This is a genomic window from Pseudomonas sp. 2835, from assembly GCF_050435905.1.
Taxonomy (GTDB): domain Bacteria; phylum Pseudomonadota; class Gammaproteobacteria; order Pseudomonadales; family Pseudomonadaceae; genus Aquipseudomonas.
This window is the reverse complement of record NZ_JBNDLE010000015.1, coordinates 55,478-108,644: the sequence shown is the minus strand read 5'-3', so window position 1 is coordinate 108,644 and position 53,167 is coordinate 55,478. Positions and strand designations below refer to the sequence as shown.

The following is a 53,167-nucleotide window of genomic DNA, read 5'->3' as shown; positions in this document are numbered from 1 at the left end:
CACCTGGCGCCTGGACGGCCATTGCGACCATGAGGCGGTAGGCCGCGCTTGCGCCCGGGCTTGCGAAACCGTCGGCGCACGCTTGATCGAAGTGCCGATCTGGGCCTGGCACTGGGCCCGCCCCAGCGATCCGCGGCTGCCCTGGCAGCGCGCCCACAAGCTGTTTCTAGACCGCGCGGTGCTGGCCCTCAAGCAACAGGCCATTGCCGCCCATACCAGCCAGTTGCTGGCCGACGAGCTGACCCCACCGGTACTCGACCGCGAAGCGTTGGCGCGGCTGCAGCAACCTTTCGAACTGGTGTTTACATGAGCGTCTCGCCGAGCTATTTCGAGCAACTGTTCGCGCACAGCGACGACCCCTGGGCCTTTCGCACCCGCTGGTACGAGAAGCGCAAACGCGAGCTGCTGCTGGCCAGCCTGCCGCGCCAATACTACGGCCGCGTATTCGAGCCGGCCTGCGCCAATGGTGAGCTCAGCGCCGCCCTCGCCGAGCGCTGCGAAAGCCTTTTGTGCCAGGACCTCAACGCCACCGCTGTGCAACTGGCCGCTGAACGCCTGCGACCGTGGCCCAACGCCGAGGTTACCCAAGGCTGCCTGCCCGGCGACTGGCCTGCCGGCGAGTTCGAGCTGATCGTGCTCAGCGAGATCGGCTACTACCTGGACTCCAGCCGCTGGCTGGAAGTGCTGGAGCGCGCCACGGCCAGCCTGACCTCTGACGGCGCCCTGCTGCTGTGCCATTGGCTGCACCCGATCGACGGCTGCCCGCAAACCGGCCACCAGGTCCATGAACGGGTCGCCGAGCGCTTGCCGCTCTACCGCAGCCTGCGTCACGAGGAGGCCGACTTCCTCCTTGAATACTGGTGCGTGCAACCCTGCGCCATCGACCTTGACGAGCCCTGCCTATGATTGCCGTGATTGTCCCCGCGCATAACGAAGAACTACTGCTCGGCCGCTGCCTGCGCGCCCTTGGCCGTGCCGCCCGGACGCTAACGGCGCTGGGCGAGGAGGTGCAGACAGTGGTGGTACTGGACGCCTGCCGCGATGCCAGCGAGGCCGTCGCCCGCGCCCATGGCGTGGAGCTGCTCAAGGTCCAGGCGCGCAATGTCGGCCAGGCGCGCCGCGCCGGTGCGGCGTTGATGCTCGAGCGTGGCGCACGCTGGCTGGCCTTCACCGATGCCGACAGCTGCGTCCCGGCTGACTGGTTGTTATGCCAGCTGGCCTTTGCCGCCGATGCGGTGTGCGGCACGGTGCACGTCGACACCTGGCAAGCCCACCAGGATGCGGCGCTGCGCGAACGCTACCTGGCCCATTACCAGGCCCGCGAAGGCCACCGGCATATCCACGGCGCCAACCTCGGCATCTGCGCCCGCGCCTACCAAAAGGTCGGGGGCTTCCAGCCACTGCCACTGCACGAGGATGTGCAATTGGTCAACGACCTGCAGCAAAGCGGCGCGCATATCGTCTGGACCGCGCGCAACAGTGTGTCCACCAGCAGCCGCCGGGACTGCCGGGTGCGTGGCGGCTTTGGTGACTTTCTCAATAACCTGAGTGATCCGGCCCGGGTGTAGCCAGCCAGGCCTTGATGAAGTCGAGCCAGGCCCGTACCTTGCGCGGTACATGGCGGCTGGACGGATACAGGGCATACACGCTCTGCGGCGCAAAACGATAGCCCGGCAGACCATCGAGCAACTGCCCGCTGGCCAGCTCATCCGCCACCAGCCAGTCCGGCAGCAGCGCCACGCCTGCGCCCTGCACGGCAAAAGCGCGCAGGATCGAAGCGTTGTCGGCCACCAGCATTGGCGTGCCCTGCGGCTCATACACCGCACTACGCGCCTTGTTGTCGACCAGCGTCCAGCGGTTGTTCTGCTCGAAGCGGCTGTGCACCAATTGCGCCAGCTCAGCCAGGCGCGCAGGTGAGTTGATCAACTGCGCGCCGTGGGCAGCCAGCAAGCTGGGCGCCAGTACCAGGCGCACCTGGTAGCTCGCCAGGCATACGCCACGGTAATCGGAGTCGTGTGCCTGGCCCAGGCGAATGGCAACATCGAAGCGCTCGCGCACCAGGTCGACCTGGGCCGTGTGGGTTTCCAGACGCACGCTCAGCGCTGGATGCAAACGGCAGAACGCCTGCAGTGCCGGGGCGAGCACCTTGAGCCCGTATTCAACCGTGGTGGTAATTCGCAGGCTGCCCTGCAGGCCGGCGTGCTCGGCGCGCGCTTCATCGATGGCGATGCGGGCCTCCTCAACTACCTGCAGGCAACGCTGGTAAAAGCGCTCGCCGGCATCGGTGAGGGCGATGCGGCGAGTGGTGCGGGTCAGCAGGGTCACGCCCAGTTCAGCTTCCAGTTGCTTGATGCTAAAGCTGACCGCAGCGCGGGTTTGTTGCAAGCGCTCGGCGGCGCCGGTGAAGGAGCCGGCCTGCACCACGGCGCAAAACAGTTCGAAACGGTCGAGGCTGACCATGCGGTGCAATCACCATTGTCAAAATAATTCGACCAATCTGCCGATTCTTCGCACCTTATTCAAGCACCAATAAGCTTCTAGACTGCGCCTTTCTCCAGCCCATCGAAGCACTCATGCCCTATCGCACGAAAGTCACCCTGGTCTACCTGCTGGGTTTCACCCTCGACCTGCTCAACATGTTCGCCCTCAACGCCGCCTACCCGGCACTGGGCCAGGAACTGCACGCTTCGGTGGCGCAACTGAGCTGGACCAGCAACCTGTACATGCTTGGCCTGACCCTGGTGATCCCGCTGGGCACCTGGCTGGCCACACGGATCGGCGAGCGGCAGACGCTGCTGTTGTCGCTGGCACTGTTCGGCCTGGGCTCGGCGCTGGCGGGCAGCGCCGGCTCGATCGACAGCCTGCTCGCCTGGCGCCTGCTGCAAGGCCTGGGTGGCGGCCTGTTGATTCCGGTGGGCCAGGCCATGGCCTATCGGTTGTATGCGCCCGAGCAGCGCCACCACCTGACCTCGCTAGTGATGATGGTCGCCCTGCTGGTCCCGGCGTTGTCGCCGGCACTGGGCGGCCTGGTGGTCGATCAGGGCTCGTGGCGCTGGATCTTCTTTGCCATGCTGCCGCTGACCTTGATCACCGGCGCCCTGGTGCTGGCCTGGCTGCCGGCAAACCAGCCGTTGCCTGCGCCCCAGCCGATGCTCGACCTGCGCCTGCTCGGCCAACCGCTGCTGCGCACGGCGATGCTGATCTACCTGTGCGTGCCAGGGGTGTTCATCGGCGCCAACCTGGTGGCCGCCTTGTACCTGCAACAGCGCCTTGGGCTCAGCGCCACGGCCACCGGCGCCCTGATGCTGCCCTGGTCAGTGGGCGCCCTGACGGCGATCGCCTGGGTGCGCTGGCGCTTCAACCTGAGCGGCCCCAGGCGCCTGCTGATCGCCGGGATGCTGACCCAGTGCGCCGCCCTGCTGTGGCTGGCCCTGCCCTCGCTTGCCGGGCATCACGCCTGGCTGGCGCTGATTTTCGCCCTGCTTGGCCTGGGCAGCAGCCTGTGCAGCAGCAGCGCGCAAAGCCTGGCGTTCCTGGCCATCGCACCGGCACACATGGGCCAGGCCAGCGCTTTGTGGAACCTCAACCGCCAGCTGAGCTTCTGCCTCGGCGTCGCCGTGCTCGGCGCCGTGCTTAACCAGTTGCTGCCCGGTGACCAGGCGTTCCGGCACACCTTCATCCTCGCCGCGCTGCTGACGCTGGTACCACTACCACTGGTGTTCAAACTGCCCGGGGCTCGCGCCCTGGCGCTTACCACCACTACTACTTGAGATTTGCCCATGACCCATCCCGCTTTCAAGGAAGTTCTCGACGCCCACGTGGCCATCGAACATTGGCTGTCCGGCGCAGCCCACGCCACAGAGCTGGACGCATTGATGGCGCGCTTCAGCACGCAGTTCTCGATGATCAACCTGCCCGGCCAGGTCGTCGGTTACCAGGGCTTGCAGCAGCTGTTCGAAGGCGCCCACGGCCAGCGCGCCGGGCTGCAAATCAGCATCGATGAGCTGCAAGTGATTGCCGAAGGGCCGAGCCTTAGCGTGGTCAGTTATCGCGAATGGCAGGTCGATAACGCCGGCAATCGCTCGGTGCGCCGCTCGACCGCGGTGTTCGAGCGCAACGATGGCGCCCTGCGTTGGCGCCATCTGCATGAAACCACCGTAACTGGCTGATCAGGCCTTCTTGCGCGGCTTGCTGCTGCCGGCGGGCTTCTTCGCCGCCGGCGCGGCTTTCTTCGCCGCCGGTTTGCGCCCGCCCAGGCTGCGTTTGAGCAGCTCGGTAAGGTCGATGATATCGGCGCTTTTCTGTTCGCCTTCGCCCTCCAGCGGCTCGACCGTGGCGATCTTTCCCTGGCTGGCCTTCTCTTCGACCAGGCTCATGATGGTGTCCTTGAAGTCGTTGCGGTATTGCTCGGGCGTCCAGTGCCCACTCATGTCCTCGACCAGGCGCTTGGCCATTTGCAGCTCGCGCTTGTCAATGCTCGAATCGCGTACGCTGGCGTCCAGTTCCAGGCTGTCGAGGCCGCGCACTTCCTCCGGCCAGCGCAGGGTGATCATGACCATGGCGTCTTCCAGCGGGCGCAGCAACGCCAGGTGCTGCTGGGTGTGCAGCACCACCTTGGCCAGGGCCACCTTGCCGGTGCTCTCAAGGGTTTCGCGCAGCAAGGCATAGACCTTGCCGCCACGCCGGTCGGGGCTCAGGTAGTACGGGGTGTCGAACTGCTGCAAGGGGATTTCATCACTGTCGACGAACGAGAAGATGTCGATGGTCTGGGTCGCCTCGGGGCGGGCCTTGCGGATCTCCTCCTCGCTGATGACCACGTACTGGCCCTTCTGGTATTGCACACCCTTGACGATGTGCTCGCGGGCTATCTCCTTGCCGGTGACCTTGTTCACCCGCTTGTAGCCCACCGGCTCCATGCTGCGCTCATCGAGCCAGTCGAAATCGACCCGGTCGCTGCTGATCGCGGTACTCAAGGACACCGGGATGTGCACCAGGCCGAAGCTGATGGCACCTTTCCAGATGGCTCTGGCCATGACGTTCTCCCACAGGCAATTGAAAGGCCCTTTGTCAGTCTGACTGCGCCGGGCCGTGAAAGGTTTGCCGCCAGCGACGATCAGGGCAGCGGATTGCCGCCGGTCACCCCGAACACTTCACCGGTGATGTAGCTCGATTCCTGGCTGGCCAGCAGCACATACAGCGGCGCGCATTCAGCCGGCTGGCCAGGGCGTTTCATCGGCGTGTGGCCACCAAAGTGCGGGATCTTCTCGTCGGGCTGGCCGCCGCTGGGTTGCAGCACGGTCCAGATCGGCCCCGGGGCCACGGCATTGACCCGTATACCGCGCTCGATCACCTGCTTGGCCAGGGCCTTGGTGAAGGCGACGATGCCGGCCTTGGTGGTGGCGTAGTCAAGCAAGGTGGCGGACGGATCGTAGGACTGGATCGACGCGGTGTTGATGATGGTCGCCCCGGCCGGCATCAGCGGCACCGCCGCCTGGCACAGCCAGAACAGCGCGTAGAGATTGGTCTTCATGGTCGCGTCGAACTGCTCGCTGCTGATCTGCCCGACGTCCTTGCGCGCCACCTGCTTGCCGGCGACGTTGACCAGGATATCCAGGCCGCCCAGTTGCTCGTGGGCCTGGTCGACCAGCTCGCGGCAGAAGGCTTCGTCCTTGAGGTCGCCGGGCAAGGCAATGGCCCGGCGGCCTTCGGCTTCGATCAGCTTGATCACCTCGCGGGCATCGGGCTGCTCGATCGGCAGGTAGTTGAGGACGATATCGGCGCCCTCACGGGCAAAGGCAATGGCCACGGCGCGGCCGATGCCGGAGTCGGCGCCGGTGACCAGGGCCTTGCGACCCTTGAGCCGGCCAAAGCCCTGGTAACTCTGCTCGCCATGATCGGGCTTGGGCTTCATCGCCTGGTCCAGGCCCGGTGCGGCTTGCGACTGGGCCGGGAACGGCGGTTGCGGGTACTGGGTCAACGGGTTTTGCATCTGGTACTGATTGCGGGTCTTGTCGCTACACATGACGGGGCTCCCAAAGCAAACCAGCGCCACGGCGGCGCTGCTTCTCATTGGAAGGGGGCTGACGGGCAAGGTTTGCTTGAACTCAGGCAAGCGCCGACCAGCGGTGCGTAACGGTAATCGACCTGAACTCTGCGGCTTGGCGCCTTTCGTAAAACTAACAGCCGTCTATTTGTTCACCCCCACGGAGGTACCGCTCATGAGCCCTTTCCTGCGCCCCACCCGCCTCGCCTTGGGCCTGTGCGCCCTGCTCAGCGTCGGCGCCCAGGCTGCCAGCAACAATGCTTTTGTCGACGAAGCCATCAGTGCCGGCATGGCAGAAATCCAGACCAGCCAGCTGGCCCTGGAAAAAACCCGGTCGGCCGAGGTAAAGGCGTTTGCCCAGCAGATGATCAAGGATCACACTAAAGCCAATCAGCACCTGCTTGATCTGGCCAGACAACATGACTTCAGCGTCCCGGACGACGCTGCCCTGACCAGCAAGGCGCGCAAAATGATGCTGCAGGTGCAGGACGGCGCGTCGTTCGATGCGGCCTATGCCACCCATCAGGTCGATGCCCATGAACAGGCGGTGCGCCTGTTCGATGAAGAGAGCCGGTCGACATCCGACCCTGACGATCTGCGGACCTTTGCCAAGACCACACTGCCGACCCTCAAGCACCACCTGGAAATGGCCAAGCAACTGCAGAACGCGCACCGCAACAACTGAAGGAGGCCCCTGGTATGAGAAAGGTCAGCCCGGCCTGCCCGACCAGCCTGCAGATCGACTTCGTCCAGGACACGCTGTTTGGCCCGGTGGCCCACAGCGCCGAATGTGAAGTGCAACTGGCGCCACTGAACATCAATGGCCTGCCGGGCCTGCGCCTGCAGGTGCGTGCGCCGGTACCGGCGAAGCTCGAGCGTTCGCACAGCGTGGCGTTTGTCTGGGAGGGGCGCACCTATCGCGGGATCGTCCAGTATCACCGACGCTGTGATGACGGTGGCTTGCAGTTGCAGCTGGAGTTGCAGTAGCCGCTCGATCGCTGGCAAGACCGGCCCCCACGACAGCGGTGTATACACCGGATCTTGGGCTGGGTGGTTCAAAATAAATGAAACCCCGTCGCCGGCCAGACCTCCATAGAACAGGGAGAGGTGTTTTAAACCCTGCTTACCCGGAGGTCACCATGAGTACCCATCTGGTCCAACTCTTCACCCACCCCGATGACGCCTGGATGGAAATCCGCCAGGAAGAAGAACTGCACCCGCGCCACTACCTGCCGCACCTGCTGCTGATGGCGCTGATTCCCGCCCTGTGCCTGTTCATGGGTACTACCAGTATTGGCTGGAGCCTGGCCGGCACCGAGCAGGTTCGTCTGAGCGTGGCCAGCGCCGCCGAGCTTGGGGTGCTGCTGTATGCCGCCTGCGTGGTCGGGGTGATGATCATGGGCGGGTTCATTCGCTGGATGTCGCGCACCTTTGATGCCCGCCCCAGCCTGAACCAGTGCATCGGCTTTGCCGCCTACACCGCCACGCCGTACTTCGTCGCCGGTGTCGCCGGGCTCTACCCCGGACGCTGGCTGGCGTTGATCGTGCTCGGTGCGGCGTCGGCCTATGCGACCTTCCTGCTGTACGTCGGCCTGCCGACCTTCCTGCGCCTGCGCAAGGAAGACGGCCTGCTGTATTCGACCAGTGTCTGGGCGGTGGGGCTGCTGGTGCTGGTGACCATCCTGGTATCGATGATCCTGTTCTGGTTCAACGTCCTGAGCCCCGAATACCTGCGCCCGGCCAGCCTCGGCTGAGCGCAGGCAGTCGGCGTGGTTCAGGCAAGCGCCTGGGGCTTGAACGGAATCTGGCTACGCCCCAGGCGCTGCTCTTCTCGAACCTGGGCCACCAGGGCGGCAAGCTGTTGGCAGGTGGTCAGGCTGTGCACCTTGATGCCGGTGACCGTCAGGCAGTCGCCCAGGTTATCGGCCTGCCCCAGTTGAATGGTCAGGTGCTCGCCATCAGTACATGACACCACACTGTGTTCAGGCAGCAATGCCTGTTCGATCATATGGCACAACTCAAGCGTAGAAACTCCAATCAGTGACATGCTGCGATCCTCGTGTCGGAGGGCCCGACTACTCAGTTACTACCCCGTCGGCCCTTAATGCCAATTGAAATCGCTGATGCCGCGCCGTATCCCCCATGCAGGGCAGCAATGATCTTTCGGAAGAGCCGCTCGCGGCTCGCCAAGTTCAAAGCATTCGCGGCTGTCGCGGATGAACGGCGACCTCGGACCGTTCGTCCCGCAGCGGCGAAATATTTCAAACTTTGCCGGCGCCGACCGCCTCCCAACCTGTGTAAGGCAAACGCCTTGCGAACATTCACAAGAGGAAGAGAATCATGGCTAGCAAAGACACTTCGAATCCCGGGAATTTCGCGAACGACCGGCAAAAAGCGTCTGAAGCCGGGAAAAAGGGTGGCCAGGCTTCCGGTGGCAACCAAAAGCCAAGTGACCAGACCCGCAAGCCTGACATGGGCAAAGACCAGACCCGCAAACCAAGTGGTGGCGGCCGTAGCTGACGGACGAAAGACCGGCGCACATGATGTGCGTCGGTCCCGAGGCACTGCAATGAGCCAACAGGTGATTCACTTTCATTGCCAGATCGACCAGGACACCACCGAGCGTTTTCGCGACCGGTGCCTGCAGGCCATCGATGACGGCGCGACCTCCTTGTTGCTGTTTTTGTCGACCACCGGCGGCAGCACCAACTTCGGCTTCTCGCTGTACAGCTTTCTCAAGTCTTTGCCGGTGCCCTTGTGCGCGGTCAATGCCGGCAACATCGAATCGATGGGCATCATCATGTACCTGGCCGCCGCCGAGCGCGTCGCCGCCCCGCATTCGCGTTTTCTCATCCACCCCATGACCTGGCACTTCAGCCAGAGCGCGGTGGACCATTCGCGCCTGCGTGAGTACCTGTCGAGCTTGAACAACGACCTGGAACGCTACGTGCGCATTTTCGAGCTGGAAACTGCCCAGGCCGAGCGCAAGCTGGACATTTTTCATTGCCTGTCGACCGAAGAAAAAGTCATCCCCGCCTACGATTCGCTGGCCTGCGGCATCGCCCATCGCCTGGAGCAGGTGGTGTTCGAAAAGGACGCCCGGCACCTGACCATCAGCGGCGCCCACTGACAAGCAGAAATCCGATGGAATTTTTCCGCAGGCGCAGCACTCACTAGAGGCATTGAAGGGATTTTCTTGGTCACTGCTCTGTAAGGATCTTTCCAGACCCATGAACAACGCAAAACTGTTCGTCATCGACTACCAGCTTCACGGCGATCACAAGTCCTTCATCATCCGCGCCGAGACGATGGACAACGCCGAAGCCTGGCACTGGGCAAGTTGCGACGCCGGTATCGGTCGCATAGGCCGGTACGGCCGCGAGAAAGTAAAAAAAGTCAGCAAGCCTTTGGCCGAGCGCTATGGCATCACCGATGTGAAGTGGCGCCAGTCCAGCTAATTCAGCTCAATGATGTCCACAGGTGCTGGGCGGCATAGGCGCGCCATGGGCTCCAGGCCTGGGCGCGCTGCGCCAGTTGCGCCTCGGGGCCTTCGAGCAGGCGCAAGGCCTTGACCAGCGCCACGTCTCCCAGCGGCAAGGCATCGGCCGCGCCCATCTGGCGCAGCGCCAGGTAGTGGGCGCTCCACGGGCCGATGCCGCGCAGGCGGCACAGGCGCTCGATCCAGGCGTGCAGGTCGCGCTCAGGTCGCAGCAACTGCGGATCATCGAGCAGTGCCCGGGCCAGACCCGATAAAGTCGCCGCCCGCGAGCGCGGCATGCCCAGGCCACTGAGGTCGGCATCGACAATGGCCTGGGCAACAGGAAACACATGGGTCAGGCCCGACGCCGCCTGCAGCGGGGCGGCCAGTGCCTGGCCGTAGCCTGCGACCAGGCGCCCGGCCAGGGTGATGGCACCGGCGACGCTGATCTGCTGGCCAAGCACGGTGCGCATCGACTGCTCGAACGCGTCCCAGCCGCGCGGTACGCGCAGCCCAGGTCGAGTGTCGATGAGCCTGGCCATCAGCGCATCACTGCGCAGCTGCTGTTCAATCCGTTGCAAGTCGGCATCCAGGTCAAACACCCTGCGCACCCTGGCCAGCACACCCGCCAACGCCTGGGGGGCAACACCCTGAACCGTGACCTTGAGCCGATGCCCGCGGGCCTGGCGTACCCGGACGACACCCTGATGACCGCGCAGAACAACGCTGCGCACGTAGGCGTCGGCCTCGACCTTCTCGACCCCGGCAATCGCCCGCGCAGCCAGAAACCCCAGCAGCGCAGGCCAGTGCAACGGGGGCTGATAGTGCAGCCAGAAGTGAACGACCGGGCCAGGAAGCAGCGAGCGCTTATGGCCACGCAAGGTGGAGGCGGATTTCATCGCCTGATCATCACCTGCCGAGGTACTGCCACGCCAGATGTTTCAAAGAATTTCAGCGCAGGGCGGCGGTCTACCGCTTACCCCTTTGCTGGAGTTCATCATGAAATTCGAACGCTTCGCCCAAAGCCTGGCCAAACGCGCCGGCAGCTCGCACACCTTCATGCTCGCGCTGCTGTTGATCGTGCTGTGGGCAGCCAGTGGTCCCTGGTTCGATTACAACGACACCTGGCAGCTGGTGATCAACACCTCGACCACCATCATCACCTTCCTGATGGTCTTTGTGATCCAGAACACCCAGAACCGCGACAATGATGTGCTGCACCTGAAAGTCGACGAGCTGCTGCGTGCAACCAAGGCCGCGCACAAGGCCATGCTCAACCTTGACGACCTCGATGCCCGCCAGCTCAAGAGCCTGCTGCAGGAATACAAGGACATTGCCGCCGATGGCGACGATGCCCAGGAGGATGTCGATACGACGACGGCCGGGCAACGCGAGCGCCCGGCCGCCGATCAGTAAGCGGCGTTACTTGCCGTTGGTGAGGGTGTTGTAGCTGGTCATCAGGTTGCGGTAATCGGGGATGTGATTGGAGAACAAGGTGCCCAGGCCTTCGACGTCGTTGCGCCAGTCGCGGTGCAGCTCGCAGGCCAGGCCGAACCAGGTCATCAGCTGGGCGCCGGCTTGCGACATGCGGTTCCAGGCCGAGTCGCGGGTCAGCTCGTTGAAGGTGCCGGAGGCATCGGTGACCACGAACACCTCAAAACCTTCTTCCAGGGCCGACAGCGCCGGGAAGGCCACGCACACTTCGGTCACCACGCCGGCAATGATCAGTTGCTTCTTGCCAGTAGCCTTGACCGCCTTGACGAAATCTTCGTTGTCCCAGGCGTTGATCTGCCCCGGGCGGGCAATGTACGGCGCCTCGGGGAATTGCGCCTTGAGCTCGGGCACCAGCGGGCCGTTGGGGCCGGTTTCGAAGCTGGTGGTAAGGATGGTCGGCAGCTTGAAGTACTTGGCCAGGTCGCCGACGGCCAGCACGTTGTTCTTGAAACGGTCCGGGTCGATGTCTCGGACCAGCGACAGCAGGCCGGTCTGGTGGTCGACCAGCAGGACGGCAGCGTTGTTCTTGTCCAGACGGACGTAGGGCTTGGTCATGGTCTTACTCCTTGCGTTGAGACGCCGGTGCCGGGCACCGGACATGAGGGATCAGCGTTGGGAATCGAGCTGTTCGTTGTCGCGGGCTACCTGTTGCGCCTTGAGGTAGCTTTCAATCAGCAGCTGGTAATGCGGGAACACCGAACTGTAGGCCTCGGCCCATTGCTGGGCGTCTTCGCGGTTCCAGCTGCGCTGGACTTCCGAGCACACCGCAGCGGTGTCCATCGGTACTACGCCGGCCTGCATTACCCGCGCCAAGGTGATTTCCTGGGCCATCTTTGAATAGGTACCGCTGGCATCGATCACGGCAAACACCTGATAGCCTTCGGCAACTGCGCTGATACTCGGGAAGGCCATGCACACACTGGTGATGGTGCCGGCGATGATCAGTTGCTGCCTGCCGGTAGCCTTCACCGCCTCGACAAACTCGGGATTGTCCCAGGCGTTGATTTCACCTTTACGGGCGATGTAGCGGGCATGCGGCGCGGCTTCGTGAATTTCCGGAATCAGCGGGCCGTTGGGGCCTTGTGGCACGGAAGCGGTAGTGATTACCGGGATCTTGGCCAGGCTGGCGATCTTGGCCAGGGTGATGGCGTTGGCCCGCAGCTCGGTCATGGGCATGTCCTTGACCGTCTGGAACAGGCCACTCTGATGATCGATCAGCAGCATCGCGACATTTTCAGGGTCGATCCGCGGCACCTGGCCGTTGAAGTTGGCAACGTTGGCAAAGGCAGTCATGGCATATTCTCCTTCAGGGGTTATGAGACTAGTTGTGGTGGCGCGGACCAGCCTGCCCGCTCATCTGGCCGAAGCGCCCGGCGCGAAAATCGTCAAACGCCTGGGCAATTTCGGCATCGCTGTTCATCACGAACGGGCCGTAGCCAACGATCGGCTCATCCAGCGGCTCGCCACTGAGCAGCAGTACCGACGCATCGCCTTGCGCTTCTAGCAGCAGCTCGTCGCCAGCGCGGTCGAACAGCACCAATTGCGCGGCGCCCACCTGCCGCTCGCCGTTGACCAGCAACTGGCCGCGCAACACCACCAACGCGGTGCTGCGCCCGGCGGCGCTGGGCAGGCGCACGGGCGCACCGGCCTTGAGCTGCAGGTCCCAGACATCCATGGCCGAGAAAGTCTGCGCCGGGCCCTGGTGGCCGCGAAACGCGCCGGCAATCACCCGCAGGCTGCCGGCGCCGTTACCCAGCGGCACCAGCGGGATGTCACTGCTGAGCAGGGTCTGGTAACCGGCCGGCGCCGATTTGTCCTTGGCCGGCAGGTTGACCCACAGCTGGACCATCTCCAGGGTGCCGCCCTTGGCGGCAAACGCCGGCGAGTGGAACTCTTCATGGAGAATGCCGCCGGCGGCGGTCATCCACTGCACATCGCCCGGGCCGATCAGGCCGCCGGCGCCCGTGGAGTCGCGGTGCTCCAGCTCGCCCTGGTAGACGATGGTCACGGTTTCGAAACCGCGATGGGGATGTTGGCCGACCCCGCGACGTGCCGTGGTCGGGGTGAAGTCGTGGGGGCCGGCGTAGTCCAGCAGCAGGAACGGGCTGATGTGCTGGGCCAGGTTGTCGTAGGTAAACAGGCTACGGACCGGAAAGCCATCACCTACCCAATGGGGGTTCGGACTGCTGTAGACGCCTTGGATCTTTTTCATCAGATGCCTCCTCTCGTGCATGGCTATAACCATACGAGCGCAACGACATCGGCGCTAGATCAGTTAAACTGCCTTCAGCGTTCCATTTGGAGAACACTGGTGGAAGACCTCAACGACCTTTACTACTTTGCCCAGGTAGTCGATCACGGCGGCTTTGCACCGGCCGGCCGTGCCCTGGACATGCCCAAGTCCAAGCTCAGCCGGCGTATTGCCGGCCTGGAAGAACGCCTGGGCGTGCGCCTGATTCAGCGCTCGACCCGGCATTTTTCGGTGACCGAAATCGGCCAGGCCTACTACCGCCATTGCGTGGCCATGCTGGTGGAGGCCGAAGGCGCCGCCGAACTGATCGAGCGCAACCGCGCCGAACCACAGGGCATCGTGCGCCTGAGTTGCCCGACGGCGCTGCTGGATTTCTGGGTGGGGGCCATGCTGACCCGCTTCATGGTCCAGTGCCCGCTGGTGCAGTTGCATATCGAAAGCACCAACCGTCAGGTCGACCTGATCCAGGAAGGCATCGACATTGCCCTGCGCGTGCGCGTGCCGCCTTTGGACAGCAGTGACCTGGTGATGAAGGTACTGGCACGCAGCAGCCAGTATCTGGTGGCAGCGCCCTCGTTGCTGGAGCGCTTGGCGCCGCGCCCGGTACCCGCCGACCTGAGCGCCCTGCCCAGCCTGCACTGGGGCTACCCGCAACGCGATTACCACTGGCATCTGCTCGGCCCGGACGGCGCCCGCGCCAGCCTGCGGCACAACCCGCGGCTGGTGACCGATGACCTGGTGGTACTGCGTCAGGCGGCGGTGGCGGGTGTCGGCGTGGTGCATCTGCCGCTGGTGGTGATCCGCGAGGAGCTCGACGCCGGGCGGCTGGTGCAAGCCACGCCGAACTGGGCACCGGAGTGCGGCGTGGTGCACGCGGTGTTCGCTTCGCGGCGCGGCTTGCTGCCGTCGGTGCGCAGCCTGCTGGACTTTCTCGCGGCAGAGTTCGAGGCCAGTGATATCGCCTGAACCTGAGGCTGGATTACTGCTCCAGCAAGAACGCCACAACCTGCTCACTGCACGCCGCTGGATCTTCCTGCATAAAGCAGTGCCCGCCCGGCACCTGCGTTGCAGTGACCTGACGATTACCCTGGGCCCAGCGCTGAACCGATTGCGGCACGAAGGGATAAGTGCTTTCGCCGTACAGCACCAGGCTGGGTGTACTTACCTGGGCCAGCGACGCCCACATGCGCCGGGGGAAGGAGCTGAAGATTTCCACTTCACGGCTGGGCCGGCACTTGAGCACTACGCCTTCGCCGCAATCGCCAATGGCGTGTTCGATGTAGGACTGAAAAGCCGGTTCGCTCCAGCCCTTGAAAATCCCCCGCCCCTCCAGCGACGCCCGAGCCGCGCTACGATCAGGCCAGTGACTGCGGCGGGTGGCGGCCCTGACTGCCAAGGCATGAAAACGGTTCAGGCGGACCAAAGTCGCTGCGCCCATGATGCCCATCATCAAACGAGTGAACAGCACCGGGTCGAGCAGCACCGCGCGCTGGAACAGCTGTGGCTGCTGCGCCAGCATCAGGCCTGTGAGCACCCCGCCAAAACTGTGGCCGACGGCAAAGCGCGGCACTTCGCCGTACTCGCCACGACCGCCTTCAAAAGCCTCGATGGCAAGCTCGGCCGTGCGGTTCCAGCCGGCGAACGGGCCGCCATGGTCGCTGTCGCCATGGCCCTGGACATCGCACAGCCACAGGTCGAACTGTTCGGCCAGGCGCGCCAGCAGTGGCTGGTAGGCCAGGCAGCAAAAGCCGTTGCCGTGCAGGAAATGCAGCAGCGGCTTGCCACTGGCTGGAGAGCGCCAGCCGCGCAGGGTGAAGCCAGCACTTGTGTCATGGGACCAGGGAATCAACTGCATGTGCCAGCGCACTCACGTCAGGAAAAGCTCGATTCTACAAACAGCAGGGGGTACAGGGATATCACCAGCAGCGCCGCCATCAGCAGATTGAACACCATCAGCCAGCGCGGGTTCTGCAACACCGTGCGCAAGGCGCTGCCAAACATCACCCAGACGCAGACGCTGGGCAGGTTGACCAGGGCGAATACCGCAGCAATGACGATGACGTTGGTGACGTAGCCCTGGGCCGGGGTGTAGGTGGTGATTGCGCCCACGGCCATCACCCAGGCTTTCGGGTTGACCCACTGGAAGGCTGCCGCGCCCCAGAAGCCCAGGGGCTTGCGGCTGGATGAATCGCTGACCGACAGCGGTCCGGAGGTGGCGATCTTGTACGCCAGGTACAACAGGTACGCGGCGCCCACGTAGCGCAGCACGGTGTAGATCGGCGGGTAGGCCTTGAACACCTCGCCCAGGCCAAAACCCACCGCCAGGACCATGACCATGAAGCCGACACTGATGCCCAGCGCGTGGGGAATCGACCGGCGCACGCCGAAGTTCACCCCGGAGGCCAATAACATGGTGTTGTTGGGCCCCGGGGTGATCGATGAGACGAACGCGAACAACACAAAGGCAGTGATCAGGTCCAGTGAGCCGAGCATGGCAGGCATCCAGTTTTTATAGGTTGCCCTGACACTATCGGAGTCCTGATCCACCTCGACCATACAGTTAGTGAAAATAATGCCGCTACACTTGACTGTCCTGCTCCGCCAGCGCTTCGACGACGAACTCCAGGCGATCCTGGCCGAAGAACATCTGCTCGCCGACAAAACAGGTGGGAGCACCGAACACGCCACGGCGCACCGCTTCTTCGGTGGCCTCCTTGAGCGCACCCTTTACCTCGGGCTCGGCGCTCCAGGCCTGGTATTGCTCGGGGTCGAAGCCGGCCTCTTGCAGCACCGCCGCCAACACCTGCAGGTCGCCCAGATTACGCTGGCGCACCCATAGGGCCTCAAACATGGCACTCAGGTAGGCCTCGAAACGCTGCGGCAGGTAGCGCTGCACGCCCACCGTACCGCGCATCAGGCCCAGGGTGTTGATCGGAAAACCCGGCGGCAAGGCCAGGGTCACGCCATAGCGTTTGGCATAGCGCTGAAAATCAACGAACACATGCCGGGCCTTGGCCGGCACCATCACCGGCGAGGCGTTGCCGGTGGCCTGGAATACCCCGCCCAGCGGCATCGGCCGGTACACCAGTTGCGCATCGTGCTGGGCGCAGAGTTTCGGCAGCTGGGTCCAGGCCAGGTAGCTGGCCGGGCTGCCCAGGTCAAAGAAGAATTCGACGGTTTTGCTCATTTGCAGCAGGTCCTTTTTTTTTGTTGTTGTCGGTGACTTACCAGCGCTCAATCCACGGCCGCAGGTCGAGCTCGAAGGTCCATGCATCGCGGGGCTGGCTATGCAAGAACCAGTAGCTATCGGCGATGTGCTGCGGGTCGAGAATGCCGTCCTGGTCCTTGAGTGCATAGCGCTCGGGGAAGCTGTCGCGGATGAACGCAGTATCGATGGCGCCGTCCACCACCACATGGGCGACATGAATATTGCGCGGCCCGAGCTCGCGAGCCATGCTCTGGGCCAGTGCGCGAATGCCGTGCTTGGCGCCGGCAAACGCGGCAAACCCGGCGGCGCCGCGCAAGCCTGCAGTGGCGCCGGTAAACAGGATAGTCCCACGTTCGCGGCTGACCATGCGCCGGGCGACTGCCTGGCCGGTGAGAAAGCCTGCGAAACAGGCCATTTCCCAGATCTTGAAGTACTTGCGCGCGGTCTCTTCGAGAATGCTGCAGGGCACGTTGGCGCCAATGTTGAAGACAAAGGCTTCGATCGGGCCCAAGGTGCTTTCGATTTCTTCGACCAGCGCCGCCACCTCTTCTTCCTTGCGCGCATCCGAGGCAAAACCGTAGGCCTCGCCACCGGCGGCGCGGATCTCGTCCACCAGCGGCTGCAGCTTGTCGGCACTGCGCCGGGTCACACAGGCGACATAACCCTCGCGGGCAAAACGCCTGGCAATCGCGCCGCCGGTTGCATCGCCGGCCCCTACCACCAGTACCACCTTCTTGCCTTGGGTCATGTCTCGCCTCCATTGGTAAACGATCATTTAGTAAACGAACGCTATGCTATGATCCAGGCTTCGTCAAGCCAGCCCTGCGGAGCGTATCGGCGTGCGCTATTCCACCACTCACAAAGAACAAACCCGGCAGAAACTGCTGCAAAGCAGCGGCGCCCTGGCCAAACGCGGCGGCTTTGCAGCCACTGGCGTGGCCGGGCTGATGAAGGCCATCGGCCTGACCGGCGGCGCCTTCTACAACCACTTCCCGTCCAAGGACGAGCTGTTCACCGAGGTGGTGCGCCGCGAGCTGTCGCACAGCCCCATCGCCCAGCAGCCGATGAACCGCGCGCGGCTCGAGCGCTGCCTGGAGCAGTACCTGAGCATGGCCCACCTGCACAATGTCGAAGGCGGCTGCGCGATCCCGACCCTGGGTGCGGAGATCGCCCGCGCCGAACAGCCGGTGCGCGCTGAAGCCGAACACTGGCTGTGCCACCTACAGCAAGCCTGGGCGCAAACCCTCGAAGACCCGGCCCTGGCCTGGGCGCTGATCAGCCAGTGCGTGGGCGCGCTGGTGATTGCGCGCATGCTTGCCAGCGAGCCGACACAGGAGGAAGTGCTCAAGGCCTCTCGCGATTTCATTGCTGGGGCCCTGCATGAAGCGCCTTGAGTCGTTGCTGCTGAGCCTTGCCCTGAGCGCCCCGCTCACCGCCCTCGCCGCCTGCCCGGCCGGCCAGTACGAAATCTGCCTGGGCAGTTGCATCTGTTCGCCCATCGACCCTGGCCAGGCCGGCACCGTGCTCGACGACCTCGGGCGCGTGGCCAGCAGTTCCCTGGCCCTGGCCCTGCAGCAAGCGCGCAATACCGCGGCGGCCGGCACGCTGCTGCCGATCCCCCTGCACATCCGCGCTCAACTTGAGCCGTTCTATGACTTCCAGGTGCTTGACTCGGCGCGCTACAAGGTCGGCGACCAGCAAGCCCTGGACAGCGCCAATGCCCTGCTGCAGAACCCCGATGTCAATGCCGTGACCCTGATCGACATCATCGTCTTTCGCAACGACGCCGATGCCCAGGACAACGTCGTGCTCTGGGCCCACGAACTGCACCACGTGCAGCAGTACCAGCAATGGGGCGTGGAGGAATTCGCCCGGCGCTACTCGCGTGACTTCCACGCCGTCGAAGCGCCGGCCTACGAGATCCAGGCAAAGGTCAGCAAGGCCCTGCGCGAGCGGGCCTCGGGCCAGGCGCGCTGATCAGGCCAGGGCGGCGTGCAAAGCGCTCAATGCCGGTTTGATCATTGCCTGCAGGCGCGCCGTGGCAATGCCGTCGCGGGCCTGGATGGCAATACCGTGCAACAAGGTGGCGAACAGGTCGCCCAGTGCCTGCGGATCGGCCTCGGCCTTGAGTTCGCCACGGCCATGGGCCTGTTGCAGCAGGTCGATGATCGACTGGGTACGCTGGCGGCGCAGCTCGCTCATCCAGTCCAGTACGCCGCTGATATCCGGGCCGCCGCTGGCGGTCGATGACACCGCCAGGCAGCCGCGCGGGCCGTCCGCCGCAGTATAGGTGGCGATGGCCTCAAGGAGGATCTGCTCCAGCGCCTGGCCCACCGCCAGGTCACGGTTGATCACCCGTTCGGCAAAGCCGCCCTGCTCGGCCAGGTACAGCGCCACCACCTCGCGAAACAACTGCTCCTTGCTGCCGAAGGCGGCGTAGATACGCGCCGAGGCAATGCCCAGGGCATTGACCAGCAAGGCCATGGAAGTGCCTTCGTAACCGTACTGCCAGAAGGTTGCCAGGGCCTTGCGCAGGGCCTGGTCGCGATCGAATTCCCGGGGACGTCCGGCCATGGCTTGTGTGTCCATCAAATCAGTTGGAGCGGATTCTACCCTGCAAGACAGTTGACGCAAGCCCGTTGCCGCCCTATTGTTTGTCGATCGACAAACAATAGGAAGTCATCATGCGTACCCTCAAAGGCCCCAGCCTGCACCTGGCCCAGTTCAGTGCCGAACAAGCCCCTTTCAACAGCCTGCCCGAGATCGCCCGCTGGGCCGCCGGTCATGGTTTCAAGGCCTTGCAGGTGCCGGCCTGGGACCGGCGCCTGTTCAACCTGGAACTGGCCGCGCACAGCCAGACTTACTGCGATGAGCTGCGCGGCATGCTTGCCGAACACGGCCTTGAGGTCAGCGAGCTGAGCACCCATTTGCTCGGCCAACTGGTGGCGGTACACCCGGCCTACGACGCCCTGTGCGACAACTTCGCCCCGCCCGAGCTGCACGGCAAACCCCAGGCGCGCACAGCCTGGGCGCTGGAACAACTGCAACTGGCAATCAAGGCCTCGCAACGCCTGGGCTTGAGCGACATGGGCACCTTCTCAGGTTCGCTGGCCTGGCCTTACCTGTTCCCCTTCCCGCAGCGCCCGGCGGGGCTGATCGAGGCGGCCTTCGAAGAGCTGGCGCGGCGCTGGCGGCCCATCCTCGATGCCTGCGAAGACCACGGCATCAACCTCTGCTACGAAATCCACCCCAGCGAAGACCTGCACGACGGCAGCAGCTTCGAACGCTTCCTCGACCTGGTGGATAACCACCCGCGCTGCAACCTGCTGTTCGACCCTAGCCACTTCGTCTTGCAGCAGTTGAACTACCTCGACTACCTGGACATTTACCACGCGCGCATTCGCATGTTTCACGTCAAGGATGCCGAGTTCAACCCAACCGGCCGCCAGGGCATCTACGGCGGTTACTGCGACTGGACCGAGCGCGCCGGACGCTTCCGCTCATTGGGCGACGGCCAGGTCGATTTCAAGGCGATCTTCTCCAAGCTTGCGCAGTACGACTTCCCCGGCTGGGCCACCCTGGAATGGGAATGCTGCCTCAAGGACCAGGAAGACGGTGCCCGCGAAGGCGCGGCGTTCATCCGTGAACACATCATCCAGGTCACCGACCGCACCTTCGACGACTTCGCCGGCGCGCCGGTCGATCCGCACCAGATCCGGACCCTGCTGGGCCTGGCTTGAATCCACCTCTTTCACCTGGAGTGCAATTAATGTCCATCACCCCCGAAGCCGATTTCGAACACCGCTACCTGATCCTCGAACCGGGCCGCCGCCTGCATTGCGTGCAACTGGGCAGCGGCCAGCCGGTGCTGCTGATCCCCGGCTGGCCGCAGACCTGGTACGCCTGGCGGCATGTCATGCGCGCCCTGGCCCGCCAGGGTTACCAGGCGATTGCCGTCGACCTGCCGGGCACCGGGCTGTCCGACCCGGCCAGCGAAGGCCATGACACCGGCACCATCGCCGCCCTGCTGCATCGGGCCATGGGCCAACTGGGCCATCAACGCTACCGGCTGGCCGGGCATGACGTGGGCATGTGGGTCGGCTACGCGCTGGCCAGCGATTACCCCGAAGCGGTCAGCCAGCTGGTGCTCAGCGAAGCGGTGATTCCGGGCCTGGCCGAAGCGCCGCCGATCTTTGTCAGCGCCGAGCAGAACATCTTTATCTGGCACTTCTTGTTCAACCAGTTGCAGGACCTGCCCGAAGCCCTGATCACCGGCCGCGAGGACCGCTACCTGACCTTCATGTTCGAGCGCTGGGCGCACCATGTCGACCGTGTGGCCGTCGACACCTACATCAAGGCCTACAGCAAGCCCGGCGGCTTGAGTGGCGGCCTGGCCTACTACCGTTCGATCAGCCAGACCATCGCCCAGAACCGCCAGCGCGCCGGCAAGCGCCTGGGCATGCCGGTGCTGGCCATCGGCGCCGAGCACGCCACCGCCCAGGTGCCGTTGCAGACCCTGCAGGCCCATGCCGACAACCTGCGCGGCAGCGTCATCGCCGACTGCGGGCACTTTGTCATGGAAGAGGCCGACCAGGCGTTCAGCGCGCAACTGCTGGCGTTCTTCGAAGCGAACTAGACTTAAAGGTTGCCCCCGTAACACATTGGCCCGAGGTTGCCGGCCTGCCGGCAACCCCGTTGACGTTGGACTTCGCACAGGAGCACACGCAATGGACGAAGCCAGACTCAATGACTTCATGGGCAAGCTGGTCAGCGACATGGGTGCCGCGGCCATGCTTGCCAACCTGATCCTCGGCGATGAACTCGGTTTGTACCGGGCCATGGCCGACAGCCAATTCATCTCCCCCGAACAACTGGCCGACAAGACCGGCTGCAATGCCCGCCTGCTGCGCGAATGGCTGAGCGCCCAGGCCGCTTCCGGCTACATGGAACACCGCGACGGACGCTTTCGCCTGCCCGAAGAACAGGCCATGGCCCTGGCCATCGAAGACTCACCGGTATATGTGGCTGGCGGCGCCTCGGTGATCGCCGCGCTGTTCCACGACAAAGACAAACTGGTCGCCGCCATGCGCGGCGATGGCGCCCTGGCCTGGGGCGATCATCACCCGTGCATGTTCAGCGGCACCGAGCGCTTCTTCCGCCCCGGGTACCGGGCCCATCTGGTGGCCGAATGGCTGCCGAGCCTGAGCGGTGTGGTCGACAAGCTGCAGGCCGGGGCCAAGGTCGCCGATGTCGGCTGCGGCCATGGCGCCTCGACGGTGATCATGGCCCAGGCCTTCCCGGCTTCGCGCTTCAGCGGCTTTGACTACCACGGCCCGTCCATCACTGTCGCCAGCGAACGCGCCGCCGAGGGTGGTGTGGCCGAGCGCACGCAGTTCGTCCAGGCCAGCGCCAAGAACTTCCCCGGCAACGATTACGACCTGATCTGTTACTTCGACTGCCTGCACGACATGGGCGACCCGGTCGGCGCCGCCCGGCACGCCTATGAGTCATTGAAGGCCGACGGCTCGGTGCTGCTGGTCGAGCCCTATGCCAACGACACCCTGGATGAAAACAGCACCCCGGTCGGGCGGTTGTTCTATGCCGCGTCGACCTTTATCTGCACGCCGAACTCGTTATCCCAGGAAGTTGGCCTGGGGCTAGGTGCCCAGGCGGGCGAGGCGCGGCTGCGTGCGGTGTTCGAGCAAGCCGGATTCAAGCGCTTTCGCCGGGCGACCGAGACGCCGTTCAATTTGATCCTCGAAGCGCGCAAGTAAGCGCAGATACCTGGTCGGGCCAGCCTCCACCCAACCTGTGGGAGCTGGCCTCATCGCCGTCAGGACGGCAAATACCTGCTGTGCCAGCGGGCAGGTCTGGCGCCATGCATGGAGAGTTTCGTATACCATATCCATAAATAACTTCGGACGATGCCACCGTGACCGTACCCCGCCTCAACGCCCCGGACCTGGGCAACACGCCCTCGACTTCGGAAATCATCACCCGTCACCTGCGCGATGCGATCATTGCCGGGCACTTTGCCGAAGACGAACCGATCCGCCAGGACGACATTGCCCGCCAGTTCAACGTCAGCAAGATCCCGGTGCGCGAAGCGCTCAAGCGCCTGGAAGCCGAAGGCCTGGTGATGTTCCAGCGCAATCGCGGGGCGATGGTTACGCGCATGTCCGAACCAGAGCTGGCGCAGATGTTCGAAGTGCGCATGCTGCTCGAAGACAAAGCCTTGCGCCTGGCCATCCCGAACATGAGCGAAGAAACCTTCGCCCGCGCCGAGCGCATCTGCCAGGAGTTCGTCGGCGAGAACGACGTCGGCCGCTGGGCCGAACTCAACTGGGAACTGCACGCTTGCCTGTACGAGCCGGCGCAGCGGCCGTTCCTGGTCAACATGATCCGCTCGGTGAACGACAAGCTGGAGCGCTACCTGCGCATGCAGATGAGCCTCTCGGCAGGCAAGGACCGCGCCGACTACGAACACCGCGACATCCTCGACGCCTGCCGGGCCAAGGATGTCGAGCTGGCAGTGAGGCTGCTCGACGAACACATCGCCGGCGTCTGCAAAACCCTGTTCGAGCACCTGCCGCCGAGCAAATAATGGCAACCTGGTGGACCTGTGTGGCGTTGCCAGCGCTCGTAATCCAGACAACAGCAAATGTGTTTGAACTACCGGCCTCATCGCCGGCAAGGCCGGCCCCACAATAGACCTGCATGTACCAAACCTGTGGGAGCAGGCCTTGCCTGCGATCGAGTGCGCAGCGCTCGCAATCCAGCCACCACCTGAGGTGCTGACTGCACCGGCCTCATCGCCGGCAAGGCCCCACAATGGATCGGCGTACACGGGGCCTGGTGGGAGCTGGCCTTGCCGGCGATCGAGTGCGCAGCGCTCGCAATCCAGCCACCACCTGAGGTGCTGGCTGCACCGGCCTCATCGCCGGCAAGGCCGGCTCCCACAAATGTGGACTGCATGCACCAGACCTGTGGGAGCAGGCCTTGCCTGCGATCGAGTGCGCAGCGCTCGCAATCCAGCCACCACCTCTTGTGCTGGCTGCACCGGCCTCATCGCCGGCAAGGCCGGCTCCCACAAATGTGGACTGCATGTACCAAACCTGTGGGAGCTGGCCTTGCCGGCGATCGAGCGCGCAGCGGTCGTAATCCAGTCAACACCTCTTGTGCTGGCTGCACCGGCCTCATCGCCGGCAAGGCCGGCTCCCACAAATGTGGACTGCATGTACCAAACCTGTGGGAGCAGGCCTTGCCTGCGATCGAGTGCGCAGCGCTCGCAATCCAGCCACCACCTGAGGTGCTGGCTGCACCGGCCTCATCGCCGGCAAGGCCGGCTCCCACAAATGTGGACTGCATGTACCAAACCTGTGGGAGCTGGCCTTGCCGGCGATCGAGCGCGCAGCGGTCGTAATCCAGTCAACACCTCTTGTGCTGGCTGCACCGGCCTCATCGCCGGCAAGGCCGGCCCCACAATAGACCTGCATGTACCAAACCTGTGGGAGCAGGCCTTGCCTGCGATCGAGTGCGCAGCGCTCGCAATCCAGCCACCACCTGAGGTGCTGGCTGCACCGGCCTCATCGCCGGCAAGGCCGGCTCCCTCAGAGGTTGTGCATGCCGGCCCATTTTTGCCAGGGCACAACCACTGTGCCGATTTCGTCATCGGCGCGACATAAAGGCATCAAGCCTGCGCGCCGGATGACAGGCCACTCTGTCGTTCACTTCCCTGAACGGACGCGGCCTCCCCATGAAACGCATTACCGTGATCGACTCCCATACCGGCGGCGAACCTACCCGCCTGGTCATCGACGGGTTTCCCGAGCTGGGCACCGCCAGCATGGCCCAGCGCCGCCAGCGCCTTGCCGAGGCACACGATCAATGGCGCAGCGCCTGCATGCTGGAGCCGCGCGGCAGCGATGTGCTGGTCGGGGCGCTGCTGTGCGAGCCGGTGGACCCGAGCGCCTGCGCCGGGGTGATTTTCTTCAACAACACCGGTTATCTGGGCATGTGCGGCCACGGCACCATCGGCCTGGTGGTGTCGCTGGCGCACCTGGGCAGGATCGGCCCGGGCGTGCACCGCATCGAAACCCCGGTCGGCACCGTGCAGGCGACCCTGCACGAGGATCACTCGGTCAGCGTGCGCAATGTTCCAGCGTACCGCTACCGCAAGGACCTGGCGCTGCAGGTACCCGGCATCGGCAAGGTGATTGGCGATGTGGCCTGGGGCGGTAACTGGTTCTTTTTGATCGCCGACCACGGCCTGAATGTCGCCGGTGACAACATCGAGGCGCTGACGGCCTATACCTACGCCGTGCAACAGGCCCTGGAAGAGCAAGGCATTCGCGGTGAAGACGGCGGCCTGATTGATCATATCGAACTGTTCGCCGACGACCCCGGTGCCGACAGCCGCAACTTCGTGCTGTGCCCCGGCAAGGCCTACGATCGCTCGCCGTGCGGCACCGGCACCAGCGCCAAGCTCGCTTGCCTGGCCGCCGACGGCAAGCTGCAGCCAGGACAAACCTGGCGCCAGGCCAGCGTGATCGGCAGCACCTTCGAGGGCTCGTTCGAGGCCGACGGCGAACGCATCATCCCGACCATTCGCGGCCGCGCGCACATCAGCGCCGAAGCCACGCTGATCATCGAAGAAGACGACCCGTTCGCCTGGGGCATTCACCCGTGAGCCGTGGTGCCGTGGCCGATGTCATCGTGATCGGCGCCGGTATCATCGGCGCCGCCTGCGCGCAGGCGCTGGCCGCGCGCGGGCTGCAGGTGCTGGTACTCGATGCCGGGCTGCATGGCGCCACGGCTGCCGGCATGGGCCATTTGCTGGTGCTCGACGACAACCCTGCGGAGCTTGCGCTCAGCCAGTATTCGCTGCAGCGCTGGCGCGAACTGGCCCCGCAGCTACCCGAGGCCTGCGCCTATCGCAGCAACGGCACCCTGTGGCTGGCGGCCAACGCCGAAGAAATGGCCGTGGCCGAACACAAATTCAACCTCCTGCAAGCACAGGGGGTGGCCTGCGAATTGGTCGCCGGGCACGCCTTGCGCCAGCGCGAACCGGCGCTGCGCGAGGGGCTTGAAGGTGGTCTGCTGATCAACGGCGACGGCATTCTCTATGCCCCGGCCACTGCCGGCTGGATGCTGCAAACAGCAGGGATCGAACAGCGTCGCGCGCGGGTCAGCGCAATAGAGGGCAACCGTGTGCGCCTCGACAGCGGCCAGTGGCTGAGCGCCGAGGCCGTGGTGCTGGCTAACGGCATCCAGGCCACGGAGCTGTGCCCGGAGCTGCCGATCGAGCCGAAAAAAGGTCATCTGCTGATCACCGATCGCTACCCCGGCACTGTCACCCATACCCTGGTGGAGCTGGGCTACGTGACCAGCGCTCACAACGCCAGCGGGCCGTCGACTGCCTGCAATATCCAGCCACGGCCGACCGGCCAGTTATTCATCGGCGCCTCGCGCCAGTTCGGCACCACTGACCCGGCCGTGGAAGGCTGGATGCTGGCGCGCATGCTCAAACGCGCGACCGAGTACATGCCGGACCTGGCAAATCTGAACGGCATCCGCGCCTGGACCGGCTTTCGCGCCGCCAGCCCCGACGGCCTGCCGCTGGTGGGCCGCCATCCGCAGCAGCACGGCCTGTGGCTGGCGGTCGGTCATGAAGGGCTGGGCGTTACCACGGCGCCGGCAACCGCCGACCTCCTGAGCGCGCAGCTGTTTGACCAAACGCCGCCGCTGGCGGCCAGCCCCTACCTGCCAGATCGCTTCCTCGGAGCCCTCGCCCATGCCTGACTTGACCCTTGATGGCCGCCCGCTACGCGTGGCCGACGGCACCAGCGTCGCCGCCGCCCTAGCCCTGGGCGGCGATGGCTGCTCGCGCACTTCGGTCAGCGGCCAGCGCCGCGCCCCGCTGTGCGGCATGGGCATTTGCCAGGAGTGCCGGGTGACCATCGACGGCCGCCGGCGCCTGGCCTGCCAGACCCTGTGCCGTGACGGCATGCAGGTGGAGACCCGTCCATGAACGAACACAGCAACCTGCTGATCATTGGCGCCGGCCCCGCCGGGCTGGCTGCGGCACTGGCCGCCGCGCCGCGGGCCGCGCGCATCGTGCTGCTCGACGACAACCCGCTGCCGGGCGGACAGATCTGGCGCGACGGGCCGCAGGCCAAGCTACCCAAGCAGGCGCGCCGGCTGCGCGAGCAAGTGCTGGCCTGCGCCAATGTGCACTGGCACAGCGGCACGCGGGTGATCGCCAACGCCGGCCCCAACAGCCTGCTGGTGGAGAACGCCGAGCGCGGCTGGCAAATCCACTACGAGCGCTTGATCCTCTGTACCGGCGCCCGTGAACTGCTGCTGCCCTTCCCAGGCTGGACGCTGCCTGGGGTGACCGGTGCCGGTGGTTTGCAAGCGTTGATCAAAGGCGGGATGCCGGTGCGCGATGAGCGCATCGTCATCGCCGGCAGCGGCCCCTTGCTGCTGGCCAGCGCCGCCACCGCCAAGGCCAATGGCGCGCGGGTACTGCGCATCGCCGAGCAAGCCTCGCGCGCGGCCGTCAGCGGTTTTGCCGCGCAGTTGCAGCGCTGGCCGCACAAGCTGCTGCAATCGTTTAGCCTGTTCGACCGCCAGTACCGCAGCGCCAGTTATGTCATGGCTGCGCTGGGCACAGACCGGCTCGAAGGCGTGCGCCTGCATCAGCACGGCCAGGTGGTTGAAATGGCCTGCGATCGGCTGGCTTGTGGCTTCGGCCTGATCCCCAACATCCAGTTGGGCCAGGCCCTGGGCTGCGCCGTGGAGCAACAGGCGCTTGCCGTCGATGCCTGGCAGGCGACCTCGCAACCCGGCGTTTACGCGGCAGGCGAATGCACAGGTTTCGGTGGCAGCGAGCGGGCCCTGGTTGAAGGCGCTATTGCTGGTCTTAGCTCCGTCGGCAATCGCCAGGCGGCGCAGCAACTGTGGCGCCGCCGCGCGCGCTGGCACGCTTTTGCCAGCGCATTGAACAAGGCCTTCGCTCTCGACCCCGCACTAAAGTCGCTGGCAACCGCCGACACCCTGGTGTGCCGCTGCGAAGACGTGCCCTATGCCGCCCTCGCCGGACACAGCGACTGGCGCCAGGCCAAGCTGGCCAGCCGTTGCGGCATGGGCGCCTGCCAGGGCCGGGTGTGCGGTGCGGCCACCGCCCACCTGTTCGGCTGGCAGCCCTCGGCACCGCGCCCGCCATTCAGCCCGGCGCGCATCGACACCCTGTTGAACCTTGAGAGCGACACTTGAGGTAAACACCGGGGGCGCTCTATGATCCCGACGGTCGCCCCCGGAACGTCAGCGCCATGCACGCCACGCTCAACCACTTCGCGCCCTGCGACCTGCCGACCCTGCTCAGCAGCCTGCAGCCGATTGCACCGCTGCTCGACACCCTCAACGACGTGGTGTTCTTCATCAAGGATTGCGAGGCGCGCTACGCCTTCGTCAACCAGACCCTGGCCCGGCGCTGCGGGCGCAAGCACCGCGAAGACTTGCTTGGGCTTACCGCCGAGCATGTATTCCCCGCCCGCTTCGGCCCGCTCTATACCGAGCAGGACCGCCGCGTGCTCAGCAGTGGCCGGGAACTGGCCGACCAGCTTGAGCTGCACCTTTACTTCGGCAACCAGCCGATCTGGTGCCTGACCCACAAACGGCCACTCAAGGACGCCGAAGGCAAGATCGTCGGGCTCGCCGGCATTTCCCGCGACCTGCAACTGCCCCAGTCCAATCACCCGGCGTTTCACAAGCTTGCCGCCGTCGATGGGCATATCCGCAGCCACTTCACCCGCCCCATCAGCCTTGCCGAACTGACTGCCATCGCCGGGCTGTCGGTGGCGCAACTGGAGCGCCACTGCAAGCGCATCTTCCAGCTCACGCCACGACAGATGATTCACAAGGCGCGGCTGGAAGAAGCCTCGCGCCTGCTGCAAGACCTCGACCTGCCGATCACCGAGATCGCCCTGCGCTGCGGTTACACCGACCACAGTGCCTTCAGCCGGCAGTTTCGCGCCCTCACCGGCCTTTCACCGAGCCAGTACCGCGACAGCCAACGCTAAGTGTTCCTTTATCGGGCGCTGCGCACGGGCAGTGCTCCGATATGTAACACCTGCCCCGCTCCCCTGCTACAGCACCCCAACTGCCCTTGTTTGCTTCGAGCGCCCTAGCCCACGGGCCGAAAGATTATTCCTACATTGACGACAAAACAGGCACGGCCATTGCACTAAAAAATATCGTATACGAAATCTCCAATACGATATCTAACAGCACTTACCCGACCACGAGGCACCTATGAAAAACCGCACATTTGCCGTAGCCCTCAGCGCTGTTCTCAGTACCGCCTGCATTGCCAACGCCCAGGCCGACAAGCTCGATGACATCATCGGCTCCGGCAAGCTGCGCTGCGCCGTGACCCTGGACTTCCCGCCCATGGGTTTTCGCGATGAGGCCAACAAGCCTGCCGGCTTCGACGTCGACTACTGCAGCGACCTGGCCAAGGTGCTCGGGGTCGAACCGGAAGTGGTCGAAACACCCTTCCCCGACCGCATCCCGGCGCTGGTGTCCGGGCGTGCCGACGTGATCGTCGCGTCCACCTCCGACACCCTCGAGCGGGCGAAGACCGTCGGCCTGACCGTGCCCTACTTCGCCTTCCAGATGGTGGTGCTGACCCGCGACAACACCGGCATCAACAGCTTCGACGACCTCAAAGGCAAGGCGCTGGGCAACACCAGCGGCACCTACGAAGCCATCGCCCTGGAAAAAGACGTCAAGAGCTGGGGCAGCGGCACCTTCCGTGCCTACCAGTCGCAGAACGATACCCTGCTGGCGGTCGCCCAGGGGCACATCGATGCCACCGTGGTCACCAACACCGTCGCCGCCGCCACCCTCAAGTCCGGCAAGTACAAGAACCTCAAGGTCGCCGGCAATGCCCCTTACGTGATCGATTACGTGTCGCTGGGCGCCAAGCGCAACGAGTATGGCCTGCTGCGCTACCTGGACCTGTTCGTCAACCAGCAGGTGCGCACTGGACGCTACAAGGAGTTGTTCACCAAGTGGGTCGGCACTGAAATCGCCCCGACCGACCTGACCGTGCCACAGGTCTATTACTGAGGTGGGCAGCATGACCAGCACACCGATCCCCCTGACCGGGCGCAGCCTGGTCGAGGGCGCGGCCCAGGGCCCCTTGCTGTTCGCCGATACCGGGCTGAGCTTCTGGGGCGGGGTCGACGCCAGCAGCGGCGAAGTCGTCGACCGTCATCATCCACTGAGTGGCCAGTGCATCGCCGGGCGCGTGCTGGCGATCCCCAGCGGGCGCGGCTCGTGCACCGGCAGCAGCGTGATGATGGAACTGATCAGCAACGGCCACGCACCGGCGGCGCTGGTACTGGCCGAGGCCGACGAGATCCTGACCCTCGGCGTGCTGGTCGCGCAGACGTTGTTCCAGCGCTCCCTGCCGGTGCTGTGCATCGGCAAGGAGGCCTTCGCCGGTTTGCGCGGCAAAAGCTGGGCACGGGTCGAAGGCGAGCGCTTGAGCCTATATGCCCAGGCGCCGGCCGATTCCTGGCAGGCCCCGCCGCTTGATCTGGGCGAGCGGCCCTTCAGCACCCGCCTGAAGCTGCAAGCCCAGGACCGGGCGCTGCTCGACGGCACCCATGGCAAGGCGGCGCAGATGGCCATGCAGATCGTTTTGCGCATGGCCGAGCTGCAAGGCGCCGAGCAGTTGCTGGACGTCACCCAGGCGCACATCGACGGCTGCATCTACACCGGCCCCGCCAGCCTCGGCTTTGCCGAACAGCTGGTGCGCTGGGGTGCAAAAGTGCGGGTACCGACCACGCTCAATGCCATCTCGGTCGACCAGCGCCGCTGGCGCGAACTGGGCATAGACCCGGCGCAGGGGGAGCCTGCCAGCGCCCTGGGCGATGCCTACATGGCCATGGGGGCGCAGATGAGCTTCACCTGCGCGCCGTACCTGCTGGACAGCGCGCCAAGCCAGGGCGAACAGATCGTCTGGGCCGAATCCAACGCCGTGGTCTACGCCAACAGCGTGCTGGGCGCGCGCACCCTCAAGTACCCCGACTACCTGGATATCTGCATCGCCCTGACCGGCCGCGCGCCGCGCATCGGTTGTCACCTCGACAACCAGCGCAAGGCGCAGCTGTTGGTGCAGGTGCCGGCGCTGCAGGCACTGGACGACAGCTTCTACCCGCTGCTCGGCTACCATATCGGCGCCCTGGCCGGCTCGCGAATTCCGCTGATTTACGGGCTGGAACAGGCGCAGCCGAGCCTTGACGACCTCAAGGCCTTCGGCGCCGCCTTTGCCACCACCTCGGCGGCGCCGCTGTTTCATATCGCCGGGGTCACCCCTGAAGCGCTGGAGCCGGCGCAGGTCCTCGAACCTGGCGCCAGCCTGGCCACCGAGCGCATCCAACTGGCGGACCTGCTGCACAGCTGGCGCGCGCTCAACAGTGCCCGCGAGCCGCACGTAGATGTGGTGTCGCTGGGCAACCCGCATTTTTCGTTCAGCGAGTTCGCCGCGCTTGCGCAGCTGTGCCAGGGCCGGCACAAACACCCGGAGGTAGTCGTGGCCATCACTTGCGGTCGCACGGTGCTCGAACAGGCCCGCGCTGCCGGGCTGATCGCCGGGCTCGAAGGCTTCGGCGTGACCCTGGTGACCGACACCTGCTGGTGCATGCTCGGTGAGCCGGTGATCCCGCCAGCGGCGCGCACGCTGATGACCAACTCCGGCAAATATGCTCACTACGGGCCGGGCCTGGCCGGTCGCCCGGTGCATTTCGCCAGCCTCGCCGAGTGCGTCGAGTCCGCTTGCACTGGCCTGGCCAGCGGCCGCCTGCCGGCCTGGCTGCAAGCGGCCCAGAGCCAGGAGGGCCGCGCGCATGTTTGACTTTGACTACACCTTCCAGTGGCGATCGGCATTGCGCGCGCTGCCCGACATGCTCGCCGGCGCCTGGGTGACCTTCGAGACCGCCGCCCTGTCGATGATCTTCGGGGTGCTGATCGCCCTGGCCCTGACCGTCATGCGCGAAGGCAAGCAACCACTGCTGCGCGGTTTTGCCAACGGCTGGGTGTCGATCGCGCGCAACACGCCGTCGCTGTTCCAGATCTACATCCTGTACTTCGGCCTCGGCTCGCTGGGCCTGCACGTCAGCTCGTGGATCGCCCTGCTGGCAGGCATCACCTTCAACAATGCGGGGTACCTGGCGGAGAACTTTCGCGGCGGCCTCAAGGCCGTGCCGACCACGCAAGTGCGCGCGGCGCGTTCGCTGGGCATGAGCGCTTTTCAGACCTACCGGATGATCGTCATCCCGCAACTGCTGCGGGTGGTGTTCTATCCCCTGACCAACCAGATGGTCTGGGCGGTGCTGATGACCTCGCTGGGGGTGATCGTCGGCCTGAACAACGACCTTACCGGCGTGACCCAGGACTACAACGTCAAGACCTTCCGCACCTTCGAATACTTCGCCCTGGCGGCGGCGCTGTACTACCTGATTGCCAAGGCGATCGTCGCGCTGGCCCGGCTGATGGCCTGGCGGCTGTTCCGTTACTGAGGAGCTCGGCATGTTTTCCACCGGTTTTACCTGGAACGACTTTGTGTTCCTGCTCGACGGCGCGCGCATCACCTTGCAGCTGACCTTCTGGGCCATCTTGCTAGGTACTTTTGCCGGCCTGCTGTTCGGCCTGGCCCGGGCCCTGTGGCCACGGCTGAGCCTGCCGCTGGCGTGGGTGCTGGATGTGTTTCGCAGCGTGCCGCTGCTGATCCAGTTCGTGCTGTTCAACTCGTTCAAGAGCATCGTCGGCCTCGACATCAGCGCCTTCAGCGTCGGCTGCATCGTGCTCGGCGTCTACACCGCCGCGTACTTCACCGAGATCGTCCGTGGCGGCGTGCTGGCGGTGTCGCTGAGCGTGCGCCGGGCCAGCCGTTCGCTGGGCATGAGCTACCTGCAGGACCTGCGCTGGATCGTCCTGCCGATGGCCACCCGGGTGGCGTTTCCCGGCTGGCTGAACCTGGTCCTGGGGGTGATGAAAGACACGGCGCTGGTGATGTGGATCGGCATCGTCGAATTGCTGCGCGCCTCGCAAACCATCGTTACGCGGATTCAGGAACCCCTGCTGGTGCTGTGCATCGCAGGCCTCATCTACTACGTCATGAGCCTGGTGGTTGCCCGCCTGGGCGCCCGTCTGGAAAGAAGGTGGCAGGAAAATGATTGAGATCGAGAACGTACACAAATCCTTCGGCGAGCTGGAAGTGGTCAAGGGCGTGAGCCTGACCGTGAACAAGGGCGAAGTGGTGTCGATCATCGGCGGCTCGGGCTCGGGCAAGTCGACCTTGCTGATGTGCATCAACGGCCTGGAACCGATCCAGAAAGGCAACATCCGCGTCGACGGCGTCGAGGTCCATCACCGCGCCACCGACCTCAACCGCCTGCGCCAGAAGATCGGCATCGTCTTCCAGCAGTGGAACGCCTTCCCGCATCTGACCGTGCTGGAAAACGTCATGCTCGCGCCGCGCAAAGTACTTGGCAAAGACAAGCACGACGCCGAGGCGCTGGCCGTCAAGCAGCTCACCCACGTCGGCCTGGGCGACAAACTCAAGGCCTTCCCCGGCAAGCTCTCGGGTGGCCAGCAGCAGCGCATGGCGATTGCCCGGGCGCTGGCGATGTCGCCGGACTACATGCTGTTCGACGAGGCCACCTCGGCGCTCGACCCGCAACTGGTGGGGGAGGTGCTCGACACCATGCGCATGCTCGCCGAGGACGGCATGACCATGGTCCTGGTGACCCACGAGATCCGCTTTGCCCGTGATGTGTCGGACCGCGTGGCGTTCTTTCGCAATGGCCTGGTGCACGAAATCGGCGCGCCGGACCAGGTGATCGGCAACCCGTTGCAGCCGGAGACGGCGGCGTTCTTGAAGTCCGTGAAGTAACAGCATCGCGGGGCAAGCCCGCTCCCACACCACTATCCCTGTGGGAGCGGGCTTGCCCCACGAATGAGGCCCTCCCCTTCAACACAAGGAGTCCCGTGAATGCGTTCATCAAAGATCATCCACATCGTCAACTGCCACGCCGAAGGTGAAGTCGGCGACGTCATCGTCGGCGGCGTCGCTCCGCCCCCCGGCGCCACGGTCTGGGAGCAATCGCGCTGGATTGCCCACGACCAGACCCTGCGCAACCTGGTCCTCAACGAGCCACGCGGCGGCGTGTTCCGCCACGTCAACCTGCTGGTGCCGCCCAAGGACCCGCGCGCGCAAATGGCCTGGATCATCATGGAGCCTGCCGACACTCCGCCGATGTCCGGCTCCAACTCGCTGTGCGTGTCTACTGTGCTGCTCGACAGCGGCATCCTGCCGATGACCGAGCCCGAGACGCGCCTGGTGCTCGAGGCCCCCGGCGGCCTGATCGAAGCCGTCGCCCAATGCCGCGACGGCAAGGTGCAGCGGGTGGAGGTGAAGAATGTGCCCTCCTTCGCCGACCGCCTCGATGCCCGGATCGAAGTCGAAGGCCACGGTTCGCTGCAGGTCGACACCGCCTATGGCGGCGACAGTTTCGTGATTGCAGATGCCCGGCAACTGGGCTTTGCCATACGCCCTGACGAAGCCAAGGACATCGTCGAGATCGGCCTGAAGATCACCCACGCCGCCAACGAGCAACTGGGTTTCAGCCACCCGCTGAACCCGGACTGGGCGCACATTTCCTTCTGCCAGATCGCCGCGCCCATCGAGTACCAGGACGGCGTCGCCAGCGCTGCCAATGCCGTGGTGATCCGCCCTGGCAAGATCGACCGCTCGCCCTGCGGCACCGGTTGCTCGGCGCGCATGGCGGTGCTGCAAGCCAAGGGCTTGATGAAGGCCGGCGAGCGCTTTATCGGCCGCTCGATCATCGGTTCGCAGTTCGACTGCCGTATCGAATCACTGACCGAAATCGCCGGCCGCCCAGCGATCTACCCGTGCATTTCCGGCCGAGCCTGGATCACCGGCACCCAGCAATTGCTGCTCGATCCGGCAGATCCCTGGCCGCAAGGCTACCGGTTGTCGGACACCTGGCCCGGCGCCTGAAGCCTAAATCGCTGATTTACAAACACCTTTGAAAACCGACCAGCCACACAGCTGAAAAAACGCTGGTCCACTTCAATCACTTGAAATATCGTATACGAAATACAATAAACAACCGGAGAACACCATGAGCAAGTACGTAAACTGGAGCGGCGTCTTCCCTGCGGTCACCACTCAATTCAACGATGACTTCTCGATCAACCTGGAAAAGACCCACGAGGTCATTTCCAACGTGATTCGCGACGGCGTCTCGGGCCTGGTGGTCTGTGGCTCGGTGGGCGAGAACACCTCGCTGAGCGCCGAAGAGAAAATCGCCGTCACCGAAGTCGCCGTCGATGCCTCGCGCGGCCGGGTTCCGGTGATCTGCGGGGTGGCCGAGTTCACCAGCGTGCAGGCCGCCAAGGTGGCCAATGCGGTACGCCAGGTTGGCGTCGACGGGGTGATGCTGATGCCGGCGCTGGTCTACGGTTCCAAGCCGTTCGAGACCGCCGAGCACTACCGTTACGTGGCCAAGCACACCGACGTGCCGCTGATGGTCTACAACAACCCGCCGATCTACAAAAACGACGTCACCCCGGACATCCTGATTTCCCTGGCCGACTGCGACAACGTGGTGTGCTTCAAGGACTCTTCCGGCGACACCCGCCGCTTCATCGACGTGCGCAATGAAGTGGGCGACCGCTTCGTGCTGTTCGCCGGCCTCGACGACGTGGTCCTGGAAAGTATCGCGGTCGGCGCCCAGGGCTGGGTCTCGGGCATGTCCAACGTGTTCCCCAAAGAGGGCGAGACGATCTTCCGTCTGGCCAAGGCCGGGCGCTTCGCCGAGGCCATGCCGATCTACGAATGGCTGATGCCGATCCTGCACCTGGATGCCCGCGCGGACCTTGTGCAGTGCATCAAGCTGTGTGAAGCCATCGCCGGTCGCGGCAGCGCGCTGACTCGTCCGCCACGCCTGGCCCTGCCGGAAAGTGATCGGGTCTATGTCGAGCAGATCATGGCCAAGGCCCTGGCCAACCGTCCGCAGCTGCCGGACGTCGGCCTCTGAGTGATTGCCGGGCCGGCTCCGCCCACGGAGACCGGCCCGCCTGTTTTGCGCCCATACAGGAAACGTCAGCATGTCCAGTCACTCTTCAAGCGCAACCAGCCCTTCGGGCTTGAAACGTGTCGTCGCCGCAGCCATGGCCGGCACCGTCGCCGAATGGTATGAATTCTTTCTCTACGGCACCGCCTCGGCACTGGTCTTCGGCCAGTTGTTCTTCCGCCAGACCGACAGCCCCATCGACGGCATCATCGCCGCCTTCGCCCTGTATGCCGTGGGCTTTCTCGCCCGCCCCCTGGGCGGCCTGGTGTTTGGTCACTATGGTGACAAATTCGGCCGCAAACGCTTGCTGCAACTGAGCCTGGTGGTGGTCGGCATCACCACCTTCCTGATGGGCTGCCTGCCCGGCTTCGACACGATCGGTTATGCCGCGCCGGTGTTGCTGGTGCTGCTGCGGCTGATCCAGGGTTTTGCCTTTGGCGGCGAATGGGGTGGCGCGATTTTGCTGGTGTCCGAGCACTGCCCGGACAACCGTCGCGGCTTCTGGGCCAGCTGGCCGCAGGCCGGGGTGCCGGCCGGCAACCTGGTGGCGACCGTCGCCCTGCTGCTGTTGTCGAGCAACCTCTCGGAAGAACAGTTTTTGGCCTGGGGCTGGCGTGTGGCGTTCTGGTTCTCGGCAGTGGTGGTACTGATCGGCTACTGGATCCGAACCAGCGTCGACGATGCGCCGATCTTCAAGGAGGCCCAGGCGCGCCAGGCGCAAAAAGCCGAGCAGCAACTGGGCGTGGTCGAAGTCCTGCGCCATCACTGGCGCGCGGTGCTGGTGGGGATCGGCGCGCGCTTTGCCGAGAACATCCTCTACTACACCGTAGTGACCTTCTCCATCACCTACCTCAAGCTTGTGGTGCACAAGGACACCTCGCAGATCCTCCTGCTGATGTTCGGCGCACACCTGCTGCATTTTTTCATGATCCCGCTGATGGGCTACCTGTCCGACCTGGTCGGGCGCAAGCCGGTGTACCTGACCGGCGCGGTGCTCACGGCGTTCTGGGGCTTCATCGGCTTCCCGCTGATGGACACCGGCAACAACTGGCTGATCATGGCCGCGATCACCCTGGGCCTGGCCATCGAGTCGATGACCTACGCGCCCTACTCGGCGTTGATGGCCGAGCTGTTCCCCACCCACGTGCGCTACACCGCGCTGTCGCTGTGCTACCAGGTGGCGCCGATTTTCGCCGGATCCCTGGCACCGCTGATCGCCATCAGTTTGCTCAATGAGTTCCACAGCTCGACGCCGATTGCCTGGTACCTGGTTGGCGCTGCGCTGATCTCGATTGTCGCTGTTGGCCTGACCCGCGAGACCCGCGGCAAGTCGCTGCACCAGGTTGACGCCGAAGCTGCCGCGCGCATCGCCGCCGGGCAAGCGGCGCCAGTTCGCCAGGGCAGTTCGCTGGCTTGATCCCACCTTTTTTTCAGGAGTGTTCCATGGCGGATATCATCGGCCACAACTACATCGGCGGTGCGCGCAGCGCCGCTGGCAGCCTCACCCTGCAGAGCCACGATGCAACCAGCGGCGAGGCCCTGCCCTATCAATTCCACCAGGCTACCGCGCAGGAAGTGGATGCTGCGGCCAAGGCGGCGGCCGACGCCTACCCGGCATTTCGCAGTTTGTCGCCGGAGCGACGAGCGCAGTTTCTTGAGGCCATCGCCACGCAACTGGAGGCCCTGGGGGATGATTTCATCACCCTGGTGAGCCGTGAAACGGCGCTGCCGGCAGCGCGGATCCTCGGCGAGCGCGGGCGCACTTGCGGGCAGATGCGCCTGTTCGCCCAGGTGCTGCGCCGCGGCGACTTTCTCGGCGCACGCATCGACCGTGCCCAGCCCGATCGCCAGCCGCTGCCCCGCGCCGACCTGCGCCAGTATCGCCTGGGCGTCGGCCCGGTCGCGGTGTTCGGCGCCAGCAATTTTCCCCTGGCCTTCTCCACGGCGGGTGGCGATACCGCCGCGGCCCTGGCCGCCGGCTGCCCGGTAGTGTTCAAAGCCCACAGCGGCCACATGGCCACGGCCGAGCGGGTGGCCGATGCGATCCTCCGCGCGGCCGAACAGACCGGCATGCCCAAGGGCGTGTTCAACATGATCTACGGCGCCGGCGTCGGCGAAGCGCTGGTCAAGCATCCGGCGATCCAGGCGGTGGGTTTTACCGGCTCGCTCAAGGGCGGCCGTGCGTTATGCGACATGGCGGCGGCACGGGCACAACCGATCCCGGTGTTCGCCGAAATGAGCAGCATCAACCCGGTGCTGGTACTGCCCCTGGCCCTGAACCTGCGCAGCGAGCAGATCGCCCGCGAACTAGCGGCCTCGGTGGTGCTCGGCTGCGGGCAGTTCTGTACCAATCCGGGGCTGGTCATCGGCCTGCGCTCGCCGGCATTCAGTGCATTGACCGAACAACTGGCCACGCAACTGGCCGCACAACCGGCACAGACCATGCTCAACGCCGGTACCCTCGCCAGTTACACCAAAGGCGTCGAGGCGCTGCACGCTCACCCTGGCGTCAGCCACCTGGCCGGGCAGCCGCAACAGGGCAAGCAGGCGCAGCCGCAGCTGTTCAAGGCGGATGTCAGCCTGTTGCTCGAGGGCGATGCGCTGTTGCAGGAAGAAGTGTTCGGGCCGGCCACGGTGCTGGTCGAGGTGGCCGACAGCGCGCAGTTGCAGCAGGCATTGCACAGCCTGCACGGTCAGCTGACCGCCACGCTAATCGCCGAAGCTGAAGATCTGCAAACCCACGCCGAACTGCTGCCGCTGCTGGAGCAAAAGGTCGGCCGGGTGTTGTTCAACGGTTACCCGACCGGCGTTGAAGTCTGTGATGCGATGGTGCACGGCGGGCCCTACCCGGCCACCTCCGATGCCCGCGGGACGTCGGTAGGCAGCCTGGCCATCGAGCGCTTCCTGCGCCCGGTGTGCTACCAGAACTGCCCGGATGCGCTGTTGCCGCCGGCACTGCAGAACGCCAACCCGCTGGGCATCGCGCGCCTGGTCGACGGCCACAGCAGCCGCACCGCCCTGTAAGGGCGGGTTCAGGCCAGCAGTGCCCTGAGATCGTTGTACAGGGCCTGCGGGATTTCCACCCCTTCCACCAGGCTGCGCGCCCGTGCTGTATAGCGGCGCGCAGACGGCAGCCGCGCGCCCTGCCCTGCGATGCTCTCGAATACCACCTCGGCCCGGGCCAGGTGTTGATCGGCGGCGTCACCCAGAAACCTGCGCGGGTCCAGGGCAATCAGCAACTCGCCATGATAGGGCGAGGATTTGCTGCCGTCGGCATGGGCCAGTGATTCGGCACTGGTCAGGTCGCCGATCAACGGCCCGGCGATCAGTTCGACCATCGCCGCCAGCGCCGAGCCTTTGTGCCCGCCGAAGGTGAGCATGGCGCCACGGTCCAGCACCACGTTGGGGTCGGTGCTGGGCTGGCCGTGCTCATCCACGCCCCAGCCTTCGGGAATCGCCTTGCCGGCACGCCGGTGCAGCTCGATGTCACCGCGGGCGATGGCGCTGGTGGCAAAGTCGAAAACATAAGGATGCTTGCCCACCCGCGGCCAGCCGAAGGCGATGGGGTTGGTGCCGAACACTGGCCGATGGCCGCCGGCGGGCGCCACCCAGGCATGGCTGGGGGTGAACGCCAGGGCCACCAGGCCGGCCTCGGCCAGTTGCTCGATCTCGACCCACAAGGCAGAAAAGTGCACACAGCGGTTGATTGCCAGGGCGGCGATGCCGGTGCTGCGGGCCTTGGCTTGCAACAACGGCAAGCCGGCCTGGAATGCCAGCTGGGAGAAGCCGCCGCCAGCATCCACGCGCACGATCGAAGGCGCCTGGTCGATGACCTCGGGACGGGCATCGGCAACCACCTTGCCGGCTTTGAGCGAACTGACGCATCCCAGGACCCGGTACAGGCCATGGGACGCACAACCATCGCGTTCGCCGGCGACGATGGTGTCGCTCACCGCTTGGGCATGATCGGCATCAAAGCCGTTGTGCAAGAGGATCGAATTCGCCAGCGAATGGGCTTCGGACAGGGTCAGGCGGGTCATGGTCATCTCCTTGGGCTGACTGTCCAGCCTGCCCTAAGCCAGCTGCGCCGACTTGATCGCTTTAGCCCCGGGTGATGACGATCTCGGCATAGCGGGGAAGGCTGCAAGGGCCGCCAGTGCCCGCTGGGTGTACTGCTGATACCGCTCAGGGTCGCTGACCTCGACATGGGCAATCCGCAGGCCTTCATTGCATGCTCCCGCCCCAGGTAGATTTGTATTACGGCATACCCTATAGCTTACTCCTCAGCCTCGGGAAAGTTGCGGCAGCTTTTGCGCTCGGCCAGTTCCTGATCGGTAGGTCGCTGCTCGACGAACACGGCGCGGCCATCCTTGTAGATCTCCAGATACCCCCATTCCAGATCCTGCTCCCGCTGACCAGGTTTGGGCGGATTGCGCCACCAGGGCTCGCGACTGATCAATTGCATGGCAATGGCTCCTGCTGAAACACACTACTTCACTATAGACACTGGACCGCGAGCGCTCTGGCTCGGCCATCGGCGCCCGCACACCGATGCCGGGCTGGACGCTGGAACGAGGTAACCGCAAGGGTCGGGGAAGTGTTGTTTCTGGGCGAGCGCCAGACCTGCAGCGTAGTGACCACAGGCGGCACGGCGATGACGGTCAAGGCGCTGTCGGCGGCGGGAATGCCGATGCAGCCGGGCGATACAGTGAAGGTGCGCTGGGCGGTGGCGGATGCTTGCGTGTATACCCAGTGGACCGAGAGTAATCTGAACAAGGCCGCTGGGGCGCATTGAAGCCTTCGCCGGCAAGGCCGGCTCCCACAAGGTTTGATGTTGCTCTTGGGCTTGATGCTGAACCTGTGGGAGCTGGCCTTGCCAGCGATGGGCCGCAAAGCGGCCCCGCAATCGGTCAGGCTGGCGCCGAGGTGCGGATCAGGTGATCAAAGGCCGCCAACGAAGCCTTGGCGCCCTCGCCCACGGCAATCACGATCTGCTTGTACGGCACAGTGGTCACGTCACCGGCCGCGAACACCCCCGGCAGGTTGGTCTTGCCGCGGGCATCGACGATGATCTCGCCACGCGGAGTCAGCTCGACCGTGCCTTTGAGCCAGTCGGTGTTGGGCAGCAGGCCGATCTGCACGAAGATCCCTTCCAGCGCCAGGTCATGCAGCTCATCGCTGTTGCGGTCCTTGTAGCGCAGGCCGTTGACCTTCTCGCCGTCACCGAGCACTTCGGTGGTCAGTGCACTGGTGATCACTTTCACGTTCGGCAGGCTGTGCAACTTGCGCTGCAGCACCGCGTCGGCACGCAACTGGCTGTCGAACTCGATCAGGGTCACCTGGGCGACGATACCCGCCAGGTCAATGGCCGCTTCCACACCCGAGTTGCCGCCACCGATCACCGCCACGCGCTTGCCCTTGAACAGCGGGCCATCGCAGTGCGGGCAGTAGGCAACACCGCGGCTGCGGTATTGCTGCTCGCCGGGTACGTTCATTTCGCGCCAGCGCGCACCGGTGGCGAGGATCACGGTCTTGGCCTTGAGCGAGGCACCGCTGGCCAGGCGCACTTCGTGCAGGCCGCCGTCGGTGGCCGGGATCAAGGCTTCACCGCGCTGCAGGTTCATGATGTCGACGTCGTACTGCTTGACGTGTTCTTCCAGGGCCATGGCCAGTTTCGGCCCTTCGGTTTCCTGCACCGAGATGAAGTTCTCGATGGCCATGGTGTCGAGCACCTGGCCGCCGAAACGCTCGGCGGCAACGCCGGTGCGGATGCCTTTACGGGCGGCATAGATCGCCGCCGCAGCGCCGGCCGGGCCACCACCGACGACCAGCACATCAAAGGCATCCTTGGCGTTGATCTTCTCGGCCTGACGCTCGCCGGCGCTGGTGTCGAGCTTGGCGAGGATCTCTTCCAGGCCCATGCGGCCCTGGCCAAACACTTCGCCGTTGAGGTAGACGCTGGGCACGGCCATGACCTTGCGGCGCTCGACCTCGGCCTGGAACAGCGCACCGTCGATGGCGACGTGACGAATATTGGGGTTGAGCACCGCCATCAGGTTCAGCGCCTGGACCACGTCCGGGCAGTTCTGGCACGACAGCGAGAAGTAGGTTTCAAAGTTGAATTCCCCCTTGAGCGCGCTGATCTGCTCAATCACCTCCAGGCTGGCCTTGGACGGATGACCACCGACCTGCAGCAGGGCGAGCACCAGCGAGGTGAATTCGTGGCCCATGGGGATGCCGGCAAAGCGCAGGCTGATGTCAGCGCCCGGGCGATTGAGCGAAAACGACGGACGACGGGCGTCGCTGCCGTCTTCACGCAGGGTAATCAGGTTCGACAGGCCGGCGATTTCCACCAGCAGGTCGCGCAATTCGCGGGACTTCGCACCGTCATCGAGGGAAGCAACGATCTCGATCGGCTGAGTGACCCGCTCCAGGTAGGCTTTCAACTGAGTTTTAAGCGTGGCGTCCAACATACGGGCGATTCCTTTTTCAAACGGTAGAAATAACAACGCCCGGGCGAAAGCGCCCGGGCGTTTTGCGGGGCGGTGACAACGTCAGGTGCGGTAGACCACCGCCCTCGGCTGGCTCACGGTCTTAGATCTTGCCGACCAGGTCCAGCGATGGCGCCAGGGTAGCTTCGCCTTCTTTCCACTTGGCCGGGCAGACTTCACCTGGGTGGGCGGCAACGTATTGAGCAGCCTTGACCTTGCGCAGCAGCTCGCTGGCGTCACGGCCGACACCGCCGTCGTTGAGTTCGACGATCTTGATCTGGCCTTCGGGGTTGATCACGAAGGTGCCACGGTCAGCGATACCGGCTTCTTCGATCAGCACGTCGAAGTTGCGCGAGATGACGTGGGTCGGGTCACCGATCAGCGGGTACTGGATCTTGCCGATGGTTTCCGAAGTGTCGTGCCAGGCTTTGTGGGTGAAGTGGGTGTCGGTGGACACGCCGTAGATTTCCACGCCCAGGTCTTTGAACTGCGCGTAGTTGTCGGCCAGGTCGCCCAGCTCGGTCGGGCAGACGAAGGTGAAGTCGGCCGGGTAGAAGAACACCACGGACCATTTGCCTTTCAGATCGGCATCCGAAACTTCGACAAACTTGCCCTGGTGGTAAGCGGTAGCTTTGAACGGTTTTACCTGGCTGTTGATGATAGGCATGAGTGACGCTCCTTCAGGGGGTTGAAAAAACTGATGGGAGAATCGTAGCCAATACATTGGATTAATGCTCATTGGCAAAGCTCATGTTGTTGATTGGTTTTGGCTATAAGGCGGGGCTATTAATAGAGGGTTTGAAGCTATCGCGGGGCAAGCCCACTCCTACCGGCCAGTAGGAACGGGCTTGCCCCGCGATTGGCGTACGCCGTTTAACGCGAAGGCGTACGCAAGGTGACGAATTCTTCCGCCGCCGTTGGGTGCACGCCGATGGTCTCGTCGAACTGCTGCTTGGTCGCCCCGGCCTTGAGGGCAATGCCCAGGCCCTGGATGATCTCGCCAGCGTCCGGGCCGACCATATGGCAACCCAGCACGCGGTCGGTGTCGGCATCGACCACCAGCTTCATCAGGGTCTTTTCCTGCACCTCGGTGAGGGTCAGCTTCATCGGCCGGAAGCGGCTTTCGAAGATCTGCACCTTGTGACCCTGCTCCAACGCCTGTTCTTCGGTCAGGCCAACAGTGCCAATCGGTGGCTGGCTGAACACGGCGGTAGGGATGTTCTGGTAATCCACCGGGCGGTACTGCTCGGGCTTGAACAGGCGTCGGGCTACAGCCATGCCCTCGGCCAGGGCTACCGGGGTCAGTTGCACGCGGCCGATTACATCGCCAATCGCCAGGATCGACGGTGCGGTGGTCTGGTACAGGTCATCAACGCGAATGAAACCACGCGGGTCGAGCTCAACGCCGGTGTTCTCCAGGCCAAGGTTGTCGAGCATCGGCCGCCGGCCGGTGGCGTAGAATACGCAGTCGGCCACCAGCTCGCGACCATCCTTGAGGGTAGCCTTGAGGCTGCCATCGTCCTGGCGTTCGATGCGCTGGATGTCGCTGTTGAACTGCAGGTCCATGCCGCGTTTTTCCAGTTCCTCCTTGAGGTGTTCGCGCACGCTGGCGTCGAAGCCGCGCAGGAACAGGTCACCGCGGTACAACAGCGAAGTCTTGGCCCCCAGGCCCTGGAAGATCCCGGCAAATTCCACGGCGATATAGCCGCCGCCGACCACCAGTACGCGCTTGGGCAGGTCTTTGAGGTAGAACGCCTCGTTGGAGCTGATCGCCAGCTCCTTGCCCGGAATGTCGGGAATCTGCGGCCAGCCGCCCGTGGCAATAAGGATGTGCTCGGCGCTGTAGCGCTGGCCATCGACTTCCACCTCATGGGCGCCAGTGAGCTTGGCGTGGCCTTCAAGCAGGGTCACGCCGCTGTTGACCAGCAGGTTGCGGTAGATACCGTTGAGCCGCTCGATTTCGCGGTTTTTGTTGGCGATCAACTGGCCCCAGTCGAACTGGGCATCTTCCAGCGACCAGCCAAAACCTGCGGCTTGCTCGAAGTCGTCGGCAAAATGCGCGCCGTAGACCAGCAGTTTTTTCGGCACGCAGCCGACGTTGACACAGGTACCGCCCAGGTAGCGGCTTTCGGCTACCGCCACTTTTGCTCCAAAGCCTGCGGCAAAGCGCGCAGCGCGCACACCGCCAGACCCGGCACCAATCACGAACAGATCAAAATCGTAGGTCATCTCGAGGGTCTCAAGCTGCAAGTATCAAGCTACAAGCTACAAGAAGAAGCAGCCATGCGCGATCCACTTGCAGCTTGGAGCTTGCCGCTTGAAGCTTTAGTAAGCCTTGCCGGTCTTGTAGAAGTTCTCGAAGCAGAAGTTGGTCGCTTCAATGTAACCTTCGGCGCCACCGCAGTCGAAACGCTTGCCCTTGAACTTGTAGGCAATCACGCAACCGTCCTGGGCCTGCTTCATCAGGGCGTCGGTGATCTGGATTTCACCGCCTTTGCCCGGCTCGGTTTCTTCGATCAGTTTGAAGATGTCCGGGGTCATGATGTAGCGGCCGATGATCGCCAGGTTCGACGGAGCATCTTCAGGCTTTGGCTTCTCGACCATGTTGCGCACGCGGTACAGGTCGTCACCGATCAGGTCACCGGCGATCACACCGTATTTGCTGGTTTCCTGCGGGTCGACTTCCATGATGGCAACGATGGTGCAGCGGTACTGCTTGTACAGCTTGACCATCTGCTTGAGCACGCTGTCGCCTTCGAGGTTGACGCACAGGTCGTCCGCCAGCACCACGGCGAACGGCTCGTCGCCGATCAGCGGGCGACCGGTGAGAATCGCGTGGCCCAGGCCTTTCATTTCGGTCTGACGGGTGTAGGAGAACGAACACTCGTCGAGCAGACGACGGATGCCGACCAGGTATTTTTCCTTGTCGGTACCCTTGATCTGGTTTTCCAGCTCGTAGCTGATGTCGAAGTGGTCTTCCAGGGCGCGCTTGCCACGGCCGGTGACGATGGCAATTTCGTTCAATCCAGCTTCCAGCGCTTCTTCAACGCCGTACTGGATCAGTGGCTTGTTCACCACCGGCAGCATTTCCTTGGGCATGGCTTTGGTAGCGGGCAGGAAGCGAGTGCCGTAACCGGCTGCCGGGAACAAGCATTTCTTGATCATATACGTCCTTAACAAGGGCTTTTGCGTACGAAATTCGGCGCAGTCTAATCAGGCGGCGGTCACCTTACAATGCCCCACCACCGCTGGCCGATGCCATCATAGATGAAATCCCGGGGTTGATAGTTCCCCGGGAGCATAAATAATGCGCCGGTAGCTGACCACCGGCAGTTACATAGTAGATGCCTACATGCCCTGCCCGACCAGCACCCCGTCGACCTTCTGGCCATAGAGGTTGACGCCGTCATTGGCGTGGAACTTCAACCGGGTTTTCTCGATCGAGCCATCGACCAGGCGTGGATCCTGCGGCCGCTCGTGGCGGTTGATGTAAGCGGCCACGTCCCAGGCCTGCTGGTCGCTCAGGCTGCCGGGCTTGCCCAGGGGCATATTGTGCTTGATGAAGGAGGCGGCGGTATTGATCCGGTGCATGCCGGCGCCCCAGTTGTAGGAGTCCTTGCCCCACAACGGCGGCATCACGTAGTTGTTGGCCACCTTCTGCCCTTCGCCATTGGTGCCGTGGCAAATGGAGCACTGGGCCTGGTACACCTGCTCACCGCGTTTGAAGTCATAGCCTTGCGCCGATTGCGCCACCTCCGGGTAGCCGCGGCCAGCGCTCTCGACACCAATCGGCGCCTTGCTCGCCAGCCAGTAGGCGTACACCGACAAGGCGGTCATCTGCGGGCTGTCCGCTGCTGGCGGCTTGCCGTTCATGCTGAACTGAAAGCAGCCCTGGATGCGCTCGGCAAAGGTGTTGACCTTGTCGTTTTTCTTGCGATAGGCCGGGTACATCGGATACGCGCCCCACAGTGGCGCCGAGTTGCCAAGGCGGCCCTGGTCGAGGTGACAGTTGCTGCAGTTAAGGCCGTTGCCGACGTTGTCAGGCATCAACCGGCGCGTGTCGACGAACAGCGCGTATCCATCGCGGACCATCTTGCCGTAGGCGTTATCGGGCAGCTCGCTTTCCGCAGGCGGGGTGAAACCTGGCGCTGCAGCAGGCGGGGTCTTGAGTTGCGACTGGTCTTCCATGGCAATCGGTGCAGCATGGACATTGCCCAGGCTCATGGCCAGGGCGGCGAGAATCATCGGCTTCATGGCTTGACCTCCGGGCTGACAGGGTTGGCGAAGTAATTGGCCACGGCCTTGATTTCGTCATCGGTCATGGCCTTGGCCACACCGACCATCAGTTGGTTGGGGTCGTTGCTGCGGCTACCGTCGCGCCAGGCGTTGAGTTGGGCTACCAGATAGGCAGCAGGTTGATGGGCCAGCGGCGGGAAATGCTCACCGACACCGGCGCCACCTGGGCCATGACACTGCACGCAACCGGGGATCTTGCGGTTCCAGTCGCCATACAGCGCCAGCTTCTGCACCGGGTCGGCGGCCATCTGCTGGCGATAAAGGTCACTGGCCGGTTCGCTGGGCATGGCCGCCAGAGTTGCGGTTACCGCCTGGATTTCCTCGGCGCTCAGGGCCTTGGCCAGGGGCTCCATGATCGGGTGTTTGCGGCTGGCGCTCTGAAAGTCATGCAGCTGTTTGCTCAGATACGCCGCCGGCAGGCCGGCCAGGCGCGGAAAACCCGCCGGCGCGATGCCCTTGGCGTCCGCGCCATGACAGCCCAGGCAGGCCATCGCGGCAGGGTTCTGGCCGCCCTGGGTGAAGACTTTCTGGCCATCGACGGCGTGAGCGGCAGGCAATGAAAACAGCAGCAGGCTGCTGATCAGGATGCGATCCAGTGGGATCATCACGGACTCCATTTTCTTGTTATAAGCTTAGGCTTAATAAGTATAAGCCTATGAATAGTAGGCCTATACGCCGCAAGCTACAACGCAGAAAGATGGCTAGATGCCAGCTGAATCGATTAGCCGATAGAGGTTTAACCCGAAATGCAACGCGTCGCTGCGGTCTTCACATCACCCAGGCGCAGCGGGAAGTTGTTCAACCGTTCATACAGCTTGATGCTGCTGCCACTGCCACGCTTGTCGATATCCACGAGCGCAGCCGGGCCGCCACCGACTTTTTGCGGCACCACCAGACGCAGGCCGTCGTGACGTTCTTCCACGGTCAGTTGCCCACGGGTTTCGGTCAGTTGCTGCTGCACGCAGTCCGCGTATTCCTGGGGTTTCTTGCCAGAAATAACATTGAGGGTTTCCGGGCTGTGCTCCAGCTCCGACACACTCACACAGCCACCCAGCGTTACTGCCAACGCTGCTACGACCCACTTCATCAAGCACACCTCCACCACGGAAAAAGAATAAGACCACGCGCAGACCATTTTGCTCCCTTGAATGGCAGTTTTATCCTGGGCCTGGCACGAAGGCCGACAGTGTAACCGACATCATGGTATCGTTTTGATTTGCTGACAGATCCAATGCGGAGTGCAACATGAAATTCGTACACCAGCGCGAGCACCTCAACGAGGATGACATCGTGGTCATTCATTGCTCCCAGCGCTGCAATATCCGCCTGATGAACGACGCCAACTTCCGCAGCTTCAAGAACGGCGGCCGTCACACCTACCACGGCGGCGCTTTCGTCGACTTCCCGGCCAAGATCACCGTGCCCAGCACCGGTTTCTGGAACATCACCATCGACACCGTCGGCCCGCGGGCCTTGTCGGCCGTGACCAAGCCAACCTTCACCCACACCATCAAGTTCATTCGCCGTTCGTCGTCGAAGCTGAGATAAGCCCATGAGCCAGACCACCAAGTTCGTGATCAAGTACAAGATCGATGGCGAGCAACGTTTTGACTTCGCCCAGATGACCAGCGATGCCCCAGAGCAGGTGCAGGCAGCGCTGCAACAATTGCACGGCGAAGACGCCAGGAAAATCACTGATATCAAGGTGAGCAAGGCGCTGTAACACCACTTCAGCACAAGGAACCCCAGGCATGAGCCAATGGCCGGACACCCGTCTCCTCGATCTGCTCGGCATCGAGCTGCCGATCCTTCAGGCGCCAATGGCCGGCTCCACCGGCTCGGCCATGGCCATCGCCGTAAGCAACGCCGGCGGCCTGGGTTCGCTGCCTTGTGCCACCTTGAGCCTGGAACAGATCCGCGCCGAGCTGCAGGCCTTTGCCGAGGCCAGCAACGGCCCGCTCAACGTCAACTTCTTCTGCCATCAGCCGCCACAACCGGACCCTGCCCGTGATGCGGCCTGGAAGCTGGCGCTCAAACCCTATTATGAAGAGCTGGGCGCCGACTTCGATGCGCCCACACCGGTGTCCAACCGCGCGCCCTTCGACGACGCCACCTGCCAACTGGTCGAGCAATTCAAACCCGCCGTGGTCAGCTTCCACTTCGGCCTGCCCGAAGCCAGCCTGCTCAAGCGGGTCAAGGCCACGGGCGCCAAGGTGCTGTCCAGCGCCACCACCGTTGATGAAGCACTGTGGCTTGAAGATCACGGCTGCGACGCGATCATTGCCATGGGCTATGAAGCCGGTGGCCACCGCGGGATGTTCCTTAGCAGCGACCTCGGTACCCAGGTCGGCACCCTGGCGCTGGTGCCGCAGATTGTCGATGCAGTGAAAGTGCCGGTAATTGCCGCAGGCGGCATTGGCGACCACCGCGGCATCGTCGCCGCCCTGGCCCTGGGCGCTTCGGCGGTGCAACTGGGCACCGCTTACCTGTTCTGCCCCGAGGCCAAGGTCTCGGCGGCCCATCGCCAGGCGCTGCACAGCGCTAAAGAAAGCGACACGGCGCTGACCAACCTGTTCACCGGGCGCCCGGCGCGTGGTATCAACACGCGCATCATGCGCGAGCTGGGGCCGATGAGCGAGCTGTCGCCACACTTCCCCCTGGCCGGTGGTGCGCTGATGCCACTGCGGGCAATCAGCGAACCTAAAGGCAACAGCGATTTCAGCAACCTCTGGTCGGGCCAGGCGCTGCGCCTGGGCCAGGCCCTGCCGGCTGGCGAACTGACGCGCACCCTGGCTGAAAACGCCCTCGCCCAGCTCAAACGCTGAAGCAGTACTTCCCGTGGGTCGGGTATTCGCTATATATTCCACTACATAACGACTACCCCTCAGCCTGTGGAGCTGTTTTTCATGAGTAAGTGCGCACCGCGTTTTGCCCTGGCCGCCCTGGCCACCTTCATGGCCTGCAACAGCGCCTGGGCCGATGAGGTACAGGTAGCCGTCGCCGCCAACTTCACCGCGCCGATCCAGGCAATCGCCAAGGACTTCGAGAAAGACACCGGCCACAAGCTGGTTGCCGCCTATGGCGCCACTGGCCAGTTCTACGCGCAGATCAAGAACGGCGCGCCCTTCGAAGTGTTCCTCGCTGCCGATGACAGCACCCCGGAAAAGCTCGAGAAAGAAGGCGACACCGTCAAGGGCTCGCGCTTTACCTACGCCGTTGGCACCCTGGCCCTGTGGTCGGCCAAAGAAGGCTATGTCGATGCAAAGGGCGATGTGCTGAAAAAGAACGCGTTCAAGCACCTGTCGATCGCCAACCCGAAAGCGGCGCCCTACGGCCTGGCCGCGACCCAGGTGCTGGACAAGCTGCAACTGACCGAGGCCACCAAGGCCAAGATCGTCGAAGGCCAGAACATCACCCAGGCCTTCCAGTTCGTCTCCACCGGCAATGCCGAACTGGGCTTTGTCGCCCTGTCGCAGATCTACAAGGACGGCAAGGTCAGCAGCGGCTCGGCCTGGATCGTGCCGTCCAACCTGCACGAGCCGATCAAGCAAGACGCGGTGATCCTCAACAAAGGCAAGGACAACGCCGCGGCCAAAGCCCTGGTTGAATACCTCAAGGGCCCGAAAGCTGCGGCCGTGATCAAATCCTACGGTTACGAAATCTGATGCCTCTGGACGCCAGCGACCTCGGCGCCATCTGGCTGACCTTCAAACTGGCCAGCCTGACCACGCTGATTCTGTTGCTGGTTGGCACGCCCATCGCATGGTGGCTGGCGCGCACGCGCTCATGGCTGCGCGGGCCGGTGGGCGCGGTGGTAGCCCTGCCCTTGGTCCTCCCACCGACGGTGATCGGCTTCTACCTGCTGCTGGCCCTTGGCCCCCACGGCTGGATCGGCCAGACCACCGAGGCATTGGGGCTGGGCACTGTGGTGTTCAGCTTCAGCGGCCTGGTGATCGGCTCGGTGGTGTACTCCATGCCCTTCGTCGTGCAGCCGTTGCAAAACGCCTTCAGCGCCATCGGTGAACGCCCTCTGGAAGTGGCCGCGACCTTACGTGCCAGCCCCTGGGACACCTTCGTCCATGTGGTATTGCCCCTGGCCCGCCCGGGTTTTATCACCGCCAGCATCCTCGGCTTCGCCCACACCGTCGGTGAGTTCGGCGTGGTGCTGATGATCGGCGGCAATATTCCCGACAAGACCCGCGTGGTCTCGGTACAGATCTTCGATCATGTCGAAGCCATGGAATACCTGCAGGCCCACTGGCTGGCCGGGGCCATGCTGGTGTTTTCTTTTCTCGTGCTGCTGGCGCTGTACTCCAGCCGCCGGGGCAGATCGGCCTGGAGCTGAGCATGGCAGCGATGATTCATGCCCGATTGAAACTGGACCGCGGCGACTTCAACCTGGACGTCGACCTGCAACTGCCCGGGCGCGGCATCAGCGCCCTGTTCGGCCATTCCGGTTCCGGCAAGACCACCTGCCTGCGCTGCCTGGCCGGGCTTGAACAGGCGCCCGAGGCTTACATCGAGGTCAACGGCGAAATCTGGCAGGACTCGCGCCGCGAACATTTCATTGCCCCGCACCAACGCCCGATCGGCTATGTGTTCCAGGAGGCCAGCCTGTTCGCGCACCTGTCGGTGCGCGCCAACCTGACCTTCGGCTACAAACGCATCCCCGCCCAAGCGCGCAAGGTCAGCCTCGAGCAAGCCTGCGAATTGCTCGGCATCGAGCACCTGCTGGAGCGCAAGCCGGCCACCCTTTCCGGCGGCGAAGCCCAGCGTGTGGGCATTGCCCGGGCGCTGCTGAGCAGCCCGCAACTGTTGTTGATGGACGAGCCGCTGGCGGCCCTCGATGGACCGCGCAAGCGCGAGATACTGCCGTACCTCGAACGCCTGCACAGCGAGCTGGAGATTCCGCTGGTCTACGTCAGCCATGCCCAGGATGAGGTCGCGCGCCTGGCCGATCACCTGGTGCTGCTGGAGCAGGGCAAGGTCCAGGCCAGCGGGCCGATTGCCGCCACCCTCGCCCGCCTCGACCTGCCACTGGCCCAGGGGGATGACGCCGGGGTGATCATCGAAGGCCAGGTCAGTGCCTACAGCAGCGACTATCAGTTGCTCAGCCTGCAACTGCCGCACAGCAACCTGCAACTGCGCGTGGCCCACGAGCCGCTAGCCATCGGCATGCCGCTGCGCCTGAAGGTTCAGGCGCGGGACGTCAGCCTGAGCCTTGGCGCCGACCAGCAATCGAGCATCCTCAACCGCCTGCCGGTGACGGTCAGCGGCCACCGCCCGGCCGACAACAGCGCCCACGTGCTGGTCAGCCTGGATGCAGCCGGCACCACCCTGCTGGCGCGTATCACCCGCTACTCTGCGGACCAGCTCAAGCTGCACGGCGGGCAGTCGCTGTGGGCGCAGATCAAGTCGGTGGCACTGTTGGGTTGACGCTGCGGTCCATAGTACAAGCCCCGCAACCGGACCTGCGCCATGCCCGACATCGTCCTGCCCGCTGCCCTGCATTATGTCGACGACACCCAGCCCGGCCTGCGCCGCAAAACGGTGCGCGGCAAGTTCGCATACTTCGATGCGCAGGGCCAACGGGTCAGCGACCCGGCCACGCTTGCGCGGATCAAGGCGCTGGTGATTCCCCCGGCCTATACCGATGTGTGGATCTGCGCCGACCCTCAAGGCCACCTGCAGGCTACCGGCCGTGACGCCCGCGGGCGCAAGCAGTACCGTTACCACGCCGACTGGCGCAGCTACCGCGACAGCCACAAGTATTCACGCATGCTCACCTTCGCCAGCCTGCTGCCCAAGCTGCGCCGGCAACTGGACAGCCACCTGGCCCGGCCGGGGCTTGACCGGCAAAAGGTCATGGCCCTGGTGGTCAGCCTGCTCGACAGCACCTTGATCCGCATCGGCAATCGCCAGTACGCCCGCGACAACAAGTCCTACGGGCTGACCACCCTGCGCAACCGTCACGTCAAGGTCAACGGCAGCGCCATCCGCTTTCAGTTTCGCGGCAAGAGCGGTATCGAGCATCAGGTGACGGTGAGAAACCGGCGCCTGGCCAACCTGATCAAACGCTGCATGGACCTGCCTGGCCAGGACCTGTTTCAGTACCAGGATGAGCAGGGCCAGCGCCACAGCGTCGGCTCGGCCGACGTCAACGCCTACCTGCAGGAACTGACCGGCAGCGACTTCACCGCCAAGGACTACCGCACCTGGGCCGGCAGCGCGCTGGCCCTGAGCCTGTTGCGCCAGCTTGAATGGCAACCGGAGCAGGAGGCCAAGCGTCAGATCGTCGAGACCGTCAAGCAGGTCGCCAGCCGCCTGGGCAATACCCCGGCGGTGTGCCGGCGCTGCTACATTCACCCGGCGCTGTTCGAGCATTTCACCCTTGGCGAACTGGCCAAGCTGCCGCGAGCGCGCACGCGCAAGGGGCTTGAAGCCGAGGAAGTGGCCCTGGCGCTGTTTCTGCAAAACCTCCCTGCCCCTTGAAAAGCCATTCAGCGAAACCCACCTTGGGTATCATGCAGAGAAATTTCCCATATTCCTTCAACCCCCCTATGCTTGCGGGTACGGGCAGCACTCGCTGCTTCGGAGTGCTCATCCAGCCAATCGGCACCTGCGACTAAAGACTCACTACAGAATCTGTGTTCGGGGGAATTAATATCCGCCGAAAGCGTCTTTAATGAAGGGAAAGAGGGATGCACCCCCTGTGTGATCCCTGCTTCTGCGGG

General features: G+C 64.1%; 62 protein-coding genes and 2 pseudogenes (1 of these 64 only partly in view). 41 read left to right on the top strand and 23 right to left on the bottom strand.

Annotation, left to right across the window (positions count from 1 at the left end):
- The 3 genes in view from ABIE20_RS20260 to ABIE20_RS20250 are tightly spaced (each overlapping or abutting the next) and all read left to right on the top strand, a layout consistent with a single transcriptional unit that may run on beyond the window.
- Positions 1 to 310, top strand: partial view of a PIG-L deacetylase family protein gene (locus ABIE20_RS20260; RefSeq protein WP_429506866.1) — the 3' portion only. The gene continues 455 nt to the left of window position 1, outside the view; 310 of the gene's 765 nt are visible here — the last part of the coding sequence; its start codon lies off the left edge, out of view; it ends in the stop codon at positions 308 to 310.
- Positions 307 to 906 carry a class I SAM-dependent methyltransferase gene (locus tag ABIE20_RS20255; protein ID WP_429506864.1) on the top strand — a complete coding sequence of 200 codons (600 nt, stop codon included), beginning with the start codon at positions 307 to 309 and terminating at the stop codon, positions 904 to 906. The genes ABIE20_RS20260 and ABIE20_RS20255 overlap by 4 nt, the downstream gene beginning before the upstream one ends.
- A complete protein-coding gene (locus ABIE20_RS20250; RefSeq protein WP_429506863.1) occupies positions 903 to 1,568 on the top strand; it encodes a glycosyltransferase in 666 nt (221 codons plus the stop codon). The genes ABIE20_RS20255 and ABIE20_RS20250 overlap by 4 nt, the downstream gene beginning before the upstream one ends.
- Here the strand turns inward: ABIE20_RS20250 and ABIE20_RS20245 are convergent.
- Positions 1,537 to 2,460 carry a LysR family transcriptional regulator gene (locus tag ABIE20_RS20245; protein ID WP_429506862.1) on the bottom strand — a complete coding sequence of 308 codons (924 nt, stop codon included), beginning with the start codon at positions 2,458 to 2,460 and terminating at the stop codon, positions 1,537 to 1,539. The genes ABIE20_RS20250 and ABIE20_RS20245 overlap by 32 nt on opposite strands.
- 113 nt (positions 2,461 to 2,573) lie before the next feature.
- On the opposite strand from ABIE20_RS20245, the gene ABIE20_RS20240 reads away from it, so the two are divergent.
- Positions 2,574 to 3,770: an MFS transporter gene (locus ABIE20_RS20240; protein ID WP_429506860.1), complete on the top strand. Its 1,197-nt coding sequence runs from the start codon at positions 2,574 to 2,576 to the stop codon at positions 3,768 to 3,770.
- A gap of 9 nt (positions 3,771 to 3,779) precedes the next feature.
- Positions 3,780 to 4,169, top strand: coding sequence for a nuclear transport factor 2 family protein (locus ABIE20_RS20235; protein ID WP_429506859.1), 390 nt, complete (start codon positions 3,780 to 3,782; stop codon positions 4,167 to 4,169).
- Here ABIE20_RS20235 and ABIE20_RS20230 read toward each other — a convergent pair whose 3' ends face one another.
- Both ABIE20_RS20230 and ABIE20_RS20225 read right to left on the bottom strand, forming a co-directional pair.
- The gene (locus ABIE20_RS20230; protein ID WP_429506857.1) at positions 4,170 to 5,033 is read right to left on the bottom strand and encodes a Ku protein; all 864 of its coding nucleotides are present in this window, start codon (positions 5,031 to 5,033) and stop codon (positions 4,170 to 4,172) included.
- Positions 5,034 to 5,113: 80 nt separating this feature from the next.
- Positions 5,114 to 6,022 (bottom strand): SDR family oxidoreductase, encoded by a 909-nt coding sequence (locus ABIE20_RS20225; protein WP_429506856.1) that lies wholly within the window; start codon positions 6,020 to 6,022, stop codon positions 5,114 to 5,116.
- A gap of 196 nt (positions 6,023 to 6,218) precedes the next feature.
- Here ABIE20_RS20225 and ABIE20_RS20220 point away from each other — a divergent pair, with 196 nt between their 5' ends.
- The 3 genes from ABIE20_RS20220 to ABIE20_RS20210 all read left to right on the top strand — a co-directional run bounded on the left by ABIE20_RS20220 (position 6,219) and on the right by ABIE20_RS20210 (position 7,797).
- Complete coding sequence (locus ABIE20_RS20220; RefSeq protein WP_429506854.1) at positions 6,219 to 6,728, top strand: DUF4142 domain-containing protein; 510 nt, start codon at positions 6,219 to 6,221, stop codon at positions 6,726 to 6,728.
- 14 nt (positions 6,729 to 6,742) lie between these two features.
- Positions 6,743 to 7,030, top strand: coding sequence for a hypothetical protein (locus ABIE20_RS20215; RefSeq protein ID WP_429506852.1), 288 nt, complete (start codon positions 6,743 to 6,745; stop codon positions 7,028 to 7,030).
- A gap of 152 nt (positions 7,031 to 7,182) precedes the next feature.
- Complete coding sequence (locus tag ABIE20_RS20210; RefSeq protein WP_429506851.1) at positions 7,183 to 7,797, top strand: Yip1 family protein; 615 nt, start codon at positions 7,183 to 7,185, stop codon at positions 7,795 to 7,797.
- A 20-nt stretch (positions 7,798 to 7,817) separates the two neighbouring features.
- Here ABIE20_RS20210 and ABIE20_RS20205 read toward each other — a convergent pair whose 3' ends face one another.
- A complete protein-coding gene (locus tag ABIE20_RS20205; RefSeq protein ID WP_429506849.1) occupies positions 7,818 to 8,090 on the bottom strand; it encodes a DUF1652 domain-containing protein in 273 nt (90 codons plus the stop codon).
- Between the two features lie 293 nt (positions 8,091 to 8,383).
- Between ABIE20_RS20205 and ABIE20_RS20200 the strand changes: the two genes are divergently transcribed.
- The 3 genes from ABIE20_RS20200 (at position 8,384) to ABIE20_RS20190 (ending at position 9,501) form a co-directional block, all read left to right on the top strand.
- Positions 8,384 to 8,563, top strand: coding sequence for a KGG domain-containing protein (locus ABIE20_RS20200; RefSeq protein WP_429506848.1), 180 nt, complete (start codon positions 8,384 to 8,386; stop codon positions 8,561 to 8,563).
- A 49-nt stretch (positions 8,564 to 8,612) separates the two neighbouring features.
- Positions 8,613 to 9,173, top strand: a complete 561-nt coding sequence (locus ABIE20_RS20195; RefSeq protein ID WP_429506847.1) for an ATP-dependent Clp protease proteolytic subunit — start codon at positions 8,613 to 8,615, stop codon at positions 9,171 to 9,173.
- 100 nt (positions 9,174 to 9,273) lie between these two features.
- On the top strand, positions 9,274 to 9,501 hold the full coding sequence (locus tag ABIE20_RS20190; RefSeq protein ID WP_429506845.1) for a DUF6555 family protein: 228 nt from the start codon (positions 9,274 to 9,276) through the stop codon (positions 9,499 to 9,501).
- A gap of 1 nt (position 9,502) precedes the next feature.
- On the opposite strand, the gene ABIE20_RS20185 is transcribed toward ABIE20_RS20190, so the two are convergent.
- Positions 9,503 to 10,420, bottom strand: a complete 918-nt coding sequence (locus tag ABIE20_RS20185; RefSeq protein ID WP_429506844.1) for a DNA-3-methyladenine glycosylase family protein — start codon at positions 10,418 to 10,420, stop codon at positions 9,503 to 9,505.
- A 100-nt stretch (positions 10,421 to 10,520) separates the two neighbouring features.
- On the opposite strand from ABIE20_RS20185, the gene ABIE20_RS20180 reads away from it, so the two are divergent.
- The gene (locus ABIE20_RS20180) at positions 10,521 to 10,937 is read left to right on the top strand and encodes a low affinity iron permease family protein (RefSeq protein WP_429506843.1); all 417 of its coding nucleotides are present in this window, start codon (positions 10,521 to 10,523) and stop codon (positions 10,935 to 10,937) included.
- Positions 10,938 to 10,943: 6 nt separating this feature from the next.
- On the opposite strand, the gene ycaC is transcribed toward ABIE20_RS20180, so the two are convergent.
- From ycaC to ABIE20_RS20165, 3 genes are read right to left on the bottom strand one after another with little or no spacing between them, the layout of a single operon-like run.
- Entirely contained in the window at positions 10,944 to 11,570 is a 627-nt protein-coding gene (gene ycaC / locus ABIE20_RS20175; RefSeq protein ID WP_429506842.1) for an isochorismate family cysteine hydrolase YcaC, read from the bottom strand.
- Positions 11,571 to 11,621: 51 nt separating this feature from the next.
- Positions 11,622 to 12,308 (bottom strand): hydrolase, encoded by a 687-nt coding sequence (locus ABIE20_RS20170; RefSeq protein WP_429506841.1) that lies wholly within the window; start codon positions 12,306 to 12,308, stop codon positions 11,622 to 11,624.
- Between the two features lie 28 nt (positions 12,309 to 12,336).
- Entirely contained in the window at positions 12,337 to 13,227 is an 891-nt protein-coding gene (locus tag ABIE20_RS20165) for a pirin family protein (RefSeq protein ID WP_429506840.1), read from the bottom strand.
- A 96-nt stretch (positions 13,228 to 13,323) separates the two neighbouring features.
- On the opposite strand from ABIE20_RS20165, the gene ABIE20_RS20160 reads away from it, so the two are divergent.
- Positions 13,324 to 14,232, top strand: coding sequence for a LysR family transcriptional regulator (locus ABIE20_RS20160; protein ID WP_429506898.1), 909 nt, complete (start codon positions 13,324 to 13,326; stop codon positions 14,230 to 14,232).
- Between the two features lie 13 nt (positions 14,233 to 14,245).
- Here ABIE20_RS20160 and ABIE20_RS20155 read toward each other — a convergent pair whose 3' ends face one another.
- From ABIE20_RS20155 to ABIE20_RS20140, 4 genes are all read right to left on the bottom strand, one after another.
- Positions 14,246 to 15,121 (bottom strand): alpha/beta fold hydrolase, encoded by an 876-nt coding sequence (locus tag ABIE20_RS20155; RefSeq protein ID WP_429506838.1) that lies wholly within the window; start codon positions 15,119 to 15,121, stop codon positions 14,246 to 14,248.
- A 17-nt stretch (positions 15,122 to 15,138) separates the two neighbouring features.
- Complete coding sequence (locus tag ABIE20_RS20150; protein ID WP_429506837.1) at positions 15,139 to 15,768, bottom strand: LysE family translocator; 630 nt, start codon at positions 15,766 to 15,768, stop codon at positions 15,139 to 15,141.
- A gap of 76 nt (positions 15,769 to 15,844) precedes the next feature.
- Positions 15,845 to 16,453, bottom strand: coding sequence for a 2-hydroxychromene-2-carboxylate isomerase (locus ABIE20_RS20145; protein ID WP_429506836.1), 609 nt, complete (start codon positions 16,451 to 16,453; stop codon positions 15,845 to 15,847).
- A gap of 37 nt (positions 16,454 to 16,490) precedes the next feature.
- Positions 16,491 to 17,222, bottom strand: coding sequence for an SDR family oxidoreductase (locus tag ABIE20_RS20140; protein WP_429506835.1), 732 nt, complete (start codon positions 17,220 to 17,222; stop codon positions 16,491 to 16,493).
- A 91-nt stretch (positions 17,223 to 17,313) separates the two neighbouring features.
- On the opposite strand from ABIE20_RS20140, the gene ABIE20_RS20135 reads away from it, so the two are divergent.
- Positions 17,314 to 17,868 (top strand): TetR/AcrR family transcriptional regulator, encoded by a 555-nt coding sequence (locus ABIE20_RS20135; protein WP_429506833.1) that lies wholly within the window; start codon positions 17,314 to 17,316, stop codon positions 17,866 to 17,868.
- Entirely contained in the window at positions 17,855 to 18,451 is a 597-nt protein-coding gene (locus ABIE20_RS20130) for a DUF4157 domain-containing protein (RefSeq protein WP_429506832.1), read from the top strand. The genes ABIE20_RS20135 and ABIE20_RS20130 overlap by 14 nt, the downstream gene beginning before the upstream one ends.
- On the opposite strand, the gene ABIE20_RS20125 is transcribed toward ABIE20_RS20130, so the two are convergent.
- Complete coding sequence (locus tag ABIE20_RS20125; protein WP_429506831.1) at positions 18,452 to 19,048, bottom strand: TetR/AcrR family transcriptional regulator; 597 nt, start codon at positions 19,046 to 19,048, stop codon at positions 18,452 to 18,454.
- Between the two features lie 110 nt (positions 19,049 to 19,158).
- Here ABIE20_RS20125 and ABIE20_RS20120 point away from each other — a divergent pair, with 110 nt between their 5' ends.
- The 18 genes from ABIE20_RS20120 to ABIE20_RS20035 all read left to right on the top strand — a co-directional run bounded on the left by ABIE20_RS20120 (position 19,159) and on the right by ABIE20_RS20035 (position 38,670).
- Positions 19,159 to 20,214 carry a sugar phosphate isomerase/epimerase family protein gene (locus tag ABIE20_RS20120; protein WP_429506829.1) on the top strand — a complete coding sequence of 352 codons (1,056 nt, stop codon included), beginning with the start codon at positions 19,159 to 19,161 and terminating at the stop codon, positions 20,212 to 20,214.
- A gap of 29 nt (positions 20,215 to 20,243) precedes the next feature.
- On the top strand, positions 20,244 to 21,110 hold the full coding sequence (locus tag ABIE20_RS20115) for an alpha/beta fold hydrolase (RefSeq protein ID WP_429506828.1): 867 nt from the start codon (positions 20,244 to 20,246) through the stop codon (positions 21,108 to 21,110).
- Positions 21,111 to 21,201: 91 nt separating this feature from the next.
- Positions 21,202 to 22,248 carry a class I SAM-dependent methyltransferase gene (locus ABIE20_RS20110; protein ID WP_429506826.1) on the top strand — a complete coding sequence of 349 codons (1,047 nt, stop codon included), beginning with the start codon at positions 21,202 to 21,204 and terminating at the stop codon, positions 22,246 to 22,248.
- Between the two features lie 158 nt (positions 22,249 to 22,406).
- Complete coding sequence (locus tag ABIE20_RS20105; RefSeq protein ID WP_429506825.1) at positions 22,407 to 23,078, top strand: GntR family transcriptional regulator; 672 nt, start codon at positions 22,407 to 22,409, stop codon at positions 23,076 to 23,078.
- Between the two features lie 1,152 nt (positions 23,079 to 24,230).
- On the top strand, positions 24,231 to 25,163 hold the full coding sequence (locus tag ABIE20_RS20100) for a 4-hydroxyproline epimerase (RefSeq protein WP_429506824.1): 933 nt from the start codon (positions 24,231 to 24,233) through the stop codon (positions 25,161 to 25,163).
- Positions 25,160 to 26,275 (top strand): NAD(P)/FAD-dependent oxidoreductase, encoded by a 1,116-nt coding sequence (locus ABIE20_RS20095; RefSeq protein WP_429506823.1) that lies wholly within the window; start codon positions 25,160 to 25,162, stop codon positions 26,273 to 26,275. Before ABIE20_RS20100 ends, ABIE20_RS20095 begins: the two co-directional genes overlap by 4 nt.
- Complete coding sequence (locus ABIE20_RS20090; RefSeq protein ID WP_429506822.1) at positions 26,268 to 26,504, top strand: (2Fe-2S)-binding protein; 237 nt, start codon at positions 26,268 to 26,270, stop codon at positions 26,502 to 26,504. The genes ABIE20_RS20095 and ABIE20_RS20090 overlap by 8 nt, the downstream gene beginning before the upstream one ends.
- The gene (locus ABIE20_RS20085; protein ID WP_429506821.1) at positions 26,501 to 27,751 is read left to right on the top strand and encodes an FAD-dependent oxidoreductase; all 1,251 of its coding nucleotides are present in this window, start codon (positions 26,501 to 26,503) and stop codon (positions 27,749 to 27,751) included. The genes ABIE20_RS20090 and ABIE20_RS20085 overlap by 4 nt, the downstream gene beginning before the upstream one ends.
- Positions 27,752 to 27,807: 56 nt before the next feature.
- Positions 27,808 to 28,557, top strand: coding sequence for a helix-turn-helix domain-containing protein (locus tag ABIE20_RS20080; protein WP_429506819.1), 750 nt, complete (start codon positions 27,808 to 27,810; stop codon positions 28,555 to 28,557).
- 232 nt (positions 28,558 to 28,789) lie between these two features.
- On the top strand, positions 28,790 to 29,608 hold the full coding sequence (locus tag ABIE20_RS20075) for a transporter substrate-binding domain-containing protein (RefSeq protein ID WP_010223880.1): 819 nt from the start codon (positions 28,790 to 28,792) through the stop codon (positions 29,606 to 29,608).
- A 10-nt stretch (positions 29,609 to 29,618) separates the two neighbouring features.
- Entirely contained in the window at positions 29,619 to 31,400 is a 1,782-nt protein-coding gene (locus tag ABIE20_RS20070; protein ID WP_429506817.1) for an aconitase X, read from the top strand.
- A complete protein-coding gene (locus ABIE20_RS20065; protein ID WP_045196750.1) occupies positions 31,393 to 32,064 on the top strand; it encodes an amino acid ABC transporter permease in 672 nt (223 codons plus the stop codon). The genes ABIE20_RS20070 and ABIE20_RS20065 overlap by 8 nt, the downstream gene beginning before the upstream one ends.
- A gap of 10 nt (positions 32,065 to 32,074) precedes the next feature.
- On the top strand, positions 32,075 to 32,725 hold the full coding sequence (locus ABIE20_RS20060; protein ID WP_045196748.1) for an amino acid ABC transporter permease: 651 nt from the start codon (positions 32,075 to 32,077) through the stop codon (positions 32,723 to 32,725).
- Positions 32,718 to 33,440, top strand: coding sequence for an amino acid ABC transporter ATP-binding protein (locus ABIE20_RS20055; RefSeq protein WP_429506814.1), 723 nt, complete (start codon positions 32,718 to 32,720; stop codon positions 33,438 to 33,440). The genes ABIE20_RS20060 and ABIE20_RS20055 overlap by 8 nt, the downstream gene beginning before the upstream one ends.
- Before the next feature lie 99 nt (positions 33,441 to 33,539).
- Positions 33,540 to 34,568, top strand: a complete 1,029-nt coding sequence (locus tag ABIE20_RS20050; protein ID WP_429506812.1) for a trans-3-hydroxy-L-proline dehydratase — start codon at positions 33,540 to 33,542, stop codon at positions 34,566 to 34,568.
- A 124-nt stretch (positions 34,569 to 34,692) separates the two neighbouring features.
- The gene (locus tag ABIE20_RS20045) at positions 34,693 to 35,610 is read left to right on the top strand and encodes a dihydrodipicolinate synthase family protein (protein ID WP_045196743.1); all 918 of its coding nucleotides are present in this window, start codon (positions 34,693 to 34,695) and stop codon (positions 35,608 to 35,610) included.
- Between the two features lie 70 nt (positions 35,611 to 35,680).
- Positions 35,681 to 37,063 (top strand): fosfomycin efflux MFS transporter AbaF, encoded by a 1,383-nt coding sequence (gene abaF, locus ABIE20_RS20040; protein WP_429506810.1) that lies wholly within the window; start codon positions 35,681 to 35,683, stop codon positions 37,061 to 37,063.
- Between the two features lie 26 nt (positions 37,064 to 37,089).
- Complete coding sequence (locus ABIE20_RS20035) at positions 37,090 to 38,670, top strand: aldehyde dehydrogenase (NADP(+)) (RefSeq protein ID WP_429506808.1); 1,581 nt, start codon at positions 37,090 to 37,092, stop codon at positions 38,668 to 38,670.
- Between the two features lie 8 nt (positions 38,671 to 38,678).
- Here the strand turns inward: ABIE20_RS20035 and ABIE20_RS20030 are convergent, their stop codons facing one another.
- The 3 genes and pseudogenes from ABIE20_RS20030 to ABIE20_RS20020 all read right to left on the bottom strand — a co-directional run bounded on the left by ABIE20_RS20030 (position 38,679) and on the right by ABIE20_RS20020 (position 40,111).
- Entirely contained in the window at positions 38,679 to 39,686 is a 1,008-nt protein-coding gene (locus ABIE20_RS20030; protein WP_429506806.1) for an Ldh family oxidoreductase, read from the bottom strand.
- A 96-nt stretch (positions 39,687 to 39,782) separates the two neighbouring features.
- A pseudogene (locus tag ABIE20_RS20025) lies at positions 39,783 to 39,866 on the bottom strand (DUF1330 domain-containing protein); the annotation flags it as partial.
- Between the two features lie 56 nt (positions 39,867 to 39,922).
- The gene (locus tag ABIE20_RS20020) at positions 39,923 to 40,111 is read right to left on the bottom strand and encodes a hypothetical protein (protein ID WP_045196737.1); all 189 of its coding nucleotides are present in this window, start codon (positions 40,109 to 40,111) and stop codon (positions 39,923 to 39,925) included.
- A gap of 102 nt (positions 40,112 to 40,213) precedes the next feature.
- Between ABIE20_RS20020 and ABIE20_RS20015 the strand changes: the two are divergent.
- A pseudogene (locus tag ABIE20_RS20015) lies at positions 40,214 to 40,441 on the top strand (TOBE domain-containing protein); the annotation flags it as partial.
- A gap of 115 nt (positions 40,442 to 40,556) precedes the next feature.
- Here ABIE20_RS20015 and ahpF read toward each other — a convergent pair.
- The 7 genes from ahpF to ABIE20_RS19980 all read right to left on the bottom strand — a co-directional run bounded on the left by ahpF (position 40,557) and on the right by ABIE20_RS19980 (position 47,520).
- Entirely contained in the window at positions 40,557 to 42,119 is a 1,563-nt protein-coding gene (ahpF, locus tag ABIE20_RS20010; protein ID WP_429506803.1) for an alkyl hydroperoxide reductase subunit F, read from the bottom strand.
- A 121-nt stretch (positions 42,120 to 42,240) separates the two neighbouring features.
- Positions 42,241 to 42,804, bottom strand: a complete 564-nt coding sequence (ahpC, locus tag ABIE20_RS20005; protein WP_429506801.1) for an alkyl hydroperoxide reductase subunit C — start codon at positions 42,802 to 42,804, stop codon at positions 42,241 to 42,243.
- A 206-nt stretch (positions 42,805 to 43,010) separates the two neighbouring features.
- Positions 43,011 to 44,366 carry a glutathione-disulfide reductase gene (gorA, locus tag ABIE20_RS20000; RefSeq protein ID WP_123567754.1) on the bottom strand — a complete coding sequence of 452 codons (1,356 nt, stop codon included), beginning with the start codon at positions 44,364 to 44,366 and terminating at the stop codon, positions 43,011 to 43,013.
- Positions 44,367 to 44,462: 96 nt separating this feature from the next.
- The gene (gene galU, locus ABIE20_RS19995; RefSeq protein ID WP_045196734.1) at positions 44,463 to 45,302 is read right to left on the bottom strand and encodes a UTP--glucose-1-phosphate uridylyltransferase GalU; all 840 of its coding nucleotides are present in this window, start codon (positions 45,300 to 45,302) and stop codon (positions 44,463 to 44,465) included.
- Between the two features lie 183 nt (positions 45,303 to 45,485).
- The gene (locus ABIE20_RS19990) at positions 45,486 to 46,391 is read right to left on the bottom strand and encodes a c-type cytochrome (protein ID WP_429506799.1); all 906 of its coding nucleotides are present in this window, start codon (positions 46,389 to 46,391) and stop codon (positions 45,486 to 45,488) included.
- Positions 46,388 to 47,038 (bottom strand): c-type cytochrome, encoded by a 651-nt coding sequence (locus tag ABIE20_RS19985; protein ID WP_429506797.1) that lies wholly within the window; start codon positions 47,036 to 47,038, stop codon positions 46,388 to 46,390. The genes ABIE20_RS19990 and ABIE20_RS19985 overlap by 4 nt, the downstream gene beginning before the upstream one ends.
- Positions 47,039 to 47,169: 131 nt before the next feature.
- A complete protein-coding gene (locus ABIE20_RS19980; protein ID WP_045196729.1) occupies positions 47,170 to 47,520 on the bottom strand; it encodes a hypothetical protein in 351 nt (116 codons plus the stop codon).
- A gap of 158 nt (positions 47,521 to 47,678) precedes the next feature.
- On the opposite strand from ABIE20_RS19980, the gene ABIE20_RS19975 reads away from it, so the two are divergent.
- From ABIE20_RS19975 to ABIE20_RS19945, 7 genes are all read left to right on the top strand, one after another.
- Positions 47,679 to 47,981 carry a DUF1883 domain-containing protein gene (locus ABIE20_RS19975; RefSeq protein ID WP_038995738.1) on the top strand — a complete coding sequence of 101 codons (303 nt, stop codon included), beginning with the start codon at positions 47,679 to 47,681 and terminating at the stop codon, positions 47,979 to 47,981.
- Between the two features lie 4 nt (positions 47,982 to 47,985).
- A complete protein-coding gene (locus ABIE20_RS19970) occupies positions 47,986 to 48,156 on the top strand; it encodes a hypothetical protein (RefSeq protein ID WP_429506794.1) in 171 nt (56 codons plus the stop codon).
- A 28-nt stretch (positions 48,157 to 48,184) separates the two neighbouring features.
- Positions 48,185 to 49,258, top strand: a complete 1,074-nt coding sequence (locus ABIE20_RS19965) for an NAD(P)H-dependent flavin oxidoreductase (protein ID WP_429506792.1) — start codon at positions 48,185 to 48,187, stop codon at positions 49,256 to 49,258.
- 81 nt (positions 49,259 to 49,339) lie between these two features.
- Positions 49,340 to 50,098, top strand: a complete 759-nt coding sequence (gene modA / locus ABIE20_RS19960; protein WP_429506790.1) for a molybdate ABC transporter substrate-binding protein — start codon at positions 49,340 to 49,342, stop codon at positions 50,096 to 50,098.
- Entirely contained in the window at positions 50,098 to 50,778 is a 681-nt protein-coding gene (modB, locus tag ABIE20_RS19955) for a molybdate ABC transporter permease subunit (RefSeq protein WP_429506788.1), read from the top strand. The genes modA and modB overlap by 1 nt, the downstream gene beginning before the upstream one ends.
- Positions 50,779 to 50,780: 2 nt before the next feature.
- Positions 50,781 to 51,869: a molybdenum ABC transporter ATP-binding protein gene (gene modC / locus ABIE20_RS19950; protein WP_429506786.1), complete on the top strand. Its 1,089-nt coding sequence runs from the start codon at positions 50,781 to 50,783 to the stop codon at positions 51,867 to 51,869.
- Between the two features lie 42 nt (positions 51,870 to 51,911).
- Positions 51,912 to 52,925, top strand: a complete 1,014-nt coding sequence (locus ABIE20_RS19945) for a DNA topoisomerase IB (protein ID WP_429506784.1) — start codon at positions 51,912 to 51,914, stop codon at positions 52,923 to 52,925.
- Positions 52,926 to 53,167: the final 242 nt, after the last annotated feature.

Bases quoted from the DNA above. Each gene is read 5' to 3' on its own strand.
- ABIE20_RS20255 (WP_429506864.1), top strand. From the start codon at position 307: ATGAGCGTCTCGCCGAGCTATTTCGAGCAACTGTTCGCGCACAGCGAC.
- ABIE20_RS20250 (WP_429506863.1), top strand. From the start codon at position 903: ATGATTGCCGTGATTGTCCCCGCGCATAACGAAGAACTACTGCTCGGC.
- ABIE20_RS20245 (WP_429506862.1), bottom strand. From the start codon at position 2,460: ATGGTCAGCCTCGACCGTTTCGAACTGTTTTGCGCCGTGGTGCAGGCC.
- ABIE20_RS20240 (WP_429506860.1), top strand. From the start codon at position 2,574: ATGCCCTATCGCACGAAAGTCACCCTGGTCTACCTGCTGGGTTTCACC.
- ABIE20_RS20235 (WP_429506859.1), top strand. From the start codon at position 3,780: ATGACCCATCCCGCTTTCAAGGAAGTTCTCGACGCCCACGTGGCCATC.
- ABIE20_RS20230 (WP_429506857.1), bottom strand. From the start codon at position 5,033: ATGGCCAGAGCCATCTGGAAAGGTGCCATCAGCTTCGGCCTGGTGCAC.
- ABIE20_RS20225 (WP_429506856.1), bottom strand. From the start codon at position 6,022: ATGTGTAGCGACAAGACCCGCAATCAGTACCAGATGCAAAACCCGTTG.
- ABIE20_RS20220 (WP_429506854.1), top strand. From the start codon at position 6,219: ATGAGCCCTTTCCTGCGCCCCACCCGCCTCGCCTTGGGCCTGTGCGCC.
- ABIE20_RS20215 (WP_429506852.1), top strand. From the start codon at position 6,743: ATGAGAAAGGTCAGCCCGGCCTGCCCGACCAGCCTGCAGATCGACTTC.
- ABIE20_RS20210 (WP_429506851.1), top strand. From the start codon at position 7,183: ATGAGTACCCATCTGGTCCAACTCTTCACCCACCCCGATGACGCCTGG.
- ABIE20_RS20205 (WP_429506849.1), bottom strand. From the start codon at position 8,090: ATGTCACTGATTGGAGTTTCTACGCTTGAGTTGTGCCATATGATCGAA.
- ABIE20_RS20200 (WP_429506848.1), top strand. From the start codon at position 8,384: ATGGCTAGCAAAGACACTTCGAATCCCGGGAATTTCGCGAACGACCGG.
- ABIE20_RS20195 (WP_429506847.1), top strand. From the start codon at position 8,613: ATGAGCCAACAGGTGATTCACTTTCATTGCCAGATCGACCAGGACACC.
- ABIE20_RS20190 (WP_429506845.1), top strand. From the start codon at position 9,274: ATGAACAACGCAAAACTGTTCGTCATCGACTACCAGCTTCACGGCGAT.
- ABIE20_RS20185 (WP_429506844.1), bottom strand. From the start codon at position 10,420: ATGAAATCCGCCTCCACCTTGCGTGGCCATAAGCGCTCGCTGCTTCCT.
- ABIE20_RS20180 (WP_429506843.1), top strand. From the start codon at position 10,521: ATGAAATTCGAACGCTTCGCCCAAAGCCTGGCCAAACGCGCCGGCAGC.
- ycaC (WP_429506842.1), bottom strand. From the start codon at position 11,570: ATGACCAAGCCCTACGTCCGTCTGGACAAGAACAACGCTGCCGTCCTG.
- ABIE20_RS20170 (WP_429506841.1), bottom strand. From the start codon at position 12,308: ATGACTGCCTTTGCCAACGTTGCCAACTTCAACGGCCAGGTGCCGCGG.
- ABIE20_RS20165 (WP_429506840.1), bottom strand. From the start codon at position 13,227: ATGAAAAAGATCCAAGGCGTCTACAGCAGTCCGAACCCCCATTGGGTA.
- ABIE20_RS20155 (WP_429506838.1), bottom strand. From the start codon at position 15,121: ATGCAGTTGATTCCCTGGTCCCATGACACAAGTGCTGGCTTCACCCTG.
- ABIE20_RS20150 (WP_429506837.1), bottom strand. From the start codon at position 15,768: ATGCCTGCCATGCTCGGCTCACTGGACCTGATCACTGCCTTTGTGTTG.
- ABIE20_RS20145 (WP_429506836.1), bottom strand. From the start codon at position 16,453: ATGAGCAAAACCGTCGAATTCTTCTTTGACCTGGGCAGCCCGGCCAGC.
- ABIE20_RS20140 (WP_429506835.1), bottom strand. From the start codon at position 17,222: ATGACCCAAGGCAAGAAGGTGGTACTGGTGGTAGGGGCCGGCGATGCA.
- ABIE20_RS20130 (WP_429506832.1), top strand. From the start codon at position 17,855: ATGAAGCGCCTTGAGTCGTTGCTGCTGAGCCTTGCCCTGAGCGCCCCG.
- ABIE20_RS20125 (WP_429506831.1), bottom strand. From the start codon at position 19,048: ATGGCCGGACGTCCCCGGGAATTCGATCGCGACCAGGCCCTGCGCAAG.
- ABIE20_RS20120 (WP_429506829.1), top strand. From the start codon at position 19,159: ATGCGTACCCTCAAAGGCCCCAGCCTGCACCTGGCCCAGTTCAGTGCC.
- ABIE20_RS20115 (WP_429506828.1), top strand. From the start codon at position 20,244: ATGTCCATCACCCCCGAAGCCGATTTCGAACACCGCTACCTGATCCTC.
- ABIE20_RS20110 (WP_429506826.1), top strand. From the start codon at position 21,202: ATGGACGAAGCCAGACTCAATGACTTCATGGGCAAGCTGGTCAGCGAC.
- ABIE20_RS20100 (WP_429506824.1), top strand. From the start codon at position 24,231: ATGAAACGCATTACCGTGATCGACTCCCATACCGGCGGCGAACCTACC.
- ABIE20_RS20090 (WP_429506822.1), top strand. From the start codon at position 26,268: ATGCCTGACTTGACCCTTGATGGCCGCCCGCTACGCGTGGCCGACGGC.
- ABIE20_RS20085 (WP_429506821.1), top strand. From the start codon at position 26,501: ATGAACGAACACAGCAACCTGCTGATCATTGGCGCCGGCCCCGCCGGG.
- ABIE20_RS20080 (WP_429506819.1), top strand. From the start codon at position 27,808: ATGCACGCCACGCTCAACCACTTCGCGCCCTGCGACCTGCCGACCCTG.
- ABIE20_RS20075 (WP_010223880.1), top strand. From the start codon at position 28,790: ATGAAAAACCGCACATTTGCCGTAGCCCTCAGCGCTGTTCTCAGTACC.
- ABIE20_RS20070 (WP_429506817.1), top strand. From the start codon at position 29,619: ATGACCAGCACACCGATCCCCCTGACCGGGCGCAGCCTGGTCGAGGGC.
- ABIE20_RS20065 (WP_045196750.1), top strand. From the start codon at position 31,393: ATGTTTGACTTTGACTACACCTTCCAGTGGCGATCGGCATTGCGCGCG.
- ABIE20_RS20060 (WP_045196748.1), top strand. From the start codon at position 32,075: ATGTTTTCCACCGGTTTTACCTGGAACGACTTTGTGTTCCTGCTCGAC.
- ABIE20_RS20055 (WP_429506814.1), top strand. From the start codon at position 32,718: ATGATTGAGATCGAGAACGTACACAAATCCTTCGGCGAGCTGGAAGTG.
- ABIE20_RS20050 (WP_429506812.1), top strand. From the start codon at position 33,540: ATGCGTTCATCAAAGATCATCCACATCGTCAACTGCCACGCCGAAGGT.
- ABIE20_RS20045 (WP_045196743.1), top strand. From the start codon at position 34,693: ATGAGCAAGTACGTAAACTGGAGCGGCGTCTTCCCTGCGGTCACCACT.
- abaF (WP_429506810.1), top strand. From the start codon at position 35,681: ATGTCCAGTCACTCTTCAAGCGCAACCAGCCCTTCGGGCTTGAAACGT.
- ABIE20_RS20035 (WP_429506808.1), top strand. From the start codon at position 37,090: ATGGCGGATATCATCGGCCACAACTACATCGGCGGTGCGCGCAGCGCC.
- ABIE20_RS20030 (WP_429506806.1), bottom strand. From the start codon at position 39,686: ATGACCCGCCTGACCCTGTCCGAAGCCCATTCGCTGGCGAATTCGATC.
- ABIE20_RS20020 (WP_045196737.1), bottom strand. From the start codon at position 40,111: ATGCAATTGATCAGTCGCGAGCCCTGGTGGCGCAATCCGCCCAAACCT.
- ahpF (WP_429506803.1), bottom strand. From the start codon at position 42,119: ATGTTGGACGCCACGCTTAAAACTCAGTTGAAAGCCTACCTGGAGCGG.
- ahpC (WP_429506801.1), bottom strand. From the start codon at position 42,804: ATGCCTATCATCAACAGCCAGGTAAAACCGTTCAAAGCTACCGCTTAC.
- gorA (WP_123567754.1), bottom strand. From the start codon at position 44,366: ATGACCTACGATTTTGATCTGTTCGTGATTGGTGCCGGGTCTGGCGGT.
- galU (WP_045196734.1), bottom strand. From the start codon at position 45,302: ATGATCAAGAAATGCTTGTTCCCGGCAGCCGGTTACGGCACTCGCTTC.
- ABIE20_RS19990 (WP_429506799.1), bottom strand. From the start codon at position 46,391: ATGAAGCCGATGATTCTCGCCGCCCTGGCCATGAGCCTGGGCAATGTC.
- ABIE20_RS19985 (WP_429506797.1), bottom strand. From the start codon at position 47,038: ATGATCCCACTGGATCGCATCCTGATCAGCAGCCTGCTGCTGTTTTCA.
- ABIE20_RS19980 (WP_045196729.1), bottom strand. From the start codon at position 47,520: ATGAAGTGGGTCGTAGCAGCGTTGGCAGTAACGCTGGGTGGCTGTGTG.
- ABIE20_RS19975 (WP_038995738.1), top strand. From the start codon at position 47,679: ATGAAATTCGTACACCAGCGCGAGCACCTCAACGAGGATGACATCGTG.
- ABIE20_RS19970 (WP_429506794.1), top strand. From the start codon at position 47,986: ATGAGCCAGACCACCAAGTTCGTGATCAAGTACAAGATCGATGGCGAG.
- ABIE20_RS19965 (WP_429506792.1), top strand. From the start codon at position 48,185: ATGAGCCAATGGCCGGACACCCGTCTCCTCGATCTGCTCGGCATCGAG.
- modA (WP_429506790.1), top strand. From the start codon at position 49,340: ATGAGTAAGTGCGCACCGCGTTTTGCCCTGGCCGCCCTGGCCACCTTC.
- modB (WP_429506788.1), top strand. From the start codon at position 50,098: ATGCCTCTGGACGCCAGCGACCTCGGCGCCATCTGGCTGACCTTCAAA.
- modC (WP_429506786.1), top strand. From the start codon at position 50,781: ATGGCAGCGATGATTCATGCCCGATTGAAACTGGACCGCGGCGACTTC.
- ABIE20_RS19945 (WP_429506784.1), top strand. From the start codon at position 51,912: ATGCCCGACATCGTCCTGCCCGCTGCCCTGCATTATGTCGACGACACC.